The sequence below is a fragment of the Shewanella marisflavi genome (assembly GCF_002215585.1).
In the GTDB taxonomy this organism is placed as follows: domain Bacteria; phylum Pseudomonadota; class Gammaproteobacteria; order Enterobacterales; family Shewanellaceae; genus Shewanella; species Shewanella marisflavi.
On the sequence record NZ_CP022272.1, the window covers coordinates 3,227,329 to 3,284,999 of the forward strand.

The window sequence follows — 57,671 nt, forward strand, 5'->3', positions numbered from 1 at the left end:
ACAGCATGAATATCATGAAGTAGCCTAAGGCACTCGGCTTTCAACTAAGTCCCAAAAACAAGCACAAAAAAAGCCAGCATTGCTGGCTTTTTATTTATCACTTATCGGTGCTTAAGCTGCGATGGGCTTATACCGAGAAGCTGGCACCACAACCACAGGTCGTCGTAGCATTCGGGTTTTTAACGAAGAAACGCGACCCTTCCAGTCCCGAGGTGTAATCCACTTCGCCACCTACTAAGTATTGTAGGCTCATTGGGTCAACCACAAGTTGAACCCCTTGCTTCTCAACGGTAAAGTCACCTTCGTTGACCTTCTCATCGAATGTAAAGCCATACTGAAAACCTGAACATCCGCCGCCCGTTACGTAAACACGTAACTTAAGTGCGTCGTTTTGCTCTTCCTCCAATAAGGTTTTAACCTTGGCCGCTGCCGCGTCGGTAAAACGAATTGGCATTGTATCTTCAGCTTGTTCAGTCATTACTACCTCTTACATCGGTTTGCTGAGCGGAATTATCCGATACCTGACTGTTTTGTTCAAGTAATAGTCGTGGATCGGTTGAAATCTGTGACGTTTCGCCCTCTTCGGCCGGGGCGTAAGCCTCATCAGCTAGGGGCTCCTCGGGAGCGTCGGGCTCTCCACCAGAGCGAGTGCCTACATCGGTTTCGCTATCTGGGGTAACCAGTAATTCCTGAGCGGTGAAACTTTGCTGCGCCTTAGCTCCTTTGCTCCAGCGGCTCGCCGGCACTATCACCTCAGCCTCAACCCTAGAAAGTTCAAAATCGGCAGGTAGGGTGATCTCGGCTTCCAGAGTTTGGAAATAGCGAAAACTAAAAGCGAACTTAGTATCGGTCAGTGAGGCGAGCGACAAGGTCACCATCTTCCCCTGTTGCACACCGATAAAAGCAATTTTTGCCTGCCCCTTTAGCGCCTGCTTACGCTTTTGCAGCTGAGTAAGCACTAACTTGACCCTATACTGATTAGCCAGTGGCCCAGGAGTCATCTCCAAGCCATGAATGGCCACACCATCGGCTTGATGCTCCGGCGCCATGATGCTGCGATAGAAGGCCAACTCTCTGTCGAGCGCCTTCTGTTTTTGATGTTGCTCCAAAAACATCTTCTGCATATTGCTGTTGGCTTCGCGCTCGAGAGAAAGCTCCAGATTTCGCGACGCCAGCACCTCGGCCTGCTCTTTGAGTGCCTGACGCAGCTCGGCCTCACGCCCGTTGGATTGCGCCGGCCTGACGGCATTGTGTGATGACCAAAGATCCCAGGTCAACACACCAATAAAAAAGGCCACGATCACTAAACAAAACAGATAAACGCTCGAAGGTCTAATTTTTCGTTCGAGCACTTGCATGCGATCGATCCAACGATGATAATTTGGCATTAAGTACAAGCCCCTTATAATAATTTTTTATTCGCCCCGCGAAGCTCTTTACGACTGATCCGGAAGGTTACTGTGCAGCTCAAAATAAATAGCGCAATACAGCAATGCCAGAAATACCTCAATACAGACCTCAAAGATAAATTGGCCCAGGCCAAGATCAGTGTTCAGCTATGCGGCCTGGCGCTTGCTTTTGCTCTGGTGGCGTCCGGAGTGATCATCCTATTTCGTCTCTTGCTGCAATGGCTTAACCAGCTCACCCAGACCCAAGAGTGGCAGTTTACTGACAACTGGGGCGACTGGCGAGTCCTATTACCCCTTTTAGGCGCGATCTTAATCTGGTTTGTGGCCATTTTGGGATCTAAGCGTTACAAGCGCATGGGGATCGCCTATGTGATGCAACGAATGAAACTGCACTACGGCAAGATCCCATTACAATCGGCACCCGGCCAGTTCTTTCAGGCGCTCTTTGCCCTGGCCACCAACTTCTCGGTAGGCCGCGAAGGACCTGCGATTCACTTGGGCGCGGTGAGTGCCAGCGTGATGGCGGAAAAATTTAAGCTGCCCGACAATAGCGTGCGCATCATGTGTGCCAGTGGCATCGCCGCCGGTATTGCCGCGACTTTCAACGCCCCGCTGGCGGCGGTGATCTTCGTGTTCGAGGTGATCCTGCGGGAATACAAGGTGCACTACTTCTTCCCCATTATGCTCTCCGCCATCTGCGGCGCCCTCTCCAGTCAGTTGGTGTTTGGCAATATTCACGAATATGAGCAGATAGGAGTAAGTCATATTCCCCTATCTCAGTATCCTGTGCTGGCCCTGTGCGGTATCACTTTGGGCTGCATCGCGGCGCTGTTTAATCACACCCTGCTGAAAGTCACCGCAATGGGGCAGCAACATCCACTTATCTTAAGGCTATTGCTTGCCGGGCTTATCACCACGCTTATCGGCTTCTTTCTGCCCCAGGCGCTCGGCAGTGGCGACCTGGCCATCAGCCATGCCATTAGCGAGCATCCCAGCCTAGTGCTGCTCATTGGCTTGTTGCTTGGCAAGATAATCGCCACCATCGCCGCCATTGGCCTAGGGATCCCCGGTGGCATCATAGGCCCACTGTTTGGCATAGGCGCACTTATTGGCGCCATACTGGCTGTGGTCAGCGCCATGTTATTTCCCACCATCACCCCCTATGTCGGCCTCTATACCGTCATCGGCATGACAGCCATGATGGGGGTCTGCCTTAGCGCGCCTCTGGCCGCTCTGGTCGCCCTACTGGAGCTGACCAATAACGCCGCCATCATCTTACCCTCTATGTTCGTGACCATACCGGCATTCTTGATTGCCCATCAGGCATTCAACACCAAATCACTGTTTTATAAACAGATAGAGCTAATGGGGCTGGACTATAAGCTCTCCTCGGTGAAGCTTGGCCTGCAAAAGAAGGGGGTTCGCGCTGTGATGGACAAACGTTTCGTCATCGTTAAAGACAACGATGAGCTGCTGCTTGAGGTACTTAAACGCGCCGAAGGGCGCTCGGTATTGATGCGCAATAATCAGGGCAAGATGGAGATGCTGCAACTTGAGCTACAGGCAAGCGACGAGATAAGCACACTGACTCGCCACCCCATAGAGGGTCTAGTCGACACAGCAACCCTTAAAGAGGTCTACGATATTCTCTCAAAAGAGCGCCGCGGCGAGGTGTTTATCTATCAAGACAGGCCAGACAATGTCGTCGGGGTGATCAGCTGGGTGATGCTGCAAAAAGAGATCAACCAAGGGCAGATTTAATCAATGCCTCAACCAAGCCCTAAATTCTCCCATGCCGCCATCCAATTGAGCTTAAAATGCGGCGACTGGAGCAGCCATAATCCCATGGGACAGAACAATTTGTGAGATGGCCAAGATATCGACAACTCCCCCGTTAAATATGCCCCGCAGGTTATTCCACCGCCCTACTATGTCTGGTATAGTGTCGCCTCAGCCACCCTACATAACTTAGGGCTGAATGACCACGCACTTAGGCCATTTAGTCCCCCGAAATTGGAAATAAAGGCTGATGACTCAGTTTCAAGGTTCACACATCCTCTCGGTAAACCAACTCAACCTAGATGCCGTTCAAGAGATCTTTAGTGTTGCCACCCGAATGACCCCCTATGCCCTTAGGCAAAAACGTACCACAGTGCTCGATGGCGCGATTCTGGGAAATCTGTTTTTCGAACCCAGTACCCGCACCCGGGTCAGCTTTGGCAGTGCCTTTAATCTGCTTGGCGGTAAGGTCAACGAAACCGTCGGCATAGCCACCTCATCCCTCTCTAAGGGTGAATCGCTTTACGACACCGCCCGCGTACTATCTAGTTACTCAGATGTGATCGCTATGCGTCACCCTGACGCCTACTCGGTACGTGAATTTGCCGAAGGCAGCCGAGTCCCTGTGATCAACGGCGGCGACGGCCCCAACGAGCACCCGACTCAGGCATTGCTGGATCTCTTCACCATTCAAAAAGAGCTGGCCGCCGGCGGGCGCAGCATCAGCGGCATGCACATTGCCATGGTGGGTGACCTTAAATTTGGTCGCACGGTACACTCTTTGTCGCGCCTCTTGTGTATGTACAAAGATGTGACCTTCACTTTGATCTCACCAAAAGAGCTGGCAATGCCAGACTATGTGATCAATGACATTGAAAATGCTGGGCATAAGATCACAATAACAGATCAACTTGAAGGCAATTTAGTGCAGGCTGATATACTCTACCTGACGCGTATTCAAGAAGAGCGTTTTCCTTCGCAGGAAGAGGCCAACAAGTATCGTGGTAAGTTCCGCTTAAACCACAATATTTACACACAGCATTGCAAATCAAATACAGTGATCATGCATCCGCTGCCCCGCGACTCGCGAGAGCAGGCCAACGAGCTGGACAATGACCTCAATAGTCATCCAAACTTGGCCATCTTTAGGCAGGCAGACAACGGATTGCTTATTCGCATGGCACTGTTTGCGCTGACATTAGGTGTTGATTCGCAACTAGAGCAACACGAATGTCCGGTAAATTGGTATTCACAAAAAGCCGATTTTTAATCTGGCGACGACTTTAAAGGATCTAGAATGACCCGTTCTGAAACCCTATTTGAGCAGGCTAAGAAAACTATCCCTGGTGGCGTTAACTCACCAGTACGTGCCTTCAACGGCGTCGGTGGTTCACCACGTTTCATCGAAAAGGCCGATGGCGCTTACATCTATGATGCCGACGGCAAGGCCTATATCGACTATGTTGGCTCTTGGGGGCCGATGATCTTGGGTCACAATCATCCAAAGATACGTCAAGCCGTGTTAGATGCGGTAGAAAATGGTCTCTCTTTCGGCGCGCCAACCGAGCTTGAAGTGCTGATGGCCGAGAAAGTTATCGAGATGGTACCTTCGATGGAGCAGGTCCGTATGGTCAGCTCAGGTACTGAAGCCACCATGAGCGCTATTCGCCTGGCACGCGGCTTTACTAATCGCGACAAAATCTTAAAGTTTGAAGGCTGCTACCACGGCCACGCCGACTGTCTGTTGGTGAAAGCAGGCTCTGGCGCGCTAACCTTAGGTCAACCAAGCTCTCCAGGTATCCCTGAAGATTTTGCCAAGCACACACTGACAGCCGTATATAACGAGCTGGAATCTGTGAAGGCGTTATTTGAACAGTACCCAGAAGAGATCGCCTGTATCATTCTTGAGCCAGTTGCCGGCAACATGAACTGTATCCCACCTATCCCAGGCTTCCTGGAAGGTCTGCGTGCACTGTGTGACCAGTATGGTGCCCTGCTGATCATCGATGAGGTGATGACAGGTTTCCGCGTCTCTAAGAGCGGTGCACAAGGCCACTACGGCATTACTCCTGACCTGACAACGCTTGGTAAGGTGATTGGCGGCGGTATGCCTGTAGGTGCCTTCGGCGGCCGTAAAGAGGTGATGCAATTTATCGCCCCTACCGGCCCTGTCTACCAGGCAGGTACATTGTCGGGTAACCCTATCGCCATGTCGGCAGGTCTAGCGCAGATGGAAGAGCTGTGCGCCGAAGGTCTGTATGAAGAGCTGGCAGCTAAAACCAAGCGTATCGCCGAGGGCTTTAAAGCTGCAGCGAACAAGCATGGTATTCCACTTAGCATCAACTATGTGGGCGGTATGTTCGGTTTCTTCTTTACCGAGCTAGAGCAGGTCACCCGTTTTGACCAAGTCACCCAGTGTGATGCCGAAGCTTTCCGCATCTTCTACCACGGCATGCTGGACGAAGGGGTTTACATGGCGCCTAGCGCGTATGAGGCAGGCTTCCTCTCTATGGCACACGGCGAGAAGGAGCTAGAAGAGACTCTGGCCGCCGCCGATCGCGTCTTCGCCCGTATGGCTAAGTAGTTATAGTCAATAGTTCAAACCAGAAATTCTGGTAAGAAAACAGAAAAGGACGCCCTGGCGTCCTTTTTTATTGTCAGGTTTTTAGCACAGACAAATATTGGCAACCAATGACCCACTCTCAGTCAGCCTTAATACTTAATCTGCCCTTAATACTTAACCCCTTAATACCTTAATACCTTAATACCTTAATACCTTAATACCTAACATCCCCTTAGCTGATATCACTCACCCTAAAATGGCTTTAGTTAACCGCCATTCAACTAAGCTCCTCCCCCTAAACATCAATCCAGCTGGCTGACGGCCTATCGTAAACAATTTATTCCAGATAGCCCCTTATATCCAGTAGAGACTATTGCACAAAAAGCCATTGCCAGCAGAAAACCCCAAAACCGATAAAACCAGATCAAGCGATTTAGCAGCTTTCACCACAAATCGAACGAATAGAAAAATTTTACGCTAGTTCATAAGCCTACGGGTGAGCGAGATCGCATTTTTGGCCGAAATTAGACTAAGGTAACGCTTGCGTATTATCTCATCCTATGGTCAGATCGCGGCCTAACACAACAACCTTAATTAAACCTTGATATAAATCATACCGTCCCACCTTATCCGGACGGCGATTAATATCTGCTGTCGGAACAAATGTATGCTCAACATTTTCCTCATAACCCTTGCTGTGCTAGCGCTGTTAAGCATTATTTTTGAAGAAGTTACTCACATCAATAAGGCTAAAACCACTCTCTTTTTCGGCTGTATTGCCTGGATCACGCTATTTGTTGCGGCGCGGGATCCCAGCCACCAGCACCTGGTGGCAGAGGAGCTCGACCATAACCTGTTGGAAATCGCGACCCTCTGGCTGTTCCTGATGTCCACCATGACTTTTGTGGCCTACCTCAACGCCAAAGGAATGATTCAAATCCTGGTGCAGAAATTGTTCCCGCAGAAAGTCTCGGTACGCATGCTGATGATTCAGGTAGCCCTCTTCTCACTGGTGCTGTCGGCCATCTGTGATAACGTCACCGCGACCCTAGTTTCACTTGGCTTGTTGACCACCTTCCAGCTAGAGAGCCAGATGAAACGCCGCATGTCAGTACTCATCATCTTCGCAGTCAACTCAGGCGGGGTCGCCTTGATCACCGGCGATGTAACCACATTGATGATCTTCCTTGGGGGCCATGTGCATATCTCGCAGCTGTTGATCCTTTTCATTCCGGCAGCGATCAGCGTGATGTTACTGGCAGTACTCTTCTCACTAAAAGCCGAAGGCCATGTGAGCACCACTCCTATCAAGCGTCAATACACAGGCCTTGATATGCTGATCGCCCTTATCTTCCTGATCACCATCATAATGACCATGGTGCTTAACATCTTCTTTGGTATCCCTCCAGTGTTGACCTTCCTGTCTGGCCTGTCGGTGATGTTCCTCATGGGCACACTGCAGCGCAGCAACAAGGAAGAGCTACAGATCCTCGAATATATCCGTCAGGTGGAGTTTGATACCCTGCTATTTTTCCTGGGGATCTTGCTGTTGGTCGGTATGCTCAAAGAGATAGGCACTCTGCATCTGCTGACCGAGGTTTACGCCAAGTTTGATCCTAACGTCTCTAACTTCGTTGCAGGTATCGGCTCGGCCATCTTAGATAACGTGCCGCTGACCGCCGCCTTGCTGAAAGCCGAACCTGTACTGACCACGCCAGAGTGGTTGGGGCTCACCTACTCTGTAGGTGTCGGCGGTTCACTGCTGGTGATTGGCAGCGCGGCAGGGATTATCGCCATGAGTAAGGTCAAAGAACTAACCTTTGTCACCTACCTCAAGTATGTCCCTGCACTGGCGCTATGTTACACCTGTGGTTATGGGTTAACCCTGCTACTGGCCTATGAATTCTTTGGTTGATCCCGAGCGTTAAGGCAAGACATAAAAAAGGCGATGAATATATCATCGCCTTTTTATTAGGATTCTCACAACCATGATGGCCCTGTGATGTCAGCATAGAAGCTCACTAAATAGCAGGCACCTTAAACTCGGTACCGGCCACTTCCAGCACGACATCTCTTGGCCGTATCTCGACAATCTTAAGTTTACCGCCAATCATGTCACCCTGTTGTAACTCGGCGCCATCCACATTCAACCAGCGATTATTAGGATCGTTGGCATACACATGAGCCAGAATATTAAACTCTGGCACCTGCAGCTGAACCCCTGCTGGCAATTGGCCATATTTAGGCAGGTCATCAGGTTTATCCGCAGGGATAGGGTCTAGCTTGGGCTCAGTCACCGGGGTGGCAATTGCGTTTTCCTTCTCAACCTCTTTAAGCGCCGCCTCAAAGGCTGCCACCAACTTGCTGCTGTCTTTCACCGCCTGACGAGGCTTAATCACTTCAGACTCCTGCTGCGGCGCCTGTTCAACCTCGAGTCCAACATCAGCGGCGGCTTCATCAACCTGAGCCTTAAGAGAATTAAGCAGCTCACGGCCACGCTGATTGGTGTTGGCCCCTAAGATAATGGGTTCTTCAGCACTGACTTGTGCCAGCGAATTAACCGGCTCGGCTTCTCTGATAACCGAAGGCTCCACTGCGGAGCTTTGAGCTGTCACACTTGGACGGCTCGATATTGGCGGCTGTGCGAGTGGGCGCTCAAGGGGCACAGGCAGGGCCACCTTACCGGCCAGCTTAACACCAGGATTCGGCGACCTACTTTGCGTTATTGGCAAAGGCTGAGTGATGCTCTGGGATTCGCTCCTAGGCTTAGGCGCTGCCTGAGTCTGCATTGCAGCTGGTTGCAGCGCACTTTCACTGCTCAGCTTAACCCCCTGTGATGAGGAGAAGGGACCTTGGCTACTAAAGAGCCAAGCCAGCGCAACAGCGCCGCCCAGAGCCGTACCCAGCAGGCCAAACTTTAGCGCCAAAGGCCATTTAGGCTGCATCGCCTGATACTGAGCCCTAGGGGTTATCACAGGATCCAGCGGCTGCTCTTGCTGTTTCGCCCGTGTCACAGCATCGAGTAAGATAGACATTAGTAACGTCCCTCGCCTTGCAATCCCTCTTGCAATCTAGGGCCTTTGTCGCTGAGGTAGAGATTCAGTTGCACTAAGGTCTGGCTGCCCGCAATGGCATCGGCTCGCAGACCGTGCTGACGCTGAAATTCCATCAGAGATTGCTCAAGCTCGGCATCGAAATATTCCACCAGCCGAGGCGGCTTGTGTTGGATCTGCGCCAAGGCATTTTCCAGCCACTGGATCTGCGCCGCTGAAGCTGTGCGGCCAATCTCCTTAGGTTGATAACTCGGCGCCTGCCATAGGATCTCAAAGGTGCCGCTAAAATGGCGGGTAAACCAGTCTCTGTCGACCCATAACTGCTGCTCCGCCAATTGCAACAGCAACTGCTCTCCCTGACGGGCAACCACAGTGCCATAGAAGGGTTCACCCTGTTGATCTTGTAGATAGACCACAGCCGGATAATTGAGCCTCACCAAGGAGTGCCAGTTGCCCTGCTGCTGGAAACAATCTAGCCCTTGCTGCTTGGCCGACTGACAAGCGGTCAAACCAACATAAGGCGCCTTATCCCATACCCCCAGAATACTGGCGTAGGCGGTATCGATATCACGGCTCTGGGCTATCGCCTGGCGCAGTATGCGTTGATCTGCACTCAAGGCTACATCCTTGGCTTCATTTTGTTGGCGAGTGACCTGACTAGCCACCTGAGTCTGAACCGGCTCTTGAGTCGTGTTTGCGGCAGCAGACGGTTCACTTGCCTGCACGCTGCCCGCCTGCCCCTGCAAGTTAAACAGGTAAAAAGCCCCGGCAAAGGTTGCCACAACCAGAGTCGCCGCCGTGGCTGGCCAGAAAAATTTACGTGGCTTAATCTCCTCGCCCAAGACTTCGCTGGCAGCGGTTCTCACCATATTGGCATCGATAGGCACCTTAGACTGAGCATAGCCCGCCATCAAGGCGCGCTCACACAGTAGGTTAATCAATCGCGGAATACCGCCACTGTACTGATGCAGTGCCTTAATGGCACTGCGATGGAACAGTGGTTCATGGCGGCCGGCCACCTGCAATCTGTGTTGCACATAGAGGGCGATCTCATCCTGAGTCAAAGGTAATAGATGATAACGGGCGGTAATACGCTGGGCCAGCTGCCTCAGCTCCTGACGCTTGAGCAGTTGTTGCAGCTCGGGCTGCCCAATAAGGATCACCTGTAGCAGCTTCTTGGTATCTGTTTCCAGATTGGTTAATAGCCTGAGCTGCTCTAACACCTCGGCGCGCAGGTGCTGCGCCTCGTCGATGATCAGCACGGTATTACGCCCTTTCTCATGATTGGCGAGTAAAAACTGGCTTAACTGATCGGTCAGCTGTTTTAGGGTTGGCGACTCGCCATAATGCACCCCAAGTTCATCACACAAGGTGGCCAGCAGCTCAAGCTCGGTCAGTGAAGGATTGAGGATAAAGGCTGTATCGGTATTGTCAGGCAGTTGATTGAGCAGGCTGCGGGAGACAGTGGTTTTGCCTGTGCCCACCTCGCCGGTCAACAATACAAATCCGCCTGTTTCACCCAATCCATAGGTTAAGTGTGCCAACGCCTCGCGATGTCTGTCACTTAAGAACAGATAGTGAGGATTGGGTGCGATCGAAAACGGGTTATCGCTTAGTCCGTAAAACGCCTTGTACATGCAGCCTCAGTCCTAAAATAATAATGACGGTTCAAATTAATCCCTAGGGGAGACGTTGTCAAAACTTCCCCCCAAATAATTGCGGCCACGCAGAGGCGAAACAGTAAGGCTTAGCTGCCATGCCATGATAAGCTAACCACAGAGATTTAAAGAGACACTTTGGTGATACGTGAAAACCTATTTAGTTGGCGGCGCCGTCCGCGACCAGTTGCTCAACATTCCCATAAAAGATCGTGACTACATGGTGGTAGGCGCGACCCCAGAAGAGATGCTTGCCAAAGGCTATAAACAGGTGGGCAAAGACTTCCCTGTTTTTCTCCATCCTAAGACCCAGCAGGAATATGCCCTGGCGCGTACCGAGCGTAAGACAGGGCTAGGCTATGGCGGCTTTAGCGTCTATGCAGCGCCGGATGTTACCTTAGAAGAAGATCTACTCAGACGGGATCTCACCATTAACGCCATCGCTCAGGACGAGCAGGGCCAGCTGTATGACCCCTACGGCGGTCAGGCCGACATCGACAAGCGCCTACTCAGACATGTCTCCCAGGCATTCGTTGAAGACCCTCTACGAGTACTGCGAGTGGCCCGTTTCGCCGCCCGCTTTCACTCTTTAGGCTTTAGTGTTGCTCCCGAAACCCTGGCCTTGATGCAAGAAATAGCCAAGAGTGGTGAGTTAGAAGCCCTGACCGCGGAGCGAATTTTTCAGGAGCTGGACAAAGCCCTGAGTACAGAAGCGCCTCAGGTGTTTTTCGAGGTGCTCAGAGAGGCGGGCGCCCTGGGCATCCTTTTTCCCGAGCTAGAGGCGCTGTTCGGTATCCCCCAGCCCGAAAAGTGGCATCCAGAAATAGATACCGGCATTCACACCCTGATGGTACTGGAGCAGGCAGCGCACCTCAGCCAAGATAAACGCGTGCGTTTCGCGGCCTTAGTGCATGATCTTGGTAAGGCCTTGTCACCCAAGGATCAACTTCCTAAGCACCATGGTCATGGACAGAAGGGACTGCCGCTCATCAGGGCCCTGTGCGAGCGCATTCGCGTCCCCAACGACTACCGGGATCTGGCGCTCTTGGTGAGCGATCAGCATCAGAATGTCCACAAAGCCTTCGAACTAAGGCCTGAGACCTTAGTCAAGCTATTCGACAAGGCAGACCTGTGGCGTAAGCCTGAGCGACTGGAGCAACTGCTACTGGCCTGTGAAGCTGATATCAAAGGACGCACAGGGCTGGAACAGATGCCATACCCCCAAGCAGACTACATTCGGCACTGTTTTACACTCGCTCAGGGCGTCGAGATCAAACCCATTATAGAGGCCGGATTCAAAGGTGCTGAAATCAAAGCCGAATTGCAAAAACGCCGCGTCACTCTGATTAGTGAGCACAAGGCCAGTCTGCCCTAGAAAGCAAATGTAACGATAAAGGAAAGTTAATATTTAGTGACGACTAGCCAAAATTTAGGCAAAAAAGCTCGACAAACTTGATTTTGGATACTCATGAGATATTGTATTACGGCCTTAGGGTGGAAATTCATAGCAAAATAAAATAGCTATGACATAATTAACCAGTTGCAGTTGTACTTTTCGGCTGCTCCAACTCAATCCAACTTATTTAAAGGGATTTCCCAATGAACAAAAAAGTACTGATGATTGCTGGCGTAGCAATGACTGCCCTTCTTGGTGGTTGCGCGAACACTACTGCTCTAGAAGAAAGCGTTGCGAACCTAGGCAACAAGGTTGATCAATTGTCAGCTGAAGTTAGCTCTCTTAAGTCTGAGCAAGGCGCTCTTTCTGCAGACGTTAAAGATGCAAAAGCTGCTGCTATGGACGCACAAGCTGAAGCTAAGCGTGCTAACGATCGCATCGACAACATCGCTTCTTCTTACAAGAAGTAATTTGTCTGTATCGGCAACACTTCTGTGTTGCCGATATATTTTCCCTTCTGCTTCAAACCGCTAATTCTCGAATCTCTCCAGCTTTACTTTCTGAATCTCAAATCTCTTCAGCGCCATCAATGTCAGTAAACGATATCGTTTCTAAACATAAAAAAAGCGCCCCTGAGGACGCCTTAATAAAATCATTTTAGCTCTGGCTATCAGCCTTCTGGCGTAATATCAGTCTCTTGCGATGCGGTTAACGATGGTGCAGAAATTACCATAGGAATACCGTTTTGAGTCAACAGGGCATCATTGGCCTTAGTGTTGTCGACCCCTTCTTGGCTAATAAACTTCACAATCTTACTGCTCAGGCTAATCACCTTCTCGCGCGGCTGATCTTCTGACTCAGATAACGGCGAATGTACCTCGATGATCTGACGGCCATCTGGCTCTGAGGAGATCTTAACCGTTTGGTTAATCACTCTTACACTGTCGCCATATTTAGACTGGTGGAATAACCACTCAATATCATCTGGATTCAGCCTGATACAGCCGGCGCTTACCCGCATGCCGATACCAAAATCTTTATTAGTACCGTGAATAAGATAGCTACCATCACCATAAGAAAGCTGCATCGCATACTTTCCAAGCGGGTTGTCAGGACCTGCTGGCACCACTCGCGGTAAGACCTCACCGCGCTCGCGCAGATGTTCGGCGCGCAGACTCGCCGGCGGAGTCCAGCTTGGGTTTGGAATACGCGCCTTGATCTTAGTGGTCATCTCAGGGGTCTCACGGCCGATACGACCTATGCCCACAGGGAAGACATGCACCTCGCGACCATTTTTGGGGTAATAGTAGAGGCGCAACTCTGGCAAGTTAATCACTATCCCTTTACGCGGTACATCCGGCAGCAACATCTGAGTCGGGATCACCAGTTCTGTACCTGGTGTCGGCAGAAAGGGGTCCACACCTGGGTTGGTTTCCATCAACTCTAAGATCCCAATATTGTATTTATCGGCGATGGTCTTGAAGTAATCCCCCTTCTGCACCACATGGGTTTGCAGCTCGCCGATAAGACGTCCGCCGTCGGCTGGCAGGGAATAAACATTGGCAAGTAACTGCAGTGGTGCGAGACTCAGGATGAGCAACAGCAATTTACGCATCATCAATACTGGTTTCCAAAAGTTAAGTGAATGATTGGCTCAAAGAGTAACCCGAGCCGTGGCGATTTTCTAGTGGCGGTTAATGTCACCCGCCCCACTAGGCATCCTTAGTCGCTAAGGTGAGGTAGAGATCGATCTCAAGCTGCGCAAAGTCCTGCTGAGCAATTTGCCGCTTGACCTTATCGTTTGCACGCCAGGCATAAGGCGTCATTTCAAGTAGCGTTAGCGCCTGCTCACCGTTAATGTCCAAATTAAAGCGAATGTGTTCGCTTGCCACTAAGGTCAAACCACTGGGCTGCTGCGGCTCACCGCCTTTCTCGACTAAATTAGGGTAGATAAACTCTCTTATCTGCCACAGATGCCGCGGCCCAGGCGACAACCACATCAGATGCCCGCCCGGCTTTAACACTCTAAGCAGTTCTTTACCCTTAAGCGGCTTGTCAATCAAGGTCACCAAGTCGAAACTGGCATCTTCAAAAGGGAGTTTTTTTAACTGACTCTGGATCAGGCTAGCCCCCGATTGCGCCTTGGCCGCGACAAACAGGGCGTTCTCCGCTTCGGCGATGCCGGTTTGCGATACCGTGAGGGATAGGGCTTCAAAAACAGCTGCCAGCGCCCTTAGGTAATAGCCTTCGCCGCAATCGAAATCGAGATGACTAAGGCTTGTCTCTGCCGGAGTCAACGCACTCAACTGACGCTGCATCGCCTCAACAACCGGCGTGAAAATGCCAGATTCCAACAGGAAGTGTTTTGCGCGCATTAACTGGCGACTATCCAGATGCGGCTTCTTGGCCTGGCTAAAGACCCAGTAACCTTGCTCTCCCTTATCGAAATGATGCTTGTTGGCGCAGTGCAGTCCCTCGGATGCCTGATGAACATGCAATGGGCTGTGACAAAGGGGGCACAAATAATGACTCTTCATGATGATCTCTTATGGCCTAGGCGATCAGGCAAAAATAACGACACACAATACGGCGCCTAAGGCTAAACGATAGATGACAAAAGGTGTCATCCCCATACGACTGATGATCTTCAAAAAGTAGTGGATACAAAGATAGGCCGCAACAAAGGAGAGCACAGTCCCGATGATTAGCGCCTGATAATCTATCGCTTCCTGACTGGAAAGCAGATCTTTAACCACTAAGATCGCCGCCCCCAGACTCACCGGCACAGACATCAAAAATGAGAAGCGCGCTGCTGCTTCACGGCTTAGCCCCAACGCCAGCGCCGCGGTAATGGTTGCCCCCGAGCGAGAGGTTCCAGGGATCAATGCCATCGTCTGGGCGATACCGATAAGCAGCGCCTTCTTCCAGCCCACCTGAAATTCGTTAAATCCTTCACGATTGAGCTTATCGGCCCACCACAGCAGCAAACCAAACACTATGGTTGTGGTGGCGATCACCTCGATATTACGCAGATGAGTCGAGATAAAGTCTTTGGCGGTAAAGCCGACAATCACCGCCGGTATGGTGGCTAAGATGATCCACCAGGCAAGCTTGCTCTCCTGGGTCTGCTCCCGTGACACTAGGCTGCCGGTCCAGGCGGTAAACATGGAAAATAACTCACGGCGAAAGTAGATCACTACGGCTAACAGAGAACCTGTATTGACTGCCACGTCAAAGGTCAGTCCTTGGTCCTGCCAGTCCAGTAACTGCGCCGGCAAAATAAGATGCGCCGAACTCGAAATAGGTAAAAACTCAGTCAGGCCTTGGATCAGGGCCAAAACAATTACCTGAAAAATATCCATGATTATCCTTTAAGGTTTAGGTCGGGTAATGAAATTAATAGGACCATTGAAACTCGATAGGCCAGAGCTTCTGCTGTGACTTATCATAATTATCCCACAGGGTCTGGTAGGAAAGCTGTGCGACCGGATGCACTCTCTCAGGGGCAATCTCCGCCAGCGGCCAGAGCACGAAGGCATTGGTGGTGATCTCAGCTCTTGGCAGCACGATGGGCGATGCGGTCACCAAGTCGTCATAGAGCAGCAGATCCAAATCTAAGGTACGGGGGCTAAACTTTTTCGCGCCTGGCAGGCGGCCATTGTCTGACTCTATCTGCTTAAACAGAGCGACCACCTGAGCAATGCTAAGTTGCGTGTCGGCGCCCACCACCATGTTAAGAAAATTGCTACCATCAAAGCCAACGGCTTCACTTTCAAACACGCTGGAGAGACACAGGTTATCGAAATGCTCAGCCAGCGCCTTTAAGGCCGCGTTAAAGTAACGCTCTGGATGAATATTACTGCCGATACTGATAAAAATACGAGCCATGAGTCTACAGATGACCTCGCTCTATCTCGACACCCACCGCCTGAGCACTGGGCACTGCACCGGGTTTCATCACCCTCACCTTCACCCAAGGCACATCGAACTCCTTCATCACACAGTCGGCACAAATCTGCGCCACGGTTTCAATCAGTTCTATCGGCTTTTCGGTAATTAGCGCGGTCAGACGGTTAGAGACAGTCTCGTAACACAGGGCATGCTGATAATCATCATTGGCCGCCGCTAAACTGTTGTCCCAAGCCATTTCGAGATCGATCAGCAGGTTCTGATGGATCTGCTTTTCCCACTCATAAATACCGATAACGGTTTCGACTTTAAGCTGTGAAATAAGCACCTTGTCCATAATGCCTCCCGATAGGCAACAAAATTAGGTAATAGAAGAGGTCTAATAAGCTACAACGACCAATATGGTTATAATGGCGTGATTACACAGATATCTGTGATTTCCCCTTTCGTACAGCCAAAAACCCAAGTAGGATAAGCGACTGTAATGACAACGAAACAGGGATAAGAAAACGGTCGCGTCAAGCCCGTTGTCACTACATAAGCCCAATCAACCTGTGCGTAAAATACAAGGTTTAGCCGGTCGCCTCAATAACTAGGGCGGGATAATACCTTAAGAAGGATAAGGAAACCAATTTGAGCTTAACGCTGCTGACTCTAGCGCTGATATTAACTGCCTATCTGGCGGGGTCGATATCCAGTGCCGTGCTAGTTTGTCGACTCAGGGGATTACCAGACCCCCGTAGCCAAGGCTCAGGTAACCCAGGGGCAACTAATGTACTGCGTATCGGTGGCGCCAGTGCCGCGGCCATGGTGTTATTCTTCGATATGCTCAAAGGTGCTGCGCCTGCCTATTTAGCCTTTCGCCTCGGTGTAGATGCCGTTTCTCTCGGTTTAATCGCCATCGCGGCCTGCTTGGGCCATATCTTTCCTATCTTCTTTAAGTTTAAGGGTGGCAAAGGGGTTGCCACCGCGTTCGGTGCCATGGCCCCCATAGGCGCCGATCTGTCGCTGGCCCTTATCGCGACCTGGGTCATATTGGTACTCATCTGTCGCTACTCTTCACTGGCGGCGATTATTACCGCCCTGCTGGCGCCAATCTACACTTGGTATTTTGACGAGCGCTTTACCCTGCCCGTCGCCATGCTCTCCTTGCTCATCGTCATACGTCACAGGGAAAATATCCATCGGCTGCGTAAGGGCGAAGAATCTAAGGTGTCGCGTAAAAAACGAGCCAGCGACGAATAGCCAAAGGGCCTTGTCGATCTCAGATATCACTCAGACTGATACTCATCAATGACTATCGACAACCGCAAATCCGTGCCCTTGAGTTCAGTGCAGATAACTTCAGTCCCCACCAAGCGAAAATAGCTGGTGACAGGCCAAAATACAAAGAGAAAAAAGGCGACCTCACAGTCGCCTTTTTCATGTCATTTATACTGGTGGTAAGGAGTCCAGCGGCCAGCGCGGCATCCCTTTAACCGCCAAAGGCTCAACCTGTCCAGCCTTAAGGCGCGCCATGCCCGCATAGGCAATCATGGCGCCATTGTCGGTACAAAACTCGCCCCTTGGGTAGTAAACCTTGCCGCCTAAAGACTGCATCATCTCAGCCAGGCTCTCACGCAGGCGGGTATTCGCACTCACGCCACCGGCAATCACCAAACGGTTATAGCCCGTCTGTTTCAAGGCGCGCTTACATTTAATGGCTAAGGTATCGACCACGGCCTCTTCGAAAGCGCGGGCGATATTAGCGCGCGTCTGCTCATCATCTGGCTCATCGGCGATGGTATTAGCGGCAAAGGTTTTCAGACCAGAGAAACTAAAGTCCAACCCAGGGCGATCTGTCATCGGCCGCGGGAAGCGGTAACAGTTGGGCTCGCCCTTAGCAGCGAGCTTAGAGAGTCTCGGCCCACCTGGATAATCGAGCCCCATCAACTTAGCCGTCTTGTCGAAGGCTTCACCTGCGGCATCATCCACAGACTCTCCCAGCACCTCATAGCGCCCAATGCCCTCAACAGCCACCATCATAGAGTGACCACCTGAGACCAACAGGGCCAAGAAAGGAAATTCAGGTACGTCATCTTCCAGCATAGGCGCCAGCAAGTGACCTTCCATATGATGCACGCCCACCGCGGGTTTCCCCCAGGCAAAGGCCAATGAGCGGCCAACACAGGCGCCGACAAGTAGCGCTCCCACTAATCCGGGCCCTTTGGTATAGGCAATGGCGTCGATATCATCCTGAGTTGAATCAGCGTCTTTCAGCGCCTGCTTAATAAGGGGAATGATCTTACGCACATGATCGCGCGACGCGAGCTCAGGCACTACACCACCGTAGTCGGCATGTAGTTTCACTTGACTGTAAAGCGTATGAGATAACAAGCCTTTTTCGTCGTCATACACGGCGATACCCGTCTCATCACAAGATGTCTCTATACCTATAACTCGCATTTTTCCTAATCTACCTGAATAAAGTGGCGGACAATTTTACCTGCTCGCCGACGGAAATACCAATCGACTTAGTTTTTGCCTCTAACATCAAGTAAAACCTCGGCAAAGCCCCACAGGTACAGGCAATCACACACCTCCTCATGCAAACCGACCATGATATCAATAGCAGAGAATGCTAAACTTTAACCTGTACCTCTGCAAAAGATCCCAAAAAGGATCGCGACAAAGGGGTTTACAAAAGGTCGACGGTCGGTATAGAATTCCGCACCATTTTTAAATTAACTTGGGTTAAGAAATTAACTCAATACAAACTACACCTAAGGGGTGATGGCGTATGCCAATTATTAAAGTACGTGAAAATGAACCATTTGACGTAGCTTTACGTCGTTTCAAGCGCTCTTGTGAAAAAGCTGGTATCTTAGCCGACGTTCGTGCTCGTGAATTCTACGAGAAGCCAACTACTGCACGTAAGCGCGCTAAAGCTGCTGCAGTAAAGCGTCTTGCTAAGAAGCTTTCTCGTGAAAACGCGCGTCGCGTACGTTTATACTAATCTCTTATGAGCCTAGTTGATCAGCTAAAAGACCAGATGAAAGAAGCCATGCGCGCCAAAGATAAGGTGCGCCTTGGGACTATTCGTATGGCACTGGCTGCCATCAAACAGATCGAAGTGGATAGCCGCGAGACGCTGAATGATGAGCAAGCCATAGCGGTCTTAACCAAAATGGTAAAACAACGTCGCGACTCTATCGCTCAATATGAAGCGGCAGGCCGAGACGAACTAGCGCAAGCTGAAGCCGGAGAGATTCGAGTCCTCGAGACTTTCCTGCCTAAGCCACTTTCTGAAGAGGAAGTTGCCACGCTAGTTGATGAGACTATCCAAGCGGTAGGCGCATCATCCATGGCGGATATGGGCAAAGTAATGGGAGCATTGAAACCTAAGGTACAAGGGCGAGCTGATATGGCGTCAATAGGCGCTCTGATCAAGGCAAAACTCAAGTAACCTTAAGTCCAATGTATGAATGAGCCGTGCCTACGCACGGCTTGTTTGTTTCTACTCTTTCGGTTTAATTTCGCGAAAAGGCGGCATTTATACAGCAATGGCGATACCTCGTGAGTTTATCAATGAGCTTGTAGCTCGCACCGATATAGTCGATCTTATCGATGCTAAGGTCCCCCTGAAAAAGGCGGGCAAAAATCACTCTGCCTGTTGCCCCTTCCATAGCGAAAAGTCACCCTCATTTACTGTTAGTCGAGATAAACAGTTTTACCACTGCTTCGGTTGTGGCGCCCATGGTAATGCCATCGATTTTGTCATGGAATATGAGCGACTGGACTTTGTCGACGCCATTGAAGAGTTGGCCGGCCGTTTGGGTCTGGATGTACCGAGAGAGAAAGGCACGGGTAAACGCCGTGACGAAGGCTTAAGCCGAGATCTATACCAATTAATGGAAGAGGCAAGTCGCTTTTTCCAAAATCAGCTTAAGCAACATACAGATAAACAAAAAGTGCTCGATTATCTCGAGCATCGTGGCCTGTCAAACGATGTGATAGAACACTTTAGTATCGGTTTTGCCCCCGAGGGTTGGGATGGCCTGCTCAGCCGTTATCGCCAGAGTCAGGATGCCCAGGACAAGCTACTGACCGCGGGCATGGTGATCGAAAACGAGGGTGGCAAACGCTACGACAGATTTCGTGATCGTCTCATGTTCCCCATTCGGGACCGTCGTGGCAGAGTCATAGGATTTGGCGGCAGAGTCTTGGGGGATGGTAAGCCAAAGTACTTGAATTCGCCTGAAACGCCCATATTTCATAAGGGCTATGAACTCTACGGCCTGTATGAACTCAAACAGAGACACAGGGAGCCGAATCAGATCCTGATTGTTGAAGGCTATATGGACGTCGTAGCACTGGCACAATTTGGGGTCGACTATGCGGTAGCATCACTGGGCACCTCGACCACAGCAGATCAATTTCAGCTGCTGCTACGCAGCGCCAAAGAGGTCGTCTGTTGTTATGACGGCGATAAGGCCGGCACCGAAGCTGCTTGGCGCGCATTGGAAACTGCCCTGCCACTGCTCAAACCAGGCGATCAGGTCAAGTTTATGTTTTTACCTGAAGGTGAAGACCCTGATTCACTGGTTCGCCAAATTGGCAAACCAGCTTTTGAACAGCTTATCGAAAAGGCAAAACTGCTGCCCGAGTTTCTGTTTGACACCTTAGCCACGCGCTATGGCACAGATAAGGGCACCCTGGCCAAACAGGCCATGAGCCTGATTGAAAAAGTACAAGACACTGTGCTGCAGAGTTTACTGCTGGAAAATCTGGCCTATAAACTCGGCATGAACAGTGCAGAAGAATTGCAGCGAAAACTGGGCTTCAAACGCATTGATGCGAAAAAGCCTCTGCAAAACAAAGCGCTCAAAGGACGCGGTACCCCATTGCGATTAGCCATCGCCCTGTTGGTACAGCACCCGCACCTAGGCAATAACCTGCCGGTGCAGCCAGCGCTAAAACATATCAAGATGGCGGGCATAGATTTGCTCACCCTCTTACTCGACAGAACTCGCGCAGAGAAGGTTAACAGCGCACAACTACTTGAACAGTTCAGGGGCGATGAACAACTCGCCACCTTGAAAAAACTAGCCCAATGGGAGCATCAAGTGGCGGATGAAAACCTTCAGCAAGAGTTCAAAAAAGCCCTGATATGGTTGAATAATCAATATATTGAGCAACGTTATCAGGAATTGAGCTTAAAACAGCACCATACTAAAGAAGAGCGGATGCAACTTAAAAAGCTCATAGCAGTAATCCAAGGGCAAACTTAGAGCATAATTTATCTCGCAAAAGTAAACACTTGGACTAGCACAGCACAGTGCACACGGCTATAATTGACGATTTGCGCGGCACTCGTTGCCCGTCGTTGTAACAGTTACCCAACTTGGATGATATCTATGGAGCAGACTCCGCAGTCGCAACTTAAATTGTTGCTTGCCAAAGGTAAAGAGCAAGGTTATTTAACCTATGCAGAAGTGAATGATCACTTGCCTGCAGATATGGTCGATTCAGATCAGATCGAAGATATTATCCAGATGATTAATGACATGGGTATTCGCGTCTATGAGCAGGCGCCGGATGCCGATGAGATCATGATGTCTGAAGACAGCACCGATGAAGATGCTGCCGAAGAAGCTGCCGCAGCACTGGCTACGGTTGAAGCTGAGCTAGGGCGTACCACAGATCCCGTACGTATGTACATGCGTGAAATGGGTACGGTTGAACTTCTGACCCGCGAAGGCGAAATCGTTATTGCCAAGCGAATTGAAGAAGGGATCAACACGGTTCAAGCCTCTGTAGCCGAATATCCTCAAGCGATCGCCATGATCCTTGAGCAATATGATCGCTATGAAGCTGAAGAAGTCAGACTATCAGACATTATCTCTGGATTTGTTGACCCCAACGCTGAAGATGTTGCCCCAACGGCCACTCACATCGGCTCGGAACTTTCGGATGATGATCTCGACGACGAAGACGATGACGAAGACGAAGATGACGATAGCGATGAAGACGATTCGCCAAAGGGACCGGATCCAGAAGAGGCGCGAGAGCGTTTCACTCAGCTACGCCAGGCCCATGAAAACGCCCTGAAAGTGATTGAGCAGAAAGGACGCGAGCACCCTGAATCGACCGCAGCCCTATTCCAGATTGGTGAAATCTTCAAAGAGTTCCGCCTGGTACCCAAGCAGTTTGACCGCTTAGTTAAGAGCATGCGTGAAATGATGGATAAGGTGCGTGTTCAAGAGCGTCTCATCATGAAGCTATGTGTTGAACAAGCTAAGATGCCAAAGAAAAACTTCGTTAAGGTTTACACCACTAACGAAAGCAGCATCGAATGGTTCAACGACGAGATCGCGGCCAAGAAGCCTTATTCTGAAGGCCTGCAGATGGTGGCAGAAGATGTACAACGCTGCCGTGCTAAACTCGATGCTATCGAGAATGAAACCGGTCTGGCAATTGCGGCTATTAAAGATATCAACCGTCGTATGTCTATCGGTGAAGCCAAGGCTCGCCGCGCTAAGAAAGAGATGGTTGAAGCTAACCTGCGTCTGGTTATTTCTATCGCCAAGAAGTACACCAACCGTGGTCTGCAATTCCTGGATCTGATCCAGGAAGGTAACATCGGTCTGATGAAGGCGGTGGATAAGTTTGAATACCGTCGTGGTTACAAGTTCTCGACCTATGCGACTTGGTGGATCCGTCAGGCGATCACGCGTTCGATTGCCGACCAGGCTAGAACCATTCGTATTCCGGTTCATATGATCGAAACCATCAACAAACTTAACCGTATCTCTCGTCAGATGCTGCAAGAGATGGGGCGCGAGCCTTCACCTGAAGAGCTGGCCGAACGTATGTTGATGCCGGAAGACAAGATTCGCAAGGTGCTAAAGATTGCCAAAGAGCCTATCTCAATGGAAACCCCTATCGGCGATGATGAAGATTCGCATTTAGGTGATTTTATCGAGGATACCACCCTCGAGCTGCCATTAGACAGCGCTACAGGTGAGAGTCTGAAGAATGCGACCCACGAAGTGCTTGCCGGCCTAACGGCTCGCGAAGCTAAAGTACTGCGTATGCGTTTCGGTATCGACATGAACACAGACCATACCCTAGAGGAAGTGGGCAAGCAGTTCGATGTGACCCGTGAGCGTATTCGTCAGATTGAAGCTAAGGCACTGCGTAAGTTACGTCATCCTTCTCGCTCAGAGATCCTTAAGTCTTTCTTGGATGAATAAGCCAGATTGACCTGAGTTCTTTCTCGATGAAAGCCAGCCCTAGGGCTGGCTTTTCTATTTTTCAACCAACAGCGAAAGCTGATTGAACAACAGATAAGCAGTTGAATTCAAAGTTTAGAATTCTTGCCAAATCAGTGGTGACAAGCGCTTTTAAACCTCGTATACTTCTTTGCGCTTTCGATAGTGACGACTATCCTAAGTCGGCCCCTTAGCTCAGTTGGTTAGAGCACACGACTCATAATCGTTAGGTCCACAGTTCAAGTCTGTGAGGGGCCACCAAATTAAAAACAATCTAGCCCATTAATTTAATGGGCTTTTTTGTATCTGTTATTCAGCTGACGCTCTTCTCACCTTTCGTGAACCTAGGAACGATCGCACATATATCGCACTTATTAATGCAAACGTGTGCAAAACAAGCGGCAAAACTAAGTCTACTGCTTTCCGGGCTGAAATCAAATGACACAGTGCCCCCTCCACCTAGCTCAACAATTTTTAGCAAACAAAAAAGCGCTCAACTAACGTTGAACGCTCTTTAAGAACAGTTTAATCTCGACATGCTACAAGTGTTGACCAATCAAACGATAGCGGTTTAGCTGACTCTCGACACCGTTTGTTCAGTTCAGTAACAACATGCTCTTTGTAGTGGCATAGCGAATTTGGCCACCTGGTGAGAGGTGATAAACCCACCTTAGATACAATACAGGTGAACCAATGACTAACCAAGAAACCTAACTTTAGCCCTGAATTCAGTCCAGAAGCAGCTCAGCTTGTCGTAGACCCAAAGCACTACGTTGCAGGTATTTACACAGAGAGTTGCCCGGACAAATAGTCATCAGCTGACATCGCCGCTAGGCCAGTTATATTCCGGTAAACCACCGCAACAACCAGACCAGAGCCAAAAACTCCAAAGCAGAACCTCACACGTTTGGGTAATCCCGGAGCCACATCAACAACCAGCAGCCCTTCCCGCAGACACAGTTAATTGCCGCCAGCCCCTATCAAGACTGTCCAGATTAAAGCTTGTATTTTAACAATTGCGTAAATGACCATCATGATTTTTTCGCATGCAATTCATATCGTTGACCACCTAGTGCTTGACTAGAGGTAATCGTTGTCTACAACATTCCTATACCTATAACCGCTAGTAGATGTCCAGGCGTAGCTATGGCGTAATGGCAATTCAATCCTACTTTTAAATAGAAATGAAAAACAATTGTTAAGTAAACTAGAGTCTTGACATGTGTTTTTATACAGTATTTAATAGTGACTAAGGACATAAAGGACACGCGCTCTGTGGTTTCACAGAGCAAAATTTAACTTTCGGGCACCCGGCGGAAACGCTTTGCTCAAATTTTATTGGTGGTTCTAATATGACCTTTACAAATATTTCTATCCCTAAAATACAAGCCGAACAAGAATCTCTCCAAAAGATAAAAGCACATTTTTACAAATTACGTGTTCCGCTTAACCCTAGTTCGGTTAAGACGGTCGTCGAAATGATAAACGCCCATCTTGGAGACGAACTTTGGATACCCGCCCATACCTACAATGATGTAGTTTCTCACGTCGTAAACACTGTCATTGAAGACCTCTGCACTCAGTATCTAGGATATTGGTAAATCAAATTATCTGACAAAATTCGTTAGTTGACGATCAGGCTCTCAACTAGCGATTACTCATGTTCCAAAATTTTTTAATTTATCCAGAGGTGAGTTATGCAAACAACTGCAAAAAGTAAGATTGAAGAAATAGCGACACATACTAGCCCAAAATTTATACGATTGGCCGAGGAATTTGTTCACGGAAGAGTACTAGCAAAGGACGCACGGGAAAAGTTAGGAGTAACCCAAGCCGTATGGTCCCGGCTTATACATTCTCTTTGGCCAACTGTAAACAAAGGCTCTCAAGAAGAAATTAACACGGCATACTTGAAATGTTGCGAAGAGCTTAACGTATACGTCAACAAATATTTTCACGCATCCATAAAGCCGCTACCCAAAAGCGATCGTAGAAACACAAACAGTCGATGGGTCTTTAGCTTCACCACAAAGCAAAAAATATCAGAGTGTACGGACTTCCTAAATGGGATACCAACCTTTCTGATTAAAGATGTAAAAGTAGACTCACGTTACTGTTTAAGGGGTAGTCAAAACGAACACCTTACTGCTGCTGGTATTCTTAATAAAATAAGACAGCAACATATGGATATTGAGCGGGTTGAAAGTAGAGCTAAAACATTGAAAAAGGATGGTTTTGAACCTCTAAAGGGTGCATTTTTGTTTAAATCGACGAGCAAGGCACTTTATATCCAGTCTGAGTATAGAGGTGTTAAAACCAGCTTTATGGACCTGCAACATGAAAAAAAATTTATTGAGAATAACTTTGTGAAATTTAACTCTATAGGGCAGATAAAAGTGTTAGTTCTGCTAGAGATAATATTTACCAACACCACAATGATGCCCTTTGTGATAAATGACAGGAGTATATTGAAAAATGATAACGGAAATCCAATAGAGCTCGACCTCTTATCTCAATTTTTTGAACACCCGACGCTTAATCACAAAGTGCGTCTCGCTGTCGAATACGATGGCAGCAAACATCACGAAAAACATGATAGCTTGAAAAATGAGTATTGCAGCGACTTCTCTAACAAAATATTGCTACTACGCATCTCTAACAAAGAGGATAATATTGACTTTCATCATTTATTAAGATTAGTAAGAGAAGGGCTTATTAAACTCGGTTTCCCCAAGGGCACATTCCCGCAAAATCAAAAAAAACTATATAAAGAGTATAAAGATCGACTCAGTTCACTCACCGAGCGCATGGAGAAAGAGTTATTTTATTCAGTTAGTAAAGCTCTTGAAGCTTTTAGAGATCACACATGGATAAACAAACCCCAAAATAAGAAACTTAGTGACAGCGAAACAATTAAACTTAAGTGCGATAAAACTGGCAAGGTAGCTGAACGAGAACCAAAATTTTATCTACGCACTCGAGGCAGCCAAAAAAGAATGGGCTTATGTGAAAATTGCAATGCTAAAGAATTGGGGAGTCTTCATAAGCGTAGAATGAAATCGAAGAGAGACAAAATCCAAAAACAATCTAAAGAGAACCTGAGCTCAATTGACTCTAGAACTATGAGGTGTAACCATTGCCTAAAAGAGTTTAAATTTAGAAACCTAGATGAACAACGATCTCACGTTTCGCTGGGGGCACCTTATTGTATTTACTGTTATGACACCGGTTCCATCCCACATGAAAACCTTGAAAAAAAAAGGCTTAATGATATACACAAAGCGATACACACAATCTTCAACCTCACCTTACACACTCTAAAAAAGAATGGGTGGAAAATTGACTTCTCCTCTCTAAAACAACCAAGAAGCAATTTTAATCTCAACGAGCTATTAGTTAATGTCCACCATCCAAAGAAGATGATAAGCGACACGATTGCATTGAAAGAACTTAACCAAAAAATGACTGACCATACATCTAAATATGGTCAATATTTACCAGAATTAAGCCCTTTAGATGGTGGAACTAACCTAAAGCTTCGTAAAAATAGGCGTGAATTACTATCTGATGTTAGAGCAGTCTTACCTAATGCATTGCTTTTGCACACAAACTATTCAAAATCAGTAACAAAAAATGACCCGGGTTATTGGATCTGGTGCGGACATGTATTTGACAATGGCTTTCCACACCCTCCCATCTTCTTTAAAACACATCAATTGAAATCACTCACAAACTCAGACTGCCCGTGTATTTTTTGCGCATTTGAGGATTCTGGCTCTAAAAAATGTATGCCAACAGAATCTATCACGGCAAATTTGGGATTTTGGGCAGGAGTCTGCAACCAGATTAACGTACCTATTGAATACTACTCACCAGCAAAAATATTAAACCCAAAAACTGGAGATGCTATTTTGCCATTACTGGAAGGACAGCAAGCAAAAATGGTAGATACAGGCATTATGAATTCAAATGGAAGAGCTTCGCATACCTACCTATGTGCCGACAAGAGACATCACGACAAGCCAAGAACAACCACGCCAGGCAATATTAAACGCTACAATAGAAAATTTTGTAAACGATGCTTTGAACTCTGTAAGCACCTCAAAAATAATTGGACAGAGCTATTAATTAACTCTCGACCTGCTAATAATGAAGAAATCAAATTCGTGCTAAACACCGTCTGCCTACCAGTTGAAAATGGTTGCAAATTTGATGAATTAGGTGGTTTCAAACTTAATGAGCGCACATTAAACAGATTATTCAACTGGCGCGCATGGGATTAAGAGAAGCAGTTCAAGTTTGAAGTAGTCTTCATTCAATAGCAATAATTGAATCACAACTAGTCCACCTGAAGACCTAACTGAAACTGTAAAATCATGGTAAATTTTAGTTGACCACTACAAATAAAAAAATCGTAATGACCAAATTGACCATTCAAATAAAACTAGGCGTTAACTGGCACGATGCTGCTACCCTGAGCTTTGAGCAAGATCAAATGTCTTTGAAATATCTTGAGCCATACGCCCTCGAGCATTTTGGTTGCGACGACAACCGCGCGCTTTCAGTAAACCTGCCTGTCACTGTCTTCCCCTATCACACTACGACAAAGAAACCGTTTAGATTCATTGATGACATTGTCCTCAGTGGAGCTGGCAAACGGTTCTGGATAGCAAATGGTTTATCAAAAGGATCCTCCACCTACAACACGCTTCATCAATTTACTTGTGGACCAATTGGCAATATCCGAGTAAAAGAAGCCTGCGCCTCAACATGTGCAGATCCCCTATTGTGCGAAACCTCATTTACTGTTGATGATGTAGTAAATAAAGGATGGGACCTCCTCGATTATGCTAAAAAGCTCGGTATAGACGTTAGAAGCGCTACTGGTGCCGGCGGCGAGGCACCAAAGTATCTCCTCAGCAAACAGGGGCAACTAGTCTGGTTAAGTTCTTTTGGCACAATTAAAGCGGCAAACAGCGAGCACTACCTAGTTAAGTTCCCAAGAGGAAAACAATCAGCAATCGACTCAGACATTCTAAGAGCTGAATTTCACTATTATCACGAACTGGAAGCCTTGGGATTTAATACCATCGCTACAAAAGGAATGATGTTACTGGAGGGCCCGAAATGCCCTTCTCTTTGGCTCCCTCGCTTCGATGTTGTGACGGCAGATGATGGCGGCGTAACTCAACGAGCGATCGAGTCGGTGTATTCAGTTCTGCAAAAGCCGCCAGGTTCTCTGCTGGACCATGAGGAAACCCTAAGAACGCTGATTCAGACAATTCAAAGCAGCTTCATGGTTCAAGAACAGGGTTATCAGTTTGACGTAGAGAACTTCGTCATAGAGTGGGTTAAAAGAGACCTCACGAACATCATTTTTGGAAACTCAGACAACCATGGGCGCAATATCTCTTTGGTGAGAAGCCAAGGAAAAATAATGCTCGCACCTATCTATGATTTTGCGCCAATGAAAGCCGACCCACAGGGCGTTGTTAGGACTATCACCTGGCATGCGAATATCGAGATCGGAGGCAACCTGAATTTCCTGAAAATTGCTGAAGCTCTAGATGACTTGGTACCGACCGACAGGCTATTAAACGAATTAGGTTGTTTGGCAGAGTCCTTACTGTCACTGAGGTCTAGGCTTGAAAAACGAGGTGTCCCTGCTGCGATACTCAACTACCCGTCCATCGGTCTAAATTTTATAGAAAAAAAATTGCAGGACCTCTGTTGAGTGAAACCAATCCGTTTACCATAAAAACACCAAAGCCTAAGGCAGGACCGAAATAAAAATGCAATGCTAAATACACAGAATTAAAAAAAAACCAGCTGTCGGTGTTACTTATCAATACGAGGGTTCGCGAGCCCTTGTAGATGATTCCTGTACCAAGGAGGTGGCTATCGTCTAGACATAGACACCCGACGATTGTTCCAAAGTGTTCATACCGTCATCATCCTACTGTTCCTCTTTTGGGTAAGAAGAACCGAAAAAAGACACCTTGAGTGTCTTTTTTTCGTTTTAGGCCACAGTTTACCTACCCGTAGAACTGTAGTGGCATAGTGAATTTGGCCACCTGAATAGACGAAGTGATAGACTAACTTCTGGAAAAAAGGTGGTAGAAATGAAGAACACAAGACCGACATTCAGTGCAGAGTTCAAATTAGAAGCTGCGCAGCTGGTAACGAAACAGGGATACAGCATAGCTGAGGCTGCAAGCGCGATGGGCGTGAGTAATTCAGCCATGCGTAAATGGGTAAACCAGCTTCGACAAGAGCAGCAAGGCATATCCCCCAAAGGCGCACCGCTCACCCCCGAACAACAGCGGATCCGTGAGCTGGAGAAGAAAATCCGCCGCATTGAAGAAGAGAACACCATTTTGAAAAAGGCTACGGCTCTCTTGATGTCAGACTCACTGAACAGTTCTCGTTAGTCGAGAAACTCAAGAAGAGCCATAGCGTAAAACGGATTTGTTCAGTATTTGGTATTCACCGCAGCAGTTACAAGTATTGGCGAGGCAGACCTACCACCATTGACTCGCAGCGGGTAAAACTGCACAGCTTGGTGCGGGAGGCTTATGAAGCCAGCAATGGGTCAGCGGGTGCCAGAACCCTGGCTGATATGGTGACGACTGCTGGCGTTAGGTTGACGCGCTATCGTGCCACAGGACTGATGAAGAAGCTGGGGCTAGTGAGCTGCCAGGTGCCGCAACATCGCTACAAAAAGGCAGACAAGGAGCATGTCGCCATCCCTAACCTCCTTGACCGCCAGTTTGCAGTGACGGCTCCCAATCAAGTGTGGTGTGGCGATGTGACCTATGTGTGGACAGGCAAACGATGGGCTTACCTTGCCGTTGTTCTGGACTTGTTTGCACGGAAACCGGTGGGGTGGGCGATGTCATTTTCGCCCGATAGTGCGCTAACAAGCAAGGCACTAACCATGGCCTTTGAGGCGCGAGGAAGGCCGAAAGACCTAATGTTCCATAGTGACCAAGGAAGCCACTATACCAGCCGCCGCTTCCGCCAACAGCTCTGGCGTTATCAGATTAAGCAGAGCATGAGTCGACGAGGAAACTGCTGGGACAACAGCCCGATGGAGCGCTTCTTTAGAAGCTTAAAAACAGAATGGATACCGATGACAGGCTATCGGGATATCGGTGAGGCTAAGAGTGAGATTTCGCGATATGTGACGGGGTATTACAGTCAGCTGAGACCACATCAATATAACGGTGGGCTGACACCCAATGAGTCAGAGCGAAGATACTGGCTTGAATACAAAACCGTGGCCAATTTTAGTTGACCACTACAGTGCCTACATCTATGTCCCCGGCCAGTACGACGACATCGACTTCAGAGGTGTCGGCGATAAAATCTTGGAATTCAATGTGTAAATCACTATAAAGCCTAATCTTCATTAGTTATCCAAACGGGCGCAATCGGAGCGTCTTCAGCTGGTTAGGATAGAATGACAATGATGTAAAATATCACAAAATCAGGAAGCCTAGGCATTCCACCGAGCTAGTGAAAAAACTTAACCTCTAGTGGTCAAGTCAAACTATCCCATCTATTTCAAAAAAATCAGGCAATGCCCCTAACTGCCGAGACAAATCTAACATACCAACGACATCAAATCGCGCTGTATCCATCAAATTAACAAAATGCCCTACAGCCTTTAAAGGGCTGTAGGGTAGAGCTATCAATTCCAGCTAAAATACCCCAATAAATGGCACTCTCTGATAGTACAGCCCAACGAACATCATCCCCATCTCGGCCAGCGCCGGGATAACCGGATTCTAGTCCCCGCCACTGATTACACCCAATCAACACTCAGCCTCGATGAGTTACTCATCCAATACCCTAGCTCCACGTCTATTGGGCAAGCCAGCGGCGACTCTATGGATGGTGTTGGTATCTTTGACAAAGACATTCTGGTCATAGACAGACGCCTATTCGTCTAAAATCGAGACGTGATTGTTTGAAACTACAATGAACCCTTTGCATGCAAGATAATCGACACAGTCAACCGGCAGCTAATCTCCGCCAACGACGAACACTCGAATCAACCCATATCGGCACTGGACAGTTTCAGCATTGAAGGCGTGGTGGCCAGCTCCATTCGCTGCTTGCAAAGGCCGCGAATCAGGGAGCCAATAACATAGATGGCCACACCGGTGTTTGTGTCATATCCACGGACGAACTGCGCCACAATATCCTCGAGCAAATGGACATTGAAGACGTATAGGGAGTCGGCAGGAGGATAGACAGACGATTAAAAGAAGAACTTCACATCCATAACGCTCTTGAACTATCTAAGCTTGCACCCGGGCTGGCTCGTCAGCAATTTAGTATTGAGCTAGAGCGAACGGTTCGGGAACTCAATGGAGTCCCGTGAAGAAATGGGATAAGACAAGGGCCGATAAGGAGCAGGTCTTTTCCGCCAGAAGCATCTTAGTTTATTTTTACCTAAAAATTGGTACTAATAGTACCAATTTCACAAAGAATACAAACCACAGCGCTTGTGTTGGTTAAAAAATGTGGCTACATTGGTACTATGAGTACTGAAAATAAAAGTAAAATAAACCAATTGCTGTCCATAGCACCTTCGGGGGTTGTGTTATCTTCCTCGTGGCTCGTAAATCAAGGGTACAGCCTTGATTTACAAAAACGCTATAAGAAAAGCAAGTGGTTTAAATCATTTGGCAGAGGCGCCTTGATACGTAATGAAGATACAGTTGATTATTTAGGCGGTATCCAAGCACTACAACATCAACTTAATTTATCTGTTCATCCAGCTGCAAAAACAGCCTTAATGCTGCAAGGTAAATCACACTATCTAGAGCTTTCCGCTCAAAAGGTACAATTGTTTTCTGCCTCATCTGAAACATTACCCACTTGGTTTAAAAACTATGACTGGGGAGTCAAAGTCGAAAGCAATGCATCATCATTTTTACCGCCAGATATAGGCATGGTGAAATATCAGCATAAATCATTTGAAATAAAAATATCTAGTCCTGTTCGTGCCATCATGGAATGCTTATATTTAGCACCCAATGAGCAGCCATTAATTGAAGTCTATGAGTTAATGGAAGGACTAAATAATATACGTCCAGTGACTGCCCAGAAGTTATTAGAAAGCTGCACTTCCGTTAAGGTAAAACGTTTATTTTTATACATGGCTGAAAAAGCAGGACATGAGTGGCTGAAATATATCAATCAAGACAAAATAGATCTCGGGAATGGAAAGCGGCAAATCGTCTCTGATGGCGTATATGTCCCACAATATCAAATAACTGTTCCAAAGGAACTGGAAAAACACGTATGACCGAAAAATATGCCCAGCAGGTTCGATTGCTTCTTGATGTTATGCCAGAAATAGCAAAAGAGAGATGTTTTTCATTACATGGTGGTACAGCGATCAACTTGTTTGTTTTAAACATGCCAAGGTTATCTGTTGATATTGACCTAACCTATGTTCACATTCAAGACAGGCAGAAAAGTATCGATGCGATAAATGGCGCATTACAACAAATATCAGCTAGGGTTATTGCGCTGCGCCCATCGTTACGAGTTGAGCATAAAGACAAAATTTGTAAGCTGTTGATTGAAGAGTATGGTGTACAAATTAAAGTTGAAGTAAATATGGTTGGGCGTGGTGTTATAGAGACTGCCGAAAATAAAATGCCATTGTGCGAATTGGCGCAAGAGAAATTTGACGTATTCTGCGCCATAAATGTTGTGCCGTTGGCGCAGCTGTATGGAGGAAAAATATGCGCAGCACTTGATAGGCAACATCCACGAGATCTTTTCGATGTATATTTACTGCTAAAAGAAAACAATTATTCCGATGAGATTAAGCGTGGCTTCATTTACTCTCTTGCTTGCAGTAACAGGCCAACTCATGAGATGTTAGACCCTAATTTAATTGATCAGCGTTCGACGTTTGACAATCAATTTAAGGGCATGTCTCCCATTGAGTTTACTTACGATGACTTTGAGAAAACAAGATTAGATTTAATTAAGACCATTAGAGAAAACTTGGATGATAATGATAAACGCTTTCTACTTAGTCTAAATAATCTAGAGCCAGATTGGTCAATATATAATTTCGAGCAATATCCATCAGTAAAGTGGAAACTATTAAACCTTAAAAAATTTAGAGATACTCGGCCAGATGATCATCAACTGCATATGAAGTTGCTTGAAAAAGTTCTTAATGTTCAAAACTAAGACAATAAAAAGTGGTGAACCACTAGAAAGCATCTCCATCATCAGAATAGTGGATTGGCTTGGTGAGACAGAGCTACTTGTAAAACCGCTTTAGTACTAAAGCCTCCTCATGGGTGGGCTGATAACAAATTTTCCACTAAAATTTATGTCTTAGCTTCTTGAATGTTCTGCCATCGGTATGGATCGATGCCGTGTGTATGCAGGAAATCTACATTCATTCGGCTTCAAAAATGGAGGTCATAGTTAGAAATGCTTTTAGTCAACAACGCCGCTTGGAGGAAGAGCAGGTATCAACGGCCATCAAAACCCTGACTTTTTCTGACTGACCTATCTCATCTATTTCAAAAAATCAGGCAGTGCCCCTAACTGCCGAGACAAATCTAGCATACCAACGGCATCAAATCGCGCTGTATCCATCAAATGGGCATAACGCTTGGTTGTCTCTATCTGCTGATGATTGAGCAGTTGACTCACCATATAAATGTTTCCAGTTTTCATCATTAGCTTAGAGGCAAAGTCATGACGTAGATCATACAGCCTAAATTTTTCTATGCCGGCATTTTTAAGTAACTTTGCCCATGACTTCTTTATCGTAGTTAATTGATTACTTGGATTAAATGGCGAAGGAAACAACCATGATTCAGACCTATTTTTAAAAGACTGTAACGCCTCAGAGTGTATATGGTGCTTACGCCACTCAATTAGGGTAGAGTAAGCCAGATCATTAAGAGGAATGAAGTTAGCGACACCCCGCTTATCCAACGTTTTTCTGATTCGAATAAAACGATTTTCAAGGTCCACATCCAACCAGCGGGAATTGAACAAAGTACCTGGCCTTATCCCTGTTTCTTTAAATAAAATAATAAATGGGGTCACATGATCAGCAAAATGACAATCTGTAAGTTGAGTCGGTACAGGTAACCGTCGCTTTTCCCGGTGCGCGATTGTTCGACACCTTTGCTCATGCTTCATCGTATTTCTTTGATTAATCGCATTATAAAGACGTACCTCTTCACTATCAGAAAGATATAGGATCACTTGATTATCCACCTTTATTTTAGGCAGTGAGTAAAGATCATGATCTTTAATCACCCCCTTTTCTTTTGCCAGCTGTATACATGCTCTTAAGGTACATATCACTTCTTTTAAAGTCGAAGGCTTCAAACTCCACAAGCTTTCACCAGCAGCTAATTGCCTATAGGATAATTTTAACTCCTTTGAGCGCATCCATTGCCGAACCTCTTCGGCTGTTATGTCAGTGATAGGGTTATCAAGATAGGGTGAGAAATGACGCTTTATGACATTAATTTTACACATCACCGTTTTCGGGTTTTCATACCTCTTAGTTTCTAAGTAATCAGAGTAAAGAAAAGTGCGTAAACTAACCTCAGCCTCATTATTTGGAATAACCCTCTTTTGCTTTTCGAGTAACTTAACCCCTAAACAATTTCCTGACTTAAGCTGAATAGCTGCTTTGACTAGCAAACTAATATTGTTACTCGACAACTCACCTATCTTGATCGTCTTCAATTTTGCAGTTAAGGCATCTCGATATCTTAGATAAACTACACCAAGCTTTGAGTTGTCAATTGGCTGAAGCCTTGCTTTAGACAAAACCAATTGAGCTTTGTAAATCCGAATGGATAGGCCTTTCACCTCCGAACAGTTAAGCGCTAAATACTTAGCGTGTCCTTGCCACCAAAGCTCAAGGTTATTGTGAAAATCAGAAATAGTGCTTTTAGAAACAAAACGCTCAAGAAAAGTACTAAACTCTTCCACTTGTCGGGTCTTCTTACCGCTATCACTGTAAAGTAAGTGCCCTGTGTAGCAAAAAAATTGCTTAATAAGTTTATTTGAAAAGGGGATACATAAGTTGCTGTTCATATGAATGCTCTCTAATTTCACAGAAATTTGATCGCACACCTGTCGCACAAAAAACATAATAAAAATGCAAAATAGTGCAAAAAAACAAATTTAACACAAACAGTATATCTATATATATCAACAACATAACATGACACACTATTAGGCTACTGGAACTCATAATCGTTAGGTCCACAGTTCAAGTCTGTGAGGGGCCACCAATTTAAAACAAAAAAGCCTGCATCCTATGCAGGCTTTTTTGTTTCTCATTTTGCCACTCTTTTTTAATCCGGCCCCTTAGCACTCTTCTCCGGCTGTAACATAGACTTCAACAGCTCAGATTGGCGTTTCAACATCAGCTGATTATTCACTCTCGCCTGGGTGATCACCCCATTTATCGGCTTGTGAATAAAATCAACGCCCCCTAACTCAAAACCGCGCATCTCCTGCTCCTCATCGTGATGGGCCGAAACAAACACTACGGCAATTCCTTGAGTATTGGGATCGGCTTTTAAGCGCTGGCACACCTCAAAGCCCGACATTCCGGGCATCTCAATATCTAACAGAATCAGATCCGGCTTAAAGCTTTGGCACAGGCTTAACGCCTCCTCGCCATTTAAGGCTGTGGCAATTTCATTGGTCTGGCTCAGCAGCTGCCGTAAAATGATGATATTAACCTGCATATCATCGACGATCAGTATGCGTCCCTTTCGAGAAAAAACTAATGGATACAAATCATTATTTAACGCCATCGAAATCCTTTACTCCCAAATTGTACAGATGCCTACAATGACGCATTCTTCGCCTCGTTGTTGGATATAGGTTCATCTTGCAAGCGGCTTATTAAGGCTTGATAACAGGGTTTCACTCCCTTAAACAGTTGATTTAGCTTGTCACTGTTTTTCATTTTCGCCTCCGTTTCAAGGCTAAGAAACAACTCCTGCAACTGTATCGCGCCTATGCTACTCGATAGCCCCTTAAGACTGTGACTCAACTGTCTCACCTGCTCAAAAGCCTTGGCATCAATGGCAGCTTCCAGTTCATCCAATTGTGTTGGTGTGCTCTCACAATACATCTGACAGATCTCGCCAAACAGCACTTCGTTATTCATTAGGCGATTGAGCGCCTGCTTGCGATTCCAGACATACTCTTCATCCTTATTGGACAGCAGATCTGGCAATTCAGATGCCACCAGCTTAGGAGGTTTCCCTTCCCCGTCAGTGGTGGACAAAAGCCAGTCACACACCTTTTCAAACAGGCGCTGAGCCTCAATAGGCTTAGTGATGTAATCATTCATCCCCGCCTTGATACACTTGTCGCGCTCTCCCATCATGGCGCTGGCTGTCATGGCGATGATGGGGATATTGATGAACAGATCGCCGGCCTTTCCTGCGCGGATAGCCCTGGTGCAGTCATAGCCATTGAGTACCGGCATCTGACAATCCATTAAGATGCAATCCACCTGATGCCCCTCACCGTATTGAGCGAGCTGCTCAAGGGCCTCCTGGCCATTGGTGGCTTTAATAAACTCAAGCGGTAAATCAGACAGGATCCCAATTGCCACTTCGATATTGATCTCATTATCGTCGACCACTAACACCCGTGCGCCTTGAAGACGCTTCATCTCCTCTTCGCCTAAGCTACGCTGCTCATCCACATTTTGATATTTCTCAACCAATACCAAGCTTTTCCCACCGCCAAATTTCTGCATTAACTCGGAAAAAAGCAGCGGATTATTGAGGTATTCGAGCACGATATTATCCAGCGACTTATTTTGCTCAGCACTCTTTTGAAATGCCAACACCCGGGGGAGACTATCATGATTTTCGGCGAGCTCAGGCCATCGGCTATCGAGTTCCATCAACAAAGCGTGGCACTGTTCAAGAATAAGCACCTGAGGCAAGTTGTGCGTCTCTGTGCCCTGTTGGTTAAGGCTTTCTTTAAAGATCTCCTGGGAGAGCAGCGTGCCACCAAGCCGCGAGATTGCCGCCTCGACACAAGCCTGCTGCTCAGGATGCTCCAATAGCACGCAGCAGGGTACATCTTGGAGCACGGGTTCCGTGGCCATCAGCTGGTAGTCCTGCTGCCCAAGTAGCATGGAAAAGGTAAAGCAACTTCCCTTCCCCTCCGTCGACTCGAAACTCATTTTGCCATGTAAGAGTTCACTCAACTCCTTACAGATAGATAAACCGAGTCCGCTGCCACCGTACTGAGCGGCGATACTGGAAGTTGCCTGGGAAAAAGCACTAAAGAGCTTAGCTTGATTCTCTTTGGCGATCCCTATGCCTGTATCTGACACCTCACAGATAAACTCAAGCTCGCCCGTCTCTTTGAGTCGGCTATAGGCCTTTACCTTGATATAGCCACGGTCAGTAAACTTGATCGCGTTATTAACCAGATTGGTTAATATCTGCGAGAGCCTATGAGGATCGCTCACTACACTCTGGCAGCGTAGGTCAATTACATCTATGATGAACTCTACGCCCTTCTCTTGAACCTTTACCGCCATACTGCTACAGATACTTTCAACCAAATTTATGGGGTTAAAGCTACTGATATCCAAATCGAGTTTGCCAGCCTCAATCTTGGAGAGGTCCAAAACATCGTTAATTAAGCTAGAGAGGCCATTAACACTGACCTCAGCCATCTCCAGATAACGCTTCTGACGCTCGCTCAGCGGCTCCTTTCTCATCAAGTTTAAGGTGCCGACAATACCGTTAAGCGGTGTTCTCATCTCATGACTAATGTTAGAGATAAAGGTACTCTTCACATGGCTAGCCTTTTGCAACTCTTGGGTGCGAATGGCAACTTTCTTTTCCAACTCGGCATTGGCCTGTCGGATCTTCCTGGCCGCCTGCTTCTCAATGGAGACATCACGAAAAATAAACGCGACCCCCAGCGCCTGCTTATTCTCCCCAATGATTGGCGAAACAGAGACAAACAACTCCCGGCTTTCCCCCTCGCTCATGGGCAATTTAGCATCAAAGGTTAGGGTGTTATTGCCGTGATTAGCCTTGGCAACTAAGTCCTTCAAATCATGCTCAGGCACTAACGTCAACTCGTTAATAGAGTGCCTTTTAGCATAATCAACATCATAGCCAAACAGTAACTCCGCTGCTCGGTTCCAGTTGTTGATATGACCACTATTACTCACCCCTATGATGGCATCTTGAGAGCCATGAATAATCGCCGCGGACTGCGCCTTCTCTTTAGCCAGCGCCATACTGTTTCGCGCACTGCGTCCCAAGATAGACACCACAAAAAGAAACAGCACGCCGATGATCAACATGAAAGAATAGACACTGACGCGCCGGCCAATAGCCAGCTCCTTTACATAGCTCCGAGGGGCCATCAAAGTGGCCGTTAGGCGCCCACTCAGGGCATCGTTTGATAAACTAATGGCTCGGTTAAAAGCATAGTAGAGCTTGTCCTCATGATAAGTGTCTACCACGAGTTCAAATTGACGTGATAACGCCTTAGCCACTTGATAATGCTTAGACCAAACCTGCTCGGGGTTAAGGTCACGGCTAAAGCGCATCTCACTATCGGGATGTAGTAAAAAATACCCCTGGCTGTCGGTCAAAATCAGTTCATAGGGTGTTGGCACAAATGCTTCAAACGTTTCCAGCAGGTTATAGGCGTTTATATTGACGATTAAGAAACCAAAGCGCTGCCCCGCATCGTCAAATATCGGTTTTGCCAGACGCAGCATAGGTCGATAGGGGTAATCAATCTTGCCAAACTCTCTATTTAGGGTGATAGGAGACGTATAGATCTCGCCTTTTTGCAGTGTCTGACTTGCCTTAAAATAGTCTCTATCGTGCTTATTCTGAAGGCTTGCATCAGGTATCACATGTACCCCTCCTGCGTGCCTGTCGACCCTCACCAGCTCCATCCCCTCGGCGTTTAGCACCCTCAACTGCTCATATTCACGATTATTTTGTAAGAAGGCGACAAAGATAGTCTCAAGACGGCGACGCCACTGGCCGTATTGAGTGCCATCCACAGGATCGACGCCTTGATTTGCCTTTGCCCTGGACAGGCCTGAGATGGGCGGCGTCTCAAATAAAAACCGTAAACTATTGATATAACTTGTCAGCCTACCTTGCGCTTGATTATTGACCTGCTCGCTAATATCCGACAAGTTGGCGCGCACACCACCGATGACATTGCTATTTAACCGGGACTCAAACAAGACAATGATGATCAGCGCCACCACTAAGACGGCGACTAAAGAGAGGGGAAGCAGTGAACGGGCGCCAAACAGGGATGATATTCGAGAGATCTGTCGCACCATGGAACTAACTCCTTTTAATCATCCAATGCTTCAGCCGAGGGCTACTATAATGAGGCTAACTTTTGTCCCAGATAAAGGGCTAAAAGATACCGCATATAATCAGTGAGATAATAGACATCTCCTGTCTATAACTCAGCCTAAGGTAGTATTTATACTCGTTTTGCTGCTGCGCGGTAAATTTCCTAAGTAAGTTGATTATAGTCAGCTAATATAGATATAGGCGGCAGATTTGAAAAGGAATTCTTCTATGCTTTTCGGCACCGACATAGCAACCCGACAAAAAATATTAGTTGTTGATGATGAGGGGCCAAATCTACATCTCCTAGAGCAAGCCCTCACCGATCTTGCCGAAATCATCTGCAGTACTGGCGGCCAGGACGCGCTGGACAAAGCCGAGCAACACCAGCCTGCCATCATACTATTAGATATCGAAATGCCGCAGATAAACGGCTTTGAGATGTGTAAGCGGCTCAAAAACAATCCTAAAACCTGCAATAGCGCGGTGATCTTTGTCACCGCCCATAGCGAGAGCAGTTTCGAATATAAATCGCTCAGTTTAGGTGGTATCGACTTTATCAGTAAGCCTATCAACCTCGATAACTGTCGATTACGAATCAAAAACCACTTGTTACTAAAACGCCAGGAACAAACCATCATAGAGGCACGCCAGGATATGCAGGCACTGGTGAATCAGATCCCTTCCTTTATCTCCTACTGGTCAAAGGATCTGCATAATCGTTTTCATAATGACTACAATGGCAAATGGTTTGAAATTACCCCTCATGACGCTCTGGGCAAACCCGCCTCAAACCTTCTGCCCAAAAACCTCTATGAGAAGATGCTCTCCTGCATAAACAGCGGCAAACTGAAACATCAATTTGAGGTCAGCCTCCCAAACAACCAGCATGAGATCACCGATGCCCAAGCACATCTTACGATACGAAAGCATGAGGGGCAGCTTGTAGGCCTACTCTTGACCCTGACAGATATCAGTTCCATTAAACGCGCCAAAAACCAACTCGACATAGAAAATCGTCGTTTTAAGATCATGCTTAACGCCATTGGTGATGCCGTCATTGCTACAGACTGCGATTCAATAATCACCTTTATGAACCCCATCGCCGAGCGACTAACGGGCTGGGTATGTCGCGATGCTATTGGCCTTCACATAGATCAGGTGATGAACCAGTGTGACGCTAAGACCAAGTATCGTGGCACCAACCCTGTGACCATAGCCATCAAAGAAAAACGCAATGTCGCCATGGCGCTCAACTGCCAGCTAACAAGCTTAGATGGCACGACCTTCCATATTGAGGATTCCGCAGCTCCTATCACAGATAGCGAAGGCAATGTCACTGGCGGTATCATGGTGTTTCACGACTGTAGCGAATCTGTGGCCATGTCACTCAAGATGAGCCATCTGGCCAACCATGACCAGTTAACGGATCTTCCCAATCGTATCTTGCTCCATGACAGGGTGAATCACGCCTGTGCGGTAGCCGACTCCTACAACATGAGTGTAGCGCTGCTGCTTATCGATATTGACCACTTTAAATACCTTAACGATTCGCTGGGTCATAGCTACGGCGATCAGGTGATAAAGCAGGTGGCCAAACGCCTGCAATCCTTAATCGATCCCAATGCCACCTTAGGCAGGATAGGCGGGGATGAGTTTATCCTGCTACTGCCCTCTCTGACCTCCACCAGCCAGGTCGATTCCATCGCCACCGACATTGTCCATAGCCTCAATACGCCATTTCGAATCGAGGGCCAGGAATATACCCTCTCGGCCAGTGTCGGTATCAGCATCTACCCCTCAGATGCCCTCAGGCCAGAGGAGTTAATGACTCATGTCGATGCCGCCATGTACCGCGCCAAAGATCTGGGCCGCAATCGCTTCTGTTATTTTTCTGAAGATTTGGAGCGTGAACTACTCAAGCGCCACAAACTGATCACCCTAGTGCGAAATGCCATCGACACAGAATCTATAGAGGTCTACTTACAGCCTAAGGTCGATTTACAGACCCAAGAGATCATTGGCGCCGAAGCCCTAGCCAGATTGCGCGATCCTAGCGGCAAGCTCATCTCCCCCCTCGACTTTATCCCACTGGCTGAAGAGACCGGGCTTATCAACCAGCTCGGAGAAATCATCTTAAAAAAGAGTTGTGTTGCCGCGAAAGCTTGGCAAGACAGAGGGAGACCTATGCAAGTAGCAGTAAATATTGCCGCTAAGCAATTTACCAATCCCAACTTCTGTAATGAAGTCGCCAAAGTGTTGGAAGAGACAGGGCTATTAAGTCGCTACTTGGAACTGGAGGTGACAGAAAGCGCCTTAATGTATGATTTTGACGAGGCCCTTAGCGTACTCAACACCCTCTCCGCTTTAGGATTAACTATCGCCATCGATGATTTTGGCACAGGCTATTCAAGCCTAAGCTACCTTAAGTTTTTCCCAGTCAACACCTTGAAGATAGATCAGTCCTTCGTCAAAGATATGTTTGAAGACGATCAGAGCCTGGATATCGTCAGAGCCGTAATTCGTCTGGGTAAGTCCCTCAAGCTTAAACTGATCGCCGAAGGCATAGAGAATAGCAAACAACTGGAGAAGCTGATCGAACTGGAATGCGAGCAAGGACAGGGTTATCTGTTTAGTAAGCCGCTGCCCCTCGATGAGTTCGATAGCTTACTATGATAAGCATACCAGCAGATGCAAGAGGCTTGACTTCACAAGCTTGACTCCACAGGTAAATCCCCTTTTATCAACGGTCTAAAATAAATACTGCCCCCAAGCGCATTAGGTCCTCCGAAGACAACACGCCGTGCCGCTCACATTAATGACAGCCTTTCACTCTAATCCCGTGAAAAGGGTTAAGCTGACAACAAAAAGCCCGCTAGATGCGGGCTTTTTGTCACTCAGGCTAAACGCCTAATTTATCGCGCATAGTGTAGTACCAGGCACCAATAGCCGAGAAGGGCACCTGCAACAAGTGACCACCTGGGAAAGGATAGTGAGGTAGCTGCGCAAAGGCATCGAAACGCTTAGCCTGACCATTGATGGTCTCTGCCAGAATCTGCCCCGCCAGATGGGTATAAGTCACCCCATGGCCGCTACAGCCCTGAGAGTAATAGATATTACCGCCGATTCGCCCAACCTGTGGCAGGCGCGACAGTGTCAGCAGGAAGTTGCCTGTCCAGGTAAAGTCAATCTTCACGTCTTTTAGCTGTGGAAAGGTCGCCAGCATCTTAGGGCGGATAATCGCCTCGATATCGGCAGGATCCCGGGCACCATAAACCACACCACCGCCATAGATGAGACGCTTGTCGCCAGAAAGCCTGAAATAATCCAGCAGATAGTTACAATCTTCCACACAGTAATCTTGTGGTAAAAGCGAATGCGCCAGCTCATCACCCAAAGGTTCAGTGGTGATCACCTGAGTACCGCAAGGCATAGACTTAGCTTGTAACTCTGGCAGTAGCCCCTTGAGATAGGCGTTACCGGCGACGATAACAAATTTGCACTTCACCGAGCCTTCTTGAGTATGCACCACAGGACTATCGCCCTGATCGACGCGAATAACCGCTGAGTCTTCAAAAATCTGGCCACCTAAGGATTCCACCGCATCGGCCTCACCCAGCGCCAGATTAAGCGGGTGAATATGGCCGCCACTCTTGTCTAGCAGGCCACCCACGTAGCGCTCGGTATCCACCACTCCGCGAATAGCGTTAGCATCGAGCATCTCCAGGTGACCAAGGTGTCCATGCTTCTCCCACAGGGCTTTTTGAGCCTCGAGGTGGCCCATCTGCTTCTTGTTCAGCGCCGCAAACACGCCGCCATCTTTCAGATCGCACTGGATATTATATTTTGCTACCAGCCCTTTGAGGATACGCCCCCCTTCAAAGGCCATCTGCCCAAACAGCTTGGCTTGTTCAGTCCCAACAACCTTTTCTATGGTGTCGATATCGCGACTGAAGCTGTTAACTATCTGGCCACCGTTTCGTCCAGAGGCGCCAAAACCGACTCTGGCGGCCTCCAGTACTGTGACCTTAAAGCCCGCCTCCAGTAGATGTATCGCCGAGGAAAGCCCGGTGTAGCCGGCGCCGATAATACAGACATCCGTCTCTATGTTGTCGCTGAGTTTGTCCCGCAACTGTTTGTTATTGGCTGACGCCGCATAATAGGAATTTGCGTGAGGTGTACAGGTCATATCATTCACCCTGAATCGTTATAATTAATGGGTTGCATTTGACAGGCGCCGCGGCGCGGCGACCTGTTATCTTGAGCGAAACACGAAAGTGGCGAGCCTAGTCGCTAGCCATACGACTGCGTTTATCGGCGCGTCTTGCCATATACCAAGAGATAAAGGCGATAAGCGAAACGATCAATATGATCAAGGTCGCTAGTGCGTTGATTTTTGGCGAAACCCCCATACGTACCGAGGAGAAGACCACCATAGGCAGTGTCGTCGCGCCCGGCCCAGAGGCAAAGCTGGCGATCACTAAGTCATCGAGCGATAAGCTAAATGACAGCAGCCACCCTGCGATCAGCGCAGGCGATATCATAGGCACTGTGATATGGAAGAAGGTCTTGAGAGGCGTAGCCCCCAGATCTTGCGCCGCCTCTTCGATAGAGAGGTCCAGCTCGCGTAGCCTAGATGACACCACCACGGCAACATAAGCCGCACAGAAGGTGGAGTGGGCAATCCACACGGTCAACATCCCTCGCTCTGCCGGCCAACCCAGTAGGTCGGCCATATGCACAAACAGCAGCAACAGAGAGAGACCCGTGATCACTTCAGGCATTACCAGCGGCGCGGTGATCATGTTTGACAGTGTCATCTTGCCCCAGGAGCGAGCAAAACGTGTCATCACAAATGCCGCCATGGTGCCCAAAATCACCGCCATGGTCGAAGCGAAAAACGCCACCTTCAAACTGGTTGCTACCGCATCGAGGATCTGCTCGTCACGAAACAGTTCACCATACCATTTAGCCGAAAAACCACCCCACACCGTTACCAGCTTAGACTCGTTAAAAGAGTAGAAGACCAGAATAAACATGGGCGCATAGAGGAAAGCCATGCCACCCCACAGCATCAGAGTGGAGAAACTCATCTTACGTAATCTGTTGCTCATATCGTCTTCTCCATACTTCTGGACTGATAACGATGGAATAAGGTAATAGGAATGATCAAGAGCGCTAACATCACGATGGCGAGCGACGAAGCAACCGGCCAATCACGATTGTTGAAGAACTCCTGCCAAAGCACCTTACCTATCATGAGCGAGTCAGGACCGCCCAACAGTTCAGGGATAACAAACTCCCCGACCACAGGAATAAACACCAACATGGAACCGGCAATCACCCCGCCCTTAGACAAAGGCAAAGTGACCTTCCAGAAGGTATTCAGGCTACGTGAGCCCAGATCCGCTGCAGCCTCTAGCAGGCTACCATCAAGCTGAGACAAGTTGGCATACAGAGGCAAGATCATAAAGGGCAGATAGGTATAGATAATACCCACATAGACGGCAAAGTTAGTGTTCAGCATCTGAATCGGCTCAGAGATCACGCCAAGCCACATCAGCACATTATTGATCACCCCATTGTTACTCAGTATCCCCATCCAGGCATAAACACGGATAAGAAACGAGGTCCAGGAGGGCAACATCACCAAGAGGATCAACACGGTTTGGTGCTGTTTAGGCGCCCTGGCGATGGCATAGGCCATAGGGTAACCAATCAGCAGACAACCTAACGTGGTGATAAAGGCCATCTTAAGGGAGCCCAAATAGGCATTTACATAGAGACTATCTTGGAAAATCAATATGTAGTTGCCCAGGTTCAGCATGATCTGCAGTGACTCATCAGCATACTGATATAAGGCCTCATAAGGCGGAATCGACACAGCTGGCGTCGATAAACTGATCTTCAATACGATGGCAAAAGGCAAGGCAAAGAACATCAACAGCCAAAAATAGGGCACACCTATGGTCCAGCATTGCCCCTTGGGCAAGCGGAACCTCAATGATTTCTTCTTCATAACGCCCCCGTTAAGATCTCAATACAACGGCACTGGTCGCTTCCCAACTCACGAAGACATGCTCTTCCCAGGTTGGCGAGTCGGCACGGCGATCGCTGTTAGTCATGACAGACTGAATCAACTGACCATTGCTCAGACGTATGTAGTAAACCGAGATCCCCCCGAGGTAGGCGATATCTTCAACCTCCCCAGCACACCAGTTGTAAGACTCCTGGGGTTGCTCGCGGCTGATATGGGTCTTCTCGGGGCGGATAGCGACCCAAACCTTGGTGGTATCGACGCTGGTTGATACCCCGTAGCCCACATAGAAAGGCTGAGGAAGGTTGGGGGCTTTGATCACCACATGGTCAACCTCATCCTCGACAATATCCCCTTCAAACAGGTTAACACTGCCAATAAACTCAGCCACCATGCGGTTCGCCGGGCTCTCATAGATATCCATAGGTGAACCGGTCTGCACTATCCAGCCGTCACTCATAATGGCAATACGCTCGGCCATGGTCATGGCCTCTTCCTGATCGTGAGTCACCATCACACAGGTCACCCCAACGGCCTCAAGAATATCGACCACTTCCAGTTGCATCTGGGTACGAAGTTTTTTATCGAGTGCGCCCATGGGCTCATCGAGCAGTAAGAGTTTCGGACGCTTAGCCAGTGAACGCGCTAAGGCGACACGCTGGCGCTGACCGCCAGAAAGCTGGTTAGGCTTACGCTTAGCATAAGCTTCCATATGCACCAGCTTGAGCATCTCATTAACTCTTTGCTCTATCTCTTCCTTTGGCATCTTATCCTGCTTGAGACCGAAGGCGATATTTTGTGCCACTGTCATATGTGGAAACAGAGCATAAGATTGGAACATCATGTTGATAGGACGCTCATAGGGCGGCATATCGGTAATATCCTGGCCATCGAGGTAGATACGCCCCTCGGTCGGCTTTTCAAAGCCAGCCAGCATGCGAAGCAGTGTGGATTTCCCTGAACCCGAACCGCCAAGCAAAGCAAAAATTTCCCCACGATTAATATTTAGCGAGACGTCGTCAACAGCACGAACATCGTCAAATAGCTTGCTGACTCTCTCTATCTTCAGCAACACCTCTCCTTGCGTCTTTGTTGTCGGTTTATTGGTGACGCCCGAATTGCTAGCCATAATACTTCTCCACAAAAAGCACCACAGGGGGCGCCTACTGCAATATTTAGATGATCTTGATTAAATGAGGGCAAGCGAACTTGCCCTCTCGACACACGGCATTACATGCCAGATTTAACTTTGGTCCATACGCGGGTCATCACGCGCTGCGCCTTCATTGGACGAACATCGGCCACATACAAGCGAGACAAGACTTCCGGAGTTGGATAGATAGCAGCATCGTTGCGGATCTCTTCATCCACAAGCTCTTGTGCTGGTACGTTAGGGTTGGCGTAAGCCACATAGTTGGTAATTGGCGCAATCACCTCTGGACGTAGCAGATAGTTGATAAAGGTATGCGCGTTTTTCACGTTTTTGGCATCAGACGGGATAGCCAACATATCAAACCATAGGTTTGCGCCCTCTTTCGGGATCGAATAGCCAATCACATGACCATTTTCAGCCTCATCGGCACGAGCCGCGGCTTGGAAAACATCACCCGAGTAACCAAATGCCACACAGATGTCACCGTTGGCTAAATCTGTGATGTAACGTGATGAGTGGAAGTAAGTAACGTAAGGACGCACCTTAGCTAAGACTTCACCCGCCTTGGTGTAGTCTTCACTGTTAGTACTGTTTGGATCCAGTCCTAAATAGACCATTGCCATAGGCAACATCTCATCGGCACTGTCCAGCAGAGAGAAACCACACTTGGAAATCTTTTCAGCATACTTAGGATTAAATACCAACTCCAAGGAATCTAGCGGCGCATCTTCACCCAGTACTTGCTTCACTTTAGCTTCGTTGAAACCGATACCCGTAGTACCCCACAGATAAGGCACTGAGTGCTCGTTACGTGGATCGGCACTTTCGAGTTGCTTCATCAATTCAGGATTTAAATTTTTATGGTTGCTCAGTTGCCCCATATCCAGCTTCTGGAAAGCGCCAGCTTTGATCTGCTTGGCGAGGAAGTTATTTGACGGCACCACGATATCGTAGCCAGAGCGACCAGACAGTAGCTTGGCCTCAACCACTTCGTTGCTGTCAAACACATCATAGATAACTTTAATGCCGGTTTCTTTTTCGAAATTGGCAAGCGTATCTTCGGCGATATAATCAGACCAGTTATATACACGTACAACCTCTTCAGCGGTCGCCATTGAACTGCTAAATACTCCAGCTGTCACTAGAGCCAGTGTTGTCATTTTCTTTAAAAGCTTCATGCTATCTCCTTGTTAGCTTGCCAGTAGTCTGATGATTACTGCCATTGCATTGCCGCTTGTGACGGCTTTCATTGTTATTATTGCCAATGCTACAGCTTACAACCGCATCGAACCTGTTTAACATTCAAAAAGTTAACTACCCTACTCGCCAACGCGAGTAGGATAAATTTTCACATTAATAACCTGATTTTGCTTTAGTCCAAGCGCGAGTCATTACACGTTGAACCTTCATGGGACGAACCTCGCGAATATACAAGTTTTTAATGATTTCATCATTCGGGTAGATGCCAGGATTATCTAATATCTCCTTGTCTACCAAAGCCTGAGCCTTATCATTTGGGTTGGCATACGCCACGTAATTAGAGATCTCGGCAATCACATCTGGACGCATCAGATAATTGATGAACACGTGGGCGTTATCGATATTCTCAGCATCGGCGGGAATGGCTAACATATCGAACCACAGGTTCGCGCCCTCTTTGGCTATGGAATACTTGATCTCGTGCCCATTCTTCGCATCGTCTGCGCGTGCAGCGGCTTGGAACACATCGCCGGAGAACCCAAAAGCAACACAAGTGTCTCCATTGGCCAAATCAGTGATGTAACGTGATGAGTGGAAGTAGGTCACGTAAGGACGCACTTTTTCAATCGCCTCGCCTGCCGCTTTGTAATCCTCAACTGAAGTGCTGTTTGGATCTAGCCCTAAGTAAGAGAGCGCTTGCGACATCATCTCATCGGCGGAATCCATCATAGAGAAACCACAACTTGAGATCTTCTCGGCGTATTTAGGGTCAAAAATAAGGGCTAAGGAATCAACGGGCGCGTCTTCACCTAAAACGGCTTTCACCTTTTCAACGTTATAACCTATGCCTGTTGTGCCCCAAAGGTAAGGCACTGCATAACGATTTTGTGGATCGGCTTTCTCTAACTGCTTCATTAGATCGGCATTAAGATTGCCAAGATTCGTCAGCTTACTTTTATCCAGCGGAGCGAACGCCCCAACCTTAATCTGTTTAGCAAGAAAATCATTAGAGGGTACAACGATGTCATAACCAGAGTGACCCGATAACAGCTTAGCCTCAACCATCTCATTGCTGTCGAAAACATCATAAATGACCCGAATACCGGTTTCTTTATAAAAGTTATCGAGTGTATTTTCAGCGATGTAGTCGTTCCAGTTATAGACTTTAAGTACTTCTTCAGCCTGAAGTGCACCACTCGCTAAGGCAGATCCCACAAGCAAACAAGATGCTTTAACAGTATTTAAAAGTGTCATCGATTTCTCCATTGCTACCACGTTTTCACGGGTAAAACTGTCAGTCATAGTAGTGTCGACTAATCGACATCATTATTTTGTTATTATTGACCAATGCTACAGCTTACAATCGCATCGAACCCATCTACCTCTTTTTTCTCCCGTAGTGTAAAACTGAATATTTTTCCGTTCAATCTGAATTTAAAACGATTAAACGCTCGCTATTCCCACCTCAGTAATCGGTACGTCACAAGACGTACCAACGCCCCAAACTGATGAGAAGAGTGCACCATCAAAGTGCAGTAACCAATTAAACTGTCAGCAATAAGAACTCACGTTCCCACGAACTAATTACCCGGCGGAAATTTTCAAGGTCGGTCTGCTTCACCGCGATATAACCAGAGGTAAAGGTCTCACCTAGATATTCCCTCACCGCAGAGCTTTCAGACATCACGGCTAGCGCCTCTTCCAAGGTCAACGGCAGGCTGATCCCCTGACGATTCTCGTTCGCACGGCCTTGCACAGGTGTCGATGGTTTCACATCTTCCACCATCCCCATGTAGCCGCACAGTAAGGTCGCAGCGATCGCCAGATAACTATTGGCATCGGCACCGGCAATGCGGTTCTCGATACGACGATTCTGTGGAGACGACTCAGGAATACGCAGACCACAGGTACGATTCTCATCGCCCCATTCCAAGTTAACAGGCGCCGAGGTGCCAGGTAGGAAACGTCTAAACGAGTTCACATTGGGCGCCATCAGCGGCAGCAACTCTGGAATATATTTTTGCAATCCACCGATATAGCTCAGGAACTTAGCACTTTTTGTGCCGTCTTCGTTGGTAAAGATATTTTTGCCTGTTTTGGTGTCCACTACACTCTGGTGAATGTGCATGGCGCTGCCCGGTTCATCGGTTACAGGCTTAGCCATAAAGGTGGCACACACGTCATGCTTAAGGGCCGCCTCGCGCAGAGTACGCTTAAAGACAAACACTTGATCAGCCAATGACAGAGCGTCGCCATGACTGAAGTTGATCTCCATCTGGGCGGTGCCTTCCTCGTGGATCAGGGTGTCGATATCAAGCCCCTGAGCCTCACACCAATCGTACATATCTTCAAATAGCGGATCATATTCATTGGCTGCATCGATAGAAAACGACTGGCGTCCTGACTCTTTACGGCCACTGCGTCCCACAGGCGGGATTAATGGAATATCAGGATCTGAGTTTCTGTGGGTAAGATAAAACTCCATCTCAGGCGCAACCACAGGTTTCCAACCTTTGTCCTCATAAAGCTTAAGCACTTTCTTCAGCAGATTACGGGGAGATAGTTCAATTGGATTCCCCATTTTATCGAAGGTGTCGTGGATCACCTGAGCCGTCGCCTCGACTGTCCAAGGCAACATAAATACCGCATTCTCATCGGGCACACAGACAAAATCAATATCCGCCTTGTCCAACAGGCTGTCATACATGTCATCATCAACATAGTCACCGGTAACGGTTTGCAGCAAGACGCTCTCAGGCAGGCGCATCCCCTTTTCATCGATAAACTTGTCGACGGGGGCGATTTTGCCGCGGGCGATACCCGTCATGTCACTGATAACACATTCAACTTCGGTGATCTTATTGGCTTTTAAATATTCAATTAACTTCTTCATGGTTACTATCTCTTGCGTTGCGCTGCTCTGGCTTGGCAGGCTTGACTGAAGGCACTAAAAATCGCGCGATAGAAGGGGGTCTCTAGCACCTTCCATTCAGGGTGAAACTGCACCCCTAGTGCAAAACTCTTAGCCTCTTTGACCGAAAACGCCTCGATTAATCCATCGGGAGCGTAAGCTTCTGGCCGCAATCCAACACCCAAACGGTCAACACCTTGAGTATGCACAGAGTTCACCTCTGCTAAATTGCGGCCCCAAGCCTCGTGGAGCAATCCTCCCGGTTCAATCTTCACAGGGTGAGACAGGCCATACTGCACCTCGACATTTGCCGTCGTATCTTCTCTGTGTTCAATATAATCGCCAACCTGATGCAATTTTTGATGCAAAGACCCGCCAAACACTACGTTCATTTCTTGAAATCCGCGGCAGATGGCCAGCACAGGCACGCCAGCGTCGATAGCCGCCTTTAAAAGCGGCAGATTGGTCGCGTCGCGCTTAGGGTCGTGTAGGGTATCAGGGTCACTCGCCGCCCCGTCATAGTGATGAGGCTCGATGTTAGAGGGCGAACCGGTGAACAGCAGACCATCTAACCTGGGTAAGATAGTTGACGCAGGACAATGTCCCAGCGCAGGAATGACCAGTGGCCAGCCTTGAGTCGCGTCGGCAATACTGAGTAGGTATTTCTCACCGACGATATTAAAAGGGTGCAGGCCTATCTGTTGATTACAGGCCGTAACACCGATAACAGCAAGTCCTTCATCGGACATAGTTCACCTTTAGCTTATTGCGTCTTTTTATCGTTATAGCAATGAACAGACTTCATTCAATGTTCATTTTTTCACACACTACACTGAAATAGTTAACGAGGCAATAGGTCTTAGAAAACAAAATAAACAAGCAGGTAACAAATAAAATAAAAACCAATTAAAACAATAGTGAAAGACGATAAAATTTAATATCACCACCGATAATCGACTAAATTAGGGTCAATTGTTTTGTGAAACAGCTCCCAAAGTTTGGCGGCGATTAAAAATCGTAAAAGCCAATCTTATGGGTAAAATTATTTACACAAGTAAGCGGAAACGTTACAGGGAAATGAACAGGAAAACATGAGGGAAAAGTGAAGGTGCTGGGCTCTGCGCCCAGCAGACAGATTAGAAATTGGCAGGCGTGGTCGCGCTGACGATACGGCAAGGTTTATCGAATGGATTGCGGAATCTATGGGGCAGCTCACTGTTAAAGTAGTAACTGTCGCCTTCGGACAACACATAGACCTCATCGCCTATGGTGATCTCCAGTTTACCTTCAATCACCATGGCCGCCTCTTCACCTTCGTGCTGTAACATCTCTTCTCCGGTATCAGACCCTGGCGGGTAGACCTCGTTCATCACAGACATGGCACGATTAGGGTAGTCCCTGCCGATCAGCTTGTAATCCAGATTACCATCGCCGATATCCAGCAGCTCACCTGAGCGGTAAACCACCTTCTGCTCACTGGGCATGCTTTCTTCGATGGAAAAGAAATCCACCAGAGACATAGGTAATCCCGACAAAACTTTCTTCAGGGAGCTTACCGACGGACTGACGCTGTTCTTCTCGATCATAGAGATGGTGCTGTTGGTCACGCCGGCACGTTTGGCTAACTCGCGTTGCGATAACCCTTTCATTTTACGAACAGCTTTGAGATTTGCGCCTATATCCAAAAAACATCTCCTATCCAACAAGACCCCAGCCGAAACAATTTCCCATACTAGTTTGTATCAAACTAAAAAGCATGTTAAATATAATCAACAGGTGTGAAGTATAACCAACTCAAGGGTCAAAAGTATACTTACTCTGACCAATTTAGTCGAATAACAAGAATAAACCCCGCATTCGGAGCCAAGATGACTAGCAAGCGCCCGGTCCACAGTGACCAATATCCTGATTCTTACTACCATGCCACAGCTAATGCCCTGGAACCACAGCCTCAGCTCACCGAACAGATCAGCGCCGATGTCTGCATCGTTGGTGGCGGCTTTAGTGGTATCAACACCTCCATAGAGCTGGCTCAAAAAGGTTTCAGCGTTGTCTTGCTTGAGGCTAAGCGGATCGGCTGGGGGGCATCGGGCCGCAATGGGGGCGAGCTGATCCGTGGTATAGGCCACGATGTCGAGCAGTTTCGTAACGAAATAGGCTCTGAGGGTGTGGCAGCCATTCACGAGATGGGCTTCGAAGCGGTGGAGATAGTACGTAACCGTATCGCCGAACATAATATCGACTGTAACCTAAGGATGGGCTACTGCGATCTGGCCACCAAGCCCAGACACATGAAGGAGCTTACCGCCGACTACGAGGAGATGCTCAATCAGGGGCGCGAAGGCTTTAAACTGCTGGAGAAACACCAGCTCGGCGAAGTGATAGGCTCAGACATCTATAGTGGCGCACTGGTCGACATGAACAGCGGCCACCTGCATCCCCTCAATCTCGCGCTAGGCGAAGCCAAGGTGGCCCGCAGTTTAGGGGTGAAAATGTTCGAATATAGCGCCGCCACCAAGATAGTTAAGGGAGAGCGCCCCATAGTGCATACTCAGCACGGCCGCGTCGACTGTCGCTATCTGGTGCTCGCGGGCAACGCCTATATCGGCCACGAACTCAATAGCTATCTGGGTGGTAAGGTGCTGCCAGCAGGCAGTTACCTGTTAGCCACCGAACCACTGACCCAGGAACAGTGTGACGAGATCATTCCGCAAAATATGGCCTTTGCCGATATGCGTATCGATCTCGATTACTTCCACCTCTCCCAGGATAATCGCCTGCTGTTTGGCGGTCTATGTACCTACTCGGGCAAAGATCCCAAGGATATCAACGCTGCCCTGCGCCCTAACCTGGAGAAGGTATTCCCTCAACTTAAAGGGGTCAAAATCGACTACGAATGGGGTGGCATGATAGGCATTGGCGCCAATCGTCTACCGCAGATCGGCAGGTTACCTGATTGCCACAATATTCTCTATGCACAGGCCTATGCCGGCCACGGCGTTAACGCCACCCACATGGCCGCCAAGCTGATCGCCGAAGCGTTGACGGCCCAGGCTGAGCGTTTCGATATCTTCGACAGGGTACAACATATGACCTTCCCTGGCGGACCAACGTTTCGGTCACCCATGCTGGCAGCTGGCATGCTATACCACAGGCTCAAAGATCTGTTTTAGCCTTAAATCGATAACCTATAAAAAAGGTGCCCTAGGCACCTTTTCTGTTAGTGGCAATTAAGCCCTAATACCAATCACAGTAAGTAAGTGATCAGAAATAGCACAGGAAAAATGCTTGAGAACAAGGCAGGATTTTTCGATAAGTAGTTATTCTACAATCAAAAATACTAACGCAGTTATCGAGCGTTTTAACAAGCTAAAATGATCAGTTATTTATTACGATTGGTATCATTCAATGGGCAGATCAGGGTTGGTGCCCCAATCAGCCCAGGAGCCGTCGTATAGCACCGCCTTGTCGTGACCTGCGGCCACCGAGGCCAAGATCAAGAAGCAGGCGGTAATGCCTGAGCCACAGCTGAAGATACGCTCAGCCTCCTTATCACTGAGCAGCGATTCAAAGATCTGCTCAAGTTCTTCAACAGGCTTAATTCTGTGACCACGCAGTAGATCGGCAAACGGCAGGTTAACTGAGCCGGGAATATGCCCGCTACGCACCCCAGGCCTTGGCTCACTGGCTTCACCGCTAAAACGCGCTGCCGCCCTGGCATCTAAGATGGCACTATCACCGCCTAGCCGCTCCAGCACTTGATTGGCATCACAGATAAACGACGGCTGATAATCGACCCGAAAGGCTTCGCGCGCCTCATCGAGCACTGGTTTCTGATAGGTTTCACTGGTCATGCGTGACTCGCTTAGCCACTGAGGCAATCCACCATCGAGCACATAGACGTTTGCATGGCCCATGAGTTTAAACATCCACCAGGCTCTGGGCGCGCTATAAATCCCCTGATTATCATAGACAACCACTAAGCTGTCTCTGTCGATCCCCAGCGCCGTGGCCTCCTTGGCAAATTGCTCTGGCGTCGGCATGGCGTGAAGCTGAGTTGATGTGCTGTCGTAAAACACCTTCTCAAGATCGAACTTCTGCGCCCTGGGGATACAGACAAACTCGTCATACAAGATAGGCTCTTTGCCAACGACGCTCTCCATGCTCGCATCGAGCAGGACTAAATTAGACTCAAACAGGTTCGCTTCAAGCCAAGCCGTCGTCACCAACGGATATTCCATATAGACTCCCAATCTGGGGGGCTCGTCAGCATCAACCTCGCCCCTCTTCTCAATGTGATAACGTTTTACTGCTAAAACAATATACGATGCATAGGGATAAGGACAAGTGACTTATAATGACCAAGCGAAATGACAGACATAAAAAAGCCCTTTATAAGCTAAAGGGCTATTGGTAAAGCAGTTTTCAGCGTGAGCTAAACCTAGACCAGACTAGAGAGCAATCCAGGTTGCCTTGATCTCTGTGTACTTATCGAAGGCATGTAGCGACTTATCCCGGCCATTACCCGACTGCTTATAGCCGCCAAACGGTGCTGTCATATCGCCACCATCATAGTGATTGATCCACACCATGCCACTGCGCAGCGCCTTGGCCGTCTTGTGGGCCTTGCTAATATCTGAGGTCCACACACCTGCGGCCAATCCATAGATGGTATCGTTACCAATACGAATAGCTTCCTCCATCCCATCGAAGGTGATCACAGAAAGCACAGGCCCAAAGATCTCCTCCTTGGCGATGGTCATCTCATTGTTCACATTGGCAAAAATAGTCGGCGCCACATACACACCACCAGTCTCAGCCAACACCTGCTGTCCACCTTGGCGTAGCTGGGCCCCTTCGGCGACTCCGGCACGAATATAGCGCAGTACATTGTCCAGTTGTTGCTGATCGACGACGGCGCCACAGGTGGTCTCAGGATCCAGCGGATGCCCTGGCTGCCAGGCTTGCATCTCAGCTTCAATAAGTTTAATAAGCTCTTCCTTAACGCCCGACTCCACCAGCAAACGAGAGCCTGCGGTGCACACCTCGCCCTGGTTAAAGGCGATGGCTGAGGCCGCCGCAATGGCCGCCTCTTTCAAATCTGGCGCATCATTAAAGACGATATTCGGACTCTTGCCGCCCGCCTCTAACCAGACACGTTTCATGTTGGACTCGCCCGCATAGATCATCAACTGCTTGGCGATCTTAGTCGAACCTGTGAATACCAGGGTGTCGACATCCATATGCAGCGCAAGCGCCTTGCCCACGGTATGACCGTAACCCGGCAGCACATTAAGCACACCTTTAGGAATACCAGCTTCTATCGCCAACTGCGCCATACGTATGGCGGTTAGGGGAGATTTTTCTGACGGCTTTAACACCACACTGTTACCTGTAGCCAGCGCAGGGCCCAACTTCCAGCATGCCATCAACAGGGGGAAGTTCCAGGGAACAATCGCCGCCACCACACCCACAGGCTCACGGGTGATCATGCCAATTTCATTGTGGGCCGTCGGGGCAATCTCATCATAGATCTTATCGACCGCCTCACCCGACCAACGTATGGCACGGGCGGCGCCGGCCACATCGACGGCGCCAGAATAACGGATAGGCTTACCCATATCTAAGGTTTCCAGCAGGGCCAACTCATCCTTATGAGCCTCAAGCAGATCGGCAAAGCGAATCATCACCTGCTTGCGCTTAACCGGCGGCAGCTGAGACCAATCGCCGCGCTCAAACACTTCGCGGGCATTGGCCACAGCGCGGTTAGCATCAACGAGATCGCAACTGGCTACCTGGGTCAGCACCTTGCCATCTATAGGGCTGATGCAATCGAAGGTGTCACCTGAATCGGCGGCGCAATACTCGCCATTGATAAATGCCTGCCCCTGAATAACCAGGTTATCCGCCATCTGTTGCCATTGTTCACGATTTTGTGGAGTACTCATTCTGACCTCTTAACGGGTGATAATTGCTTTAGCGTCAATGCTGAACCGGCCCAGGCGCGATTCATACAGCGACAATGCCTGCCCTAGATTACGCTTAACCCCAATTCAATTTCAATATTTTTTACAAAAAGTTATTTTTTGCTATAAATAATGAACAAAAAGCTTTCATGTTCATTATTTCTGACATAGCATAGCGAATATCAACCACTCAATAAAACAACAATTACACTGAACCAGGGTAGATGATATGGAAGATTTTAATAGCGCTGACCAGCAGGCCACAGGCACTCTGGAACACTATTGGATGCCTTTTACCGCCAATAGACAGTTTAAGCAAAGCCCACGCCTGCTCGCGCAGGCGGAGGGGATGTACTACACGGATGTGAATGGTCGCCCGGTACTCGATGGCACCGCAGGTCTATGGTGTTGTAATGCCGGTCACGGTCGCAAGGCGATCTCTGAAGCGGTTAGCAAACAGATCCACGAAATGGATTATGCCCCCTCTTTCCAGATGGGCCATCCGCTGGCCTTCGAACTGGCCGAGCGTCTCGCTGCCATCGCTCCAAAGGGGATCAATAAGGTATTTTTCACTAACTCAGGTTCTGAGTCTGTCGACACCGCATTAAAGATCGCCCTCAACTATCACAGAGCCCGTGGTGAAGCCACCCGTACCCGTTTTATCGGTCGAGAGCTGGGCTACCATGGCGTCGGCTTCGGCGGTATCTCAGTAGGTGGCATTGGCGGTAACCGCCGCACCTTCAGCCAGCAGCTACTGCAAGGGGTCGATCATCTGCCCCATACCCTAGATATCAAGGCCAATGCTTTCTGCAAAGGACTCCCTGAGGCTGGCGCAGAAAAAGCAGAAGTACTCGAACAACTGATCACCTTACATGGCGCCGAAAATATCGCCGCGGTGATCGTCGAACCTATGTCAGGCTCTGCCGGCGTCATACTGCCGCCACAGGGCTACCTCAAGCGTCTGCGCGAGATCACCAAGCAACA

The 57,671-nt window shown here is 48.2% G+C and carries 45 protein-coding genes, 1 tRNA gene and 1 pseudogene (2 of these 47 only partly in view); 22 read left to right on the forward strand and 25 right to left on the reverse strand.

Features of this window, described 5'->3' with window-relative positions; all coding sequences use genetic code 11:
* Positions 1-23: the 3' end of a hypothetical protein gene (locus tag CFF01_RS14325; protein WP_373681759.1), read on the forward strand. The gene continues 478 nt to the left of window position 1, outside the view; only the last 23 of its 501 coding nucleotides appear in the window; its start codon lies off the left edge, out of view; it ends in the stop codon at positions 21-23.
* Between the two features lie 104 nt (positions 24-127).
* On the opposite strand, the gene erpA is transcribed toward CFF01_RS14325, so the two are convergent.
* Positions 128-478, reverse strand: coding sequence for an iron-sulfur cluster insertion protein ErpA (gene erpA / locus CFF01_RS14330; protein WP_011864821.1), 351 nt, complete (start codon positions 476-478; stop codon positions 128-130).
* The gene (locus tag CFF01_RS14335) at positions 471-1,388 is read right to left on the reverse strand and encodes a DUF6776 family protein (RefSeq protein ID WP_088905235.1); all 918 of its coding nucleotides are present in this window, start codon (positions 1,386-1,388) and stop codon (positions 471-473) included. Before CFF01_RS14335 ends, erpA begins: the two co-directional genes overlap by 8 nt.
* Positions 1,389-1,460: 72 nt before the next feature.
* On the opposite strand from CFF01_RS14335, the gene CFF01_RS14340 reads away from it, so the two are divergent.
* The 4 genes from CFF01_RS14340 (at position 1,461) to nhaD (ending at position 7,666) form a co-directional block, all read left to right on the forward strand.
* Positions 1,461-3,170, forward strand: a complete 1,710-nt coding sequence (locus CFF01_RS14340; protein ID WP_198387048.1) for a chloride channel protein — start codon at positions 1,461-1,463, stop codon at positions 3,168-3,170.
* Positions 3,171-3,438: 268 nt separating this feature from the next.
* Positions 3,439-4,458 carry an aspartate carbamoyltransferase gene (locus CFF01_RS14345; RefSeq protein WP_033540094.1) on the forward strand — a complete coding sequence of 340 codons (1,020 nt, stop codon included), beginning with the start codon at positions 3,439-3,441 and terminating at the stop codon, positions 4,456-4,458.
* A gap of 27 nt (positions 4,459-4,485) precedes the next feature.
* Positions 4,486-5,772: a glutamate-1-semialdehyde 2,1-aminomutase gene (gene hemL, locus CFF01_RS14350; RefSeq protein WP_088905237.1), complete on the forward strand. Its 1,287-nt coding sequence runs from the start codon at positions 4,486-4,488 to the stop codon at positions 5,770-5,772.
* 646 nt (positions 5,773-6,418) lie between these two features.
* The gene (gene nhaD, locus CFF01_RS14355; protein ID WP_033540096.1) at positions 6,419-7,666 is read left to right on the forward strand and encodes a sodium:proton antiporter NhaD; all 1,248 of its coding nucleotides are present in this window, start codon (positions 6,419-6,421) and stop codon (positions 7,664-7,666) included.
* Positions 7,667-7,772: 106 nt separating this feature from the next.
* Here the strand turns inward: nhaD and CFF01_RS14360 are convergent, their stop codons facing one another.
* Entirely contained in the window at positions 7,773-8,786 is a 1,014-nt protein-coding gene (locus CFF01_RS14360) for a general secretion pathway protein GspB (protein ID WP_088905238.1), read from the reverse strand.
* The gene (locus tag CFF01_RS14365; RefSeq protein WP_088905239.1) at positions 8,786-10,441 is read right to left on the reverse strand and encodes an ExeA family protein; all 1,656 of its coding nucleotides are present in this window, start codon (positions 10,439-10,441) and stop codon (positions 8,786-8,788) included. Before CFF01_RS14365 ends, CFF01_RS14360 begins: the two co-directional genes overlap by 1 nt.
* 169 nt (positions 10,442-10,610) lie before the next feature.
* On the opposite strand from CFF01_RS14365, the gene CFF01_RS14370 reads away from it, so the two are divergent.
* Positions 10,611-11,837, forward strand: coding sequence for a multifunctional CCA addition/repair protein (locus CFF01_RS14370; RefSeq protein WP_088905240.1), 1,227 nt, complete (start codon positions 10,611-10,613; stop codon positions 11,835-11,837).
* Positions 11,838-12,061: 224 nt separating this feature from the next.
* Positions 12,062-12,328: an Lpp/OprI family alanine-zipper lipoprotein gene (locus CFF01_RS14375; protein WP_028762277.1), complete on the forward strand. Its 267-nt coding sequence runs from the start codon at positions 12,062-12,064 to the stop codon at positions 12,326-12,328.
* A gap of 200 nt (positions 12,329-12,528) precedes the next feature.
* On the opposite strand, the gene CFF01_RS14380 is transcribed toward CFF01_RS14375, so the two are convergent.
* The 5 genes from CFF01_RS14380 to folB form a co-directional block, all read right to left on the reverse strand.
* Positions 12,529-13,476: a L,D-transpeptidase family protein gene (locus CFF01_RS14380; protein ID WP_033540112.1), complete on the reverse strand. Its 948-nt coding sequence runs from the start codon at positions 13,474-13,476 to the stop codon at positions 12,529-12,531.
* Positions 13,477-13,570: 94 nt separating this feature from the next.
* Positions 13,571-14,395: a methyltransferase domain-containing protein gene (locus CFF01_RS14385; protein ID WP_088905241.1), complete on the reverse strand. Its 825-nt coding sequence runs from the start codon at positions 14,393-14,395 to the stop codon at positions 13,571-13,573.
* Positions 14,396-14,419: 24 nt separating this feature from the next.
* A complete protein-coding gene (locus CFF01_RS14390) occupies positions 14,420-15,220 on the reverse strand; it encodes an undecaprenyl-diphosphate phosphatase (RefSeq protein WP_088905242.1) in 801 nt (266 codons plus the stop codon).
* A gap of 34 nt (positions 15,221-15,254) precedes the next feature.
* The gene (folK, locus tag CFF01_RS14395) at positions 15,255-15,746 is read right to left on the reverse strand and encodes a 2-amino-4-hydroxy-6-hydroxymethyldihydropteridine diphosphokinase (RefSeq protein WP_033540115.1); all 492 of its coding nucleotides are present in this window, start codon (positions 15,744-15,746) and stop codon (positions 15,255-15,257) included.
* 4 nt (positions 15,747-15,750) lie between these two features.
* Positions 15,751-16,104 (reverse strand): dihydroneopterin aldolase, encoded by a 354-nt coding sequence (gene folB / locus CFF01_RS14400; RefSeq protein ID WP_088905243.1) that lies wholly within the window; start codon positions 16,102-16,104, stop codon positions 15,751-15,753.
* Positions 16,105-16,400: 296 nt separating this feature from the next.
* Between folB and plsY the strand changes: the two genes are divergently transcribed.
* A complete protein-coding gene (plsY, locus tag CFF01_RS14405; protein WP_088905244.1) occupies positions 16,401-17,012 on the forward strand; it encodes a glycerol-3-phosphate 1-O-acyltransferase PlsY in 612 nt (203 codons plus the stop codon).
* 186 nt (positions 17,013-17,198) lie between these two features.
* Here the strand turns inward: plsY and tsaD are convergent, their stop codons facing one another.
* Positions 17,199-18,212 carry a tRNA (adenosine(37)-N6)-threonylcarbamoyltransferase complex transferase subunit TsaD gene (tsaD, locus tag CFF01_RS14410; RefSeq protein ID WP_088905245.1) on the reverse strand — a complete coding sequence of 338 codons (1,014 nt, stop codon included), beginning with the start codon at positions 18,210-18,212 and terminating at the stop codon, positions 17,199-17,201.
* Positions 18,213-18,546: 334 nt separating this feature from the next.
* Between tsaD and rpsU the strand changes: the two genes are divergently transcribed.
* The 8 genes from rpsU to CFF01_RS14455 all read left to right on the forward strand — a co-directional run bounded on the left by rpsU (position 18,547) and on the right by CFF01_RS14455 (position 30,317).
* A complete protein-coding gene (gene rpsU, locus CFF01_RS14415; protein ID WP_006080725.1) occupies positions 18,547-18,762 on the forward strand; it encodes a 30S ribosomal protein S21 in 216 nt (71 codons plus the stop codon).
* Between the two features lie 6 nt (positions 18,763-18,768).
* Positions 18,769-19,212 carry a GatB/YqeY domain-containing protein gene (locus CFF01_RS14420; RefSeq protein ID WP_033540119.1) on the forward strand — a complete coding sequence of 148 codons (444 nt, stop codon included), beginning with the start codon at positions 18,769-18,771 and terminating at the stop codon, positions 19,210-19,212.
* 97 nt (positions 19,213-19,309) lie between these two features.
* Positions 19,310-21,037 (forward strand): DNA primase, encoded by a 1,728-nt coding sequence (gene dnaG / locus CFF01_RS14425; RefSeq protein WP_088905246.1) that lies wholly within the window; start codon positions 19,310-19,312, stop codon positions 21,035-21,037.
* Between the two features lie 126 nt (positions 21,038-21,163).
* The gene (gene rpoD, locus CFF01_RS14430) at positions 21,164-23,002 is read left to right on the forward strand and encodes an RNA polymerase sigma factor RpoD (protein WP_198387050.1); all 1,839 of its coding nucleotides are present in this window, start codon (positions 21,164-21,166) and stop codon (positions 23,000-23,002) included.
* Between the two features lie 202 nt (positions 23,003-23,204).
* Positions 23,205-23,281, forward strand: a tRNA-Ile gene (locus CFF01_RS14435).
* A gap of 1,436 nt (positions 23,282-24,717) precedes the next feature.
* The gene (locus tag CFF01_RS14445; RefSeq protein WP_088905249.1) at positions 24,718-27,303 is read left to right on the forward strand and encodes a hypothetical protein; all 2,586 of its coding nucleotides are present in this window, start codon (positions 24,718-24,720) and stop codon (positions 27,301-27,303) included.
* Between the two features lie 134 nt (positions 27,304-27,437).
* Positions 27,438-28,754: a type II toxin-antitoxin system HipA family toxin gene (locus CFF01_RS14450; RefSeq protein WP_198387052.1), complete on the forward strand. Its 1,317-nt coding sequence runs from the start codon at positions 27,438-27,440 to the stop codon at positions 28,752-28,754.
* A 388-nt stretch (positions 28,755-29,142) separates the two neighbouring features.
* Positions 29,143-30,317, forward strand: a protein-coding gene (locus CFF01_RS14455) for an IS3 family transposase (protein WP_088903906.1) whose coding sequence is annotated in 2 segments (ribosomal slippage) — positions 29,143-29,401 and positions 29,401-30,317 — 1,176 coding nt in all. Because the reading frame shifts where the segments join, the coding sequence is not laid out codon by codon here.
* Here the strand turns inward: CFF01_RS14455 and CFF01_RS19385 are convergent.
* Positions 30,310-30,432: a hypothetical protein gene (locus tag CFF01_RS19385; RefSeq protein WP_269768259.1), complete on the reverse strand. Its 123-nt coding sequence runs from the start codon at positions 30,430-30,432 to the stop codon at positions 30,310-30,312. The genes CFF01_RS14455 and CFF01_RS19385 overlap by 8 nt on opposite strands.
* 340 nt (positions 30,433-30,772) lie before the next feature.
* On the opposite strand from CFF01_RS19385, the pseudogene CFF01_RS19330 reads away from it, so the two are divergent.
* The 3 genes and pseudogenes from CFF01_RS19330 (at position 30,773) to CFF01_RS14470 (ending at position 33,244) form a co-directional block, all read left to right on the forward strand.
* Positions 30,773-31,176: pseudogene (locus tag CFF01_RS19330) on the forward strand (LexA family protein).
* Positions 31,177-31,568: 392 nt separating this feature from the next.
* Positions 31,569-32,339 carry a type IV toxin-antitoxin system AbiEi family antitoxin gene (locus CFF01_RS14465; RefSeq protein WP_088905967.1) on the forward strand — a complete coding sequence of 257 codons (771 nt, stop codon included), beginning with the start codon at positions 31,569-31,571 and terminating at the stop codon, positions 32,337-32,339.
* A complete protein-coding gene (locus CFF01_RS14470; protein ID WP_088905250.1) occupies positions 32,336-33,244 on the forward strand; it encodes a nucleotidyl transferase AbiEii/AbiGii toxin family protein in 909 nt (302 codons plus the stop codon). The genes CFF01_RS14465 and CFF01_RS14470 overlap by 4 nt, the downstream gene beginning before the upstream one ends.
* A 336-nt stretch (positions 33,245-33,580) precedes the next feature.
* On the opposite strand, the gene CFF01_RS14475 is transcribed toward CFF01_RS14470, so the two are convergent.
* The 3 genes from CFF01_RS14475 to CFF01_RS14485 all read right to left on the reverse strand — a co-directional run bounded on the left by CFF01_RS14475 (position 33,581) and on the right by CFF01_RS14485 (position 39,404).
* Entirely contained in the window at positions 33,581-35,128 is a 1,548-nt protein-coding gene (locus CFF01_RS14475) for a tyrosine-type recombinase/integrase (protein WP_088905251.1), read from the reverse strand.
* Between the two features lie 263 nt (positions 35,129-35,391).
* Positions 35,392-35,859 (reverse strand): response regulator, encoded by a 468-nt coding sequence (locus CFF01_RS14480; RefSeq protein WP_088905252.1) that lies wholly within the window; start codon positions 35,857-35,859, stop codon positions 35,392-35,394.
* Positions 35,860-35,891: 32 nt separating this feature from the next.
* Positions 35,892-39,404, reverse strand: coding sequence for an ATP-binding protein (locus tag CFF01_RS14485; RefSeq protein WP_088905253.1), 3,513 nt, complete (start codon positions 39,402-39,404; stop codon positions 35,892-35,894).
* A 247-nt stretch (positions 39,405-39,651) separates the two neighbouring features.
* Here CFF01_RS14485 and CFF01_RS14490 point away from each other — a divergent pair, with 247 nt between their 5' ends.
* Complete coding sequence (locus CFF01_RS14490) at positions 39,652-42,096, forward strand: EAL domain-containing protein (protein WP_088905254.1); 2,445 nt, start codon at positions 39,652-39,654, stop codon at positions 42,094-42,096.
* Positions 42,097-42,322: 226 nt separating this feature from the next.
* Here the strand turns inward: CFF01_RS14490 and CFF01_RS14495 are convergent, their stop codons facing one another.
* From CFF01_RS14495 to CFF01_RS14535, 9 genes are all read right to left on the reverse strand, one after another.
* Positions 42,323-43,609: an NAD(P)/FAD-dependent oxidoreductase gene (locus tag CFF01_RS14495; RefSeq protein ID WP_033540123.1), complete on the reverse strand. Its 1,287-nt coding sequence runs from the start codon at positions 43,607-43,609 to the stop codon at positions 42,323-42,325.
* Between the two features lie 97 nt (positions 43,610-43,706).
* Positions 43,707-44,534, reverse strand: coding sequence for an ABC transporter permease subunit (locus tag CFF01_RS14500; RefSeq protein ID WP_033540124.1), 828 nt, complete (start codon positions 44,532-44,534; stop codon positions 43,707-43,709).
* The gene (locus CFF01_RS14505; RefSeq protein ID WP_033540125.1) at positions 44,531-45,439 is read right to left on the reverse strand and encodes an ABC transporter permease subunit; all 909 of its coding nucleotides are present in this window, start codon (positions 45,437-45,439) and stop codon (positions 44,531-44,533) included. Before CFF01_RS14505 ends, CFF01_RS14500 begins: the two co-directional genes overlap by 4 nt.
* A gap of 10 nt (positions 45,440-45,449) precedes the next feature.
* Positions 45,450-46,586, reverse strand: coding sequence for a polyamine ABC transporter ATP-binding protein (potA, locus tag CFF01_RS14510; RefSeq protein WP_033540126.1), 1,137 nt, complete (start codon positions 46,584-46,586; stop codon positions 45,450-45,452).
* Positions 46,587-46,687: 101 nt separating this feature from the next.
* Positions 46,688-47,788, reverse strand: coding sequence for a polyamine ABC transporter substrate-binding protein (locus tag CFF01_RS14515; protein WP_033540127.1), 1,101 nt, complete (start codon positions 47,786-47,788; stop codon positions 46,688-46,690).
* A gap of 175 nt (positions 47,789-47,963) precedes the next feature.
* Positions 47,964-49,064: a polyamine ABC transporter substrate-binding protein gene (locus tag CFF01_RS14520; protein ID WP_088905255.1), complete on the reverse strand. Its 1,101-nt coding sequence runs from the start codon at positions 49,062-49,064 to the stop codon at positions 47,964-47,966.
* Positions 49,065-49,353: 289 nt separating this feature from the next.
* Positions 49,354-50,703 (reverse strand): glutamine synthetase family protein, encoded by a 1,350-nt coding sequence (locus CFF01_RS14525; protein WP_033540129.1) that lies wholly within the window; start codon positions 50,701-50,703, stop codon positions 49,354-49,356.
* A 5-nt stretch (positions 50,704-50,708) separates the two neighbouring features.
* Entirely contained in the window at positions 50,709-51,470 is a 762-nt protein-coding gene (locus CFF01_RS14530; protein WP_088905256.1) for a gamma-glutamyl-gamma-aminobutyrate hydrolase family protein, read from the reverse strand.
* 387 nt (positions 51,471-51,857) lie between these two features.
* A complete protein-coding gene (locus CFF01_RS14535) occupies positions 51,858-52,406 on the reverse strand; it encodes a cupin domain-containing protein (protein ID WP_088905257.1) in 549 nt (182 codons plus the stop codon).
* 183 nt (positions 52,407-52,589) lie between these two features.
* Between CFF01_RS14535 and CFF01_RS14540 the strand changes: the two genes are divergently transcribed.
* The gene (locus CFF01_RS14540; protein ID WP_088905258.1) at positions 52,590-53,894 is read left to right on the forward strand and encodes an NAD(P)/FAD-dependent oxidoreductase; all 1,305 of its coding nucleotides are present in this window, start codon (positions 52,590-52,592) and stop codon (positions 53,892-53,894) included.
* Positions 53,895-54,122: 228 nt separating this feature from the next.
* Here the strand turns inward: CFF01_RS14540 and CFF01_RS14545 are convergent, their stop codons facing one another.
* Together CFF01_RS14545 and CFF01_RS14550 are read right to left on the reverse strand one after the other, a co-directional pair.
* Positions 54,123-54,962: a sulfurtransferase gene (locus CFF01_RS14545; RefSeq protein ID WP_088905259.1), complete on the reverse strand. Its 840-nt coding sequence runs from the start codon at positions 54,960-54,962 to the stop codon at positions 54,123-54,125.
* A 210-nt stretch (positions 54,963-55,172) separates the two neighbouring features.
* Positions 55,173-56,669, reverse strand: a complete 1,497-nt coding sequence (locus tag CFF01_RS14550) for an aldehyde dehydrogenase (protein WP_088905260.1) — start codon at positions 56,667-56,669, stop codon at positions 55,173-55,175.
* A 247-nt stretch (positions 56,670-56,916) separates the two neighbouring features.
* Here CFF01_RS14550 and CFF01_RS14555 point away from each other — a divergent pair, with 247 nt between their 5' ends.
* Positions 56,917-57,671, forward strand: the 5' portion of a protein-coding gene (locus CFF01_RS14555; RefSeq protein WP_088905261.1) for an aspartate aminotransferase family protein. The gene runs 586 nt beyond the window's last position; 755 of the gene's 1,341 nt are visible here — the first part of the coding sequence; it begins with the start codon at positions 56,917-56,919; its stop codon lies beyond the right edge, outside the window.

What these genes read in the sequence shown, in the direction of transcription:
- erpA (WP_011864821.1), bottom strand. Translation starts at nt 478, where the DNA reads ATGACTGAACAAGCTGAAGATACAATGCCAATTCGTTTTACCGACGCG.
- CFF01_RS14335 (WP_088905235.1), bottom strand. Translation starts at nt 1,388, where the DNA reads ATGCCAAATTATCATCGTTGGATCGATCGCATGCAAGTGCTCGAACGA.
- CFF01_RS14345 (WP_033540094.1), top strand. Translation starts at nt 3,439, where the DNA reads ATGACTCAGTTTCAAGGTTCACACATCCTCTCGGTAAACCAACTCAAC.
- hemL (WP_088905237.1), top strand. Translation starts at nt 4,486, where the DNA reads ATGACCCGTTCTGAAACCCTATTTGAGCAGGCTAAGAAAACTATCCCT.
- nhaD (WP_033540096.1), top strand. Translation starts at nt 6,419, where the DNA reads ATGCTCAACATTTTCCTCATAACCCTTGCTGTGCTAGCGCTGTTAAGC.
- CFF01_RS14360 (WP_088905238.1), bottom strand. Translation starts at nt 8,786, where the DNA reads ATGTCTATCTTACTCGATGCTGTGACACGGGCGAAACAGCAAGAGCAG.
- CFF01_RS14365 (WP_088905239.1), bottom strand. Translation starts at nt 10,441, where the DNA reads ATGTACAAGGCGTTTTACGGACTAAGCGATAACCCGTTTTCGATCGCA.
- CFF01_RS14375 (WP_028762277.1), top strand. Translation starts at nt 12,062, where the DNA reads ATGAACAAAAAAGTACTGATGATTGCTGGCGTAGCAATGACTGCCCTT.
- CFF01_RS14380 (WP_033540112.1), bottom strand. Translation starts at nt 13,476, where the DNA reads ATGATGCGTAAATTGCTGTTGCTCATCCTGAGTCTCGCACCACTGCAG.
- CFF01_RS14385 (WP_088905241.1), bottom strand. Translation starts at nt 14,395, where the DNA reads ATGAAGAGTCATTATTTGTGCCCCCTTTGTCACAGCCCATTGCATGTT.
- CFF01_RS14390 (WP_088905242.1), bottom strand. Translation starts at nt 15,220, where the DNA reads ATGGATATTTTTCAGGTAATTGTTTTGGCCCTGATCCAAGGCCTGACT.
- folK (WP_033540115.1), bottom strand. Translation starts at nt 15,746, where the DNA reads ATGGCTCGTATTTTTATCAGTATCGGCAGTAATATTCATCCAGAGCGT.
- folB (WP_088905243.1), bottom strand. Translation starts at nt 16,104, where the DNA reads ATGGACAAGGTGCTTATTTCACAGCTTAAAGTCGAAACCGTTATCGGT.
- tsaD (WP_088905245.1), bottom strand. Translation starts at nt 18,212, where the DNA reads ATGCGAGTTATAGGTATAGAGACATCTTGTGATGAGACGGGTATCGCC.
- rpsU (WP_006080725.1), top strand. Translation starts at nt 18,547, where the DNA reads ATGCCAATTATTAAAGTACGTGAAAATGAACCATTTGACGTAGCTTTA.
- CFF01_RS14420 (WP_033540119.1), top strand. Translation starts at nt 18,769, where the DNA reads ATGAGCCTAGTTGATCAGCTAAAAGACCAGATGAAAGAAGCCATGCGC.
- dnaG (WP_088905246.1), top strand. Translation starts at nt 19,310, where the DNA reads ATGGCGATACCTCGTGAGTTTATCAATGAGCTTGTAGCTCGCACCGAT.
- rpoD (WP_198387050.1), top strand. Translation starts at nt 21,164, where the DNA reads ATGGAGCAGACTCCGCAGTCGCAACTTAAATTGTTGCTTGCCAAAGGT.
- CFF01_RS14445 (WP_088905249.1), top strand. Translation starts at nt 24,718, where the DNA reads ATGCAAACAACTGCAAAAAGTAAGATTGAAGAAATAGCGACACATACT.
- CFF01_RS14450 (WP_198387052.1), top strand. Translation starts at nt 27,438, where the DNA reads ATGACCAAATTGACCATTCAAATAAAACTAGGCGTTAACTGGCACGAT.
- CFF01_RS19385 (WP_269768259.1), bottom strand. Translation starts at nt 30,432, where the DNA reads ATGAAGATTAGGCTTTATAGTGATTTACACATTGAATTCCAAGATTTT.
- CFF01_RS14465 (WP_088905967.1), top strand. Translation starts at nt 31,569, where the DNA reads ATGAGTACTGAAAATAAAAGTAAAATAAACCAATTGCTGTCCATAGCA.
- CFF01_RS14470 (WP_088905250.1), top strand. Translation starts at nt 32,336, where the DNA reads ATGACCGAAAAATATGCCCAGCAGGTTCGATTGCTTCTTGATGTTATG.
- CFF01_RS14475 (WP_088905251.1), bottom strand. Translation starts at nt 35,128, where the DNA reads ATGAACAGCAACTTATGTATCCCCTTTTCAAATAAACTTATTAAGCAA.
- CFF01_RS14480 (WP_088905252.1), bottom strand. Translation starts at nt 35,859, where the DNA reads ATGGCGTTAAATAATGATTTGTATCCATTAGTTTTTTCTCGAAAGGGA.
- CFF01_RS14485 (WP_088905253.1), bottom strand. Translation starts at nt 39,404, where the DNA reads ATGGTGCGACAGATCTCTCGAATATCATCCCTGTTTGGCGCCCGTTCA.
- CFF01_RS14490 (WP_088905254.1), top strand. Translation starts at nt 39,652, where the DNA reads ATGCTTTTCGGCACCGACATAGCAACCCGACAAAAAATATTAGTTGTT.
- CFF01_RS14495 (WP_033540123.1), bottom strand. Translation starts at nt 43,609, where the DNA reads ATGACCTGTACACCTCACGCAAATTCCTATTATGCGGCGTCAGCCAAT.
- CFF01_RS14500 (WP_033540124.1), bottom strand. Translation starts at nt 44,534, where the DNA reads ATGAGCAACAGATTACGTAAGATGAGTTTCTCCACTCTGATGCTGTGG.
- CFF01_RS14505 (WP_033540125.1), bottom strand. Translation starts at nt 45,439, where the DNA reads ATGAAGAAGAAATCATTGAGGTTCCGCTTGCCCAAGGGGCAATGCTGG.
- potA (WP_033540126.1), bottom strand. Translation starts at nt 46,586, where the DNA reads ATGGCTAGCAATTCGGGCGTCACCAATAAACCGACAACAAAGACGCAA.
- CFF01_RS14515 (WP_033540127.1), bottom strand. Translation starts at nt 47,788, where the DNA reads ATGAAGCTTTTAAAGAAAATGACAACACTGGCTCTAGTGACAGCTGGA.
- CFF01_RS14520 (WP_088905255.1), bottom strand. Translation starts at nt 49,064, where the DNA reads ATGACACTTTTAAATACTGTTAAAGCATCTTGTTTGCTTGTGGGATCT.
- CFF01_RS14525 (WP_033540129.1), bottom strand. Translation starts at nt 50,703, where the DNA reads ATGAAGAAGTTAATTGAATATTTAAAAGCCAATAAGATCACCGAAGTT.
- CFF01_RS14530 (WP_088905256.1), bottom strand. Translation starts at nt 51,470, where the DNA reads ATGTCCGATGAAGGACTTGCTGTTATCGGTGTTACGGCCTGTAATCAA.
- CFF01_RS14540 (WP_088905258.1), top strand. Translation starts at nt 52,590, where the DNA reads ATGACTAGCAAGCGCCCGGTCCACAGTGACCAATATCCTGATTCTTAC.
- CFF01_RS14545 (WP_088905259.1), bottom strand. Translation starts at nt 54,962, where the DNA reads ATGGAATATCCGTTGGTGACGACGGCTTGGCTTGAAGCGAACCTGTTT.
- CFF01_RS14550 (WP_088905260.1), bottom strand. Translation starts at nt 56,669, where the DNA reads ATGAGTACTCCACAAAATCGTGAACAATGGCAACAGATGGCGGATAAC.